Source organism: Xanthomonas sp. NCPPB 3959 (assembly GCF_056675575.1).
This window is the reverse complement of record NZ_JBWWVR010000012.1, coordinates 115,344-173,014: the sequence shown is the minus strand read 5'-3', so window position 1 is coordinate 173,014 and position 57,671 is coordinate 115,344. Positions and strand designations below refer to the sequence as shown.

Annotated in this window: 45 protein-coding genes, 1 other RNA gene, 1 pseudogene and 1 riboswitch (2 of these 48 cut by a window edge); of the genes and pseudogenes, 22 read left to right on the top strand and 25 right to left on the bottom strand. The window is 63.8% G+C overall.

Annotation, left to right across the window (positions count from 1 at the left end):
- From AC1KVG_RS15375 to AC1KVG_RS15365, 3 genes are all read left to right on the top strand, one after another.
- Positions 1 to 11: the final stretch of a PilZ domain-containing protein gene (locus AC1KVG_RS15375; RefSeq protein WP_481094955.1), read on the top strand. It extends 337 nt beyond the left edge of the window; 11 of the gene's 348 nt are visible here — the last part of the coding sequence; its start codon lies beyond the left edge, outside the window; the stop codon is at positions 9 to 11.
- A 69-nt stretch (positions 12 to 80) separates the two neighbouring features.
- Positions 81 to 1,406, top strand: coding sequence for a Xaa-Pro dipeptidase (gene pepQ / locus AC1KVG_RS15370; protein ID WP_481094954.1), 1,326 nt, complete (start codon positions 81 to 83; stop codon positions 1,404 to 1,406).
- 28 nt (positions 1,407 to 1,434) lie between these two features.
- Complete coding sequence (locus AC1KVG_RS15365; protein WP_481094953.1) at positions 1,435 to 1,833, top strand: XVIPCD domain-containing protein; 399 nt, start codon at positions 1,435 to 1,437, stop codon at positions 1,831 to 1,833.
- Between the two features lie 506 nt (positions 1,834 to 2,339).
- Here AC1KVG_RS15365 and AC1KVG_RS15360 read toward each other — a convergent pair.
- Positions 2,340 to 3,671, bottom strand: coding sequence for an aminopeptidase P N-terminal domain-containing protein (locus tag AC1KVG_RS15360; protein WP_481094952.1), 1,332 nt, complete (start codon positions 3,669 to 3,671; stop codon positions 2,340 to 2,342).
- A 13-nt stretch (positions 3,672 to 3,684) separates the two neighbouring features.
- On the bottom strand, positions 3,685 to 4,227 hold the full coding sequence (locus tag AC1KVG_RS15355; RefSeq protein WP_006451375.1) for a YecA/YgfB family protein: 543 nt from the start codon (positions 4,225 to 4,227) through the stop codon (positions 3,685 to 3,687).
- Between the two features lie 237 nt (positions 4,228 to 4,464).
- On the opposite strand from AC1KVG_RS15355, the gene AC1KVG_RS15350 reads away from it, so the two are divergent.
- The 8 genes from AC1KVG_RS15350 to AC1KVG_RS15315 all read left to right on the top strand — a co-directional run bounded on the left by AC1KVG_RS15350 (position 4,465) and on the right by AC1KVG_RS15315 (position 8,682).
- A complete protein-coding gene (locus tag AC1KVG_RS15350; protein ID WP_043889867.1) occupies positions 4,465 to 4,686 on the top strand; it encodes a TIGR02449 family protein in 222 nt (73 codons plus the stop codon).
- Positions 4,683 to 4,982: a cell division protein ZapA gene (locus AC1KVG_RS15345; RefSeq protein ID WP_006451377.1), complete on the top strand. Its 300-nt coding sequence runs from the start codon at positions 4,683 to 4,685 to the stop codon at positions 4,980 to 4,982. Before AC1KVG_RS15350 ends, AC1KVG_RS15345 begins: the two co-directional genes overlap by 4 nt.
- Positions 4,983 to 5,078: 96 nt before the next feature.
- Positions 5,079 to 5,263: non-coding RNA, 6S RNA (gene ssrS, locus AC1KVG_RS15340), on the top strand.
- A gap of 81 nt (positions 5,264 to 5,344) precedes the next feature.
- Positions 5,345 to 5,935 (top strand): 5-formyltetrahydrofolate cyclo-ligase, encoded by a 591-nt coding sequence (locus AC1KVG_RS15335; RefSeq protein WP_481094951.1) that lies wholly within the window; start codon positions 5,345 to 5,347, stop codon positions 5,933 to 5,935.
- The gene (locus AC1KVG_RS15330; protein WP_162498384.1) at positions 5,932 to 6,408 is read left to right on the top strand and encodes an EVE domain-containing protein; all 477 of its coding nucleotides are present in this window, start codon (positions 5,932 to 5,934) and stop codon (positions 6,406 to 6,408) included. The genes AC1KVG_RS15335 and AC1KVG_RS15330 overlap by 4 nt, the downstream gene beginning before the upstream one ends.
- A gap of 90 nt (positions 6,409 to 6,498) precedes the next feature.
- Positions 6,499 to 7,146 (top strand): ribose-5-phosphate isomerase RpiA, encoded by a 648-nt coding sequence (gene rpiA, locus AC1KVG_RS15325; protein WP_023904977.1) that lies wholly within the window; start codon positions 6,499 to 6,501, stop codon positions 7,144 to 7,146.
- A 164-nt stretch (positions 7,147 to 7,310) separates the two neighbouring features.
- Positions 7,311 to 7,760 (top strand): DUF192 domain-containing protein, encoded by a 450-nt coding sequence (locus AC1KVG_RS15320; RefSeq protein WP_481094950.1) that lies wholly within the window; start codon positions 7,311 to 7,313, stop codon positions 7,758 to 7,760.
- 40 nt (positions 7,761 to 7,800) lie between these two features.
- Positions 7,801 to 8,682, top strand: coding sequence for a SirB1 family protein (locus AC1KVG_RS15315; protein WP_481094949.1), 882 nt, complete (start codon positions 7,801 to 7,803; stop codon positions 8,680 to 8,682).
- A gap of 97 nt (positions 8,683 to 8,779) precedes the next feature.
- Here AC1KVG_RS15315 and AC1KVG_RS15310 read toward each other — a convergent pair whose 3' ends face one another.
- Positions 8,780 to 9,019, bottom strand: coding sequence for a rubredoxin (locus AC1KVG_RS15310; RefSeq protein WP_481094948.1), 240 nt, complete (start codon positions 9,017 to 9,019; stop codon positions 8,780 to 8,782).
- Between the two features lie 23 nt (positions 9,020 to 9,042).
- On the opposite strand from AC1KVG_RS15310, the gene thiE reads away from it, so the two are divergent.
- The gene (gene thiE / locus AC1KVG_RS15305; protein WP_481094947.1) at positions 9,043 to 9,666 is read left to right on the top strand and encodes a thiamine phosphate synthase; all 624 of its coding nucleotides are present in this window, start codon (positions 9,043 to 9,045) and stop codon (positions 9,664 to 9,666) included.
- Positions 9,667 to 10,456: 790 nt separating this feature from the next.
- On the opposite strand, the gene AC1KVG_RS15300 is transcribed toward thiE, so the two are convergent.
- Entirely contained in the window at positions 10,457 to 13,636 is a 3,180-nt protein-coding gene (locus AC1KVG_RS15300) for a TonB-dependent receptor (RefSeq protein ID WP_481094946.1), read from the bottom strand.
- A gap of 307 nt (positions 13,637 to 13,943) precedes the next feature.
- Here AC1KVG_RS15300 and hemL point away from each other — a divergent pair, with 307 nt between their 5' ends.
- Positions 13,944 to 15,233: a glutamate-1-semialdehyde 2,1-aminomutase gene (hemL, locus tag AC1KVG_RS15295; protein ID WP_481094945.1), complete on the top strand. Its 1,290-nt coding sequence runs from the start codon at positions 13,944 to 13,946 to the stop codon at positions 15,231 to 15,233.
- A gap of 249 nt (positions 15,234 to 15,482) precedes the next feature.
- Entirely contained in the window at positions 15,483 to 18,254 is a 2,772-nt protein-coding gene (locus AC1KVG_RS15290) for a winged helix-turn-helix domain-containing protein (RefSeq protein ID WP_481094944.1), read from the top strand.
- An 84-nt stretch (positions 18,255 to 18,338) separates the two neighbouring features.
- Here AC1KVG_RS15290 and azu read toward each other — a convergent pair whose 3' ends face one another.
- The 6 genes from azu to AC1KVG_RS15260 all read right to left on the bottom strand — a co-directional run bounded on the left by azu (position 18,339) and on the right by AC1KVG_RS15260 (position 25,060).
- Positions 18,339 to 18,788: an azurin gene (gene azu, locus AC1KVG_RS15285; RefSeq protein ID WP_074058195.1), complete on the bottom strand. Its 450-nt coding sequence runs from the start codon at positions 18,786 to 18,788 to the stop codon at positions 18,339 to 18,341.
- A gap of 91 nt (positions 18,789 to 18,879) precedes the next feature.
- Positions 18,880 to 20,082, bottom strand: a complete 1,203-nt coding sequence (locus AC1KVG_RS15280) for a pyridoxal phosphate-dependent aminotransferase (RefSeq protein WP_481094943.1) — start codon at positions 20,080 to 20,082, stop codon at positions 18,880 to 18,882.
- A gap of 30 nt (positions 20,083 to 20,112) precedes the next feature.
- Positions 20,113 to 20,616 carry a RidA family protein gene (locus AC1KVG_RS15275; RefSeq protein ID WP_074058197.1) on the bottom strand — a complete coding sequence of 168 codons (504 nt, stop codon included), beginning with the start codon at positions 20,614 to 20,616 and terminating at the stop codon, positions 20,113 to 20,115.
- A gap of 32 nt (positions 20,617 to 20,648) precedes the next feature.
- On the bottom strand, positions 20,649 to 21,074 hold the full coding sequence (locus AC1KVG_RS15270) for a c-type cytochrome (RefSeq protein WP_268214259.1): 426 nt from the start codon (positions 21,072 to 21,074) through the stop codon (positions 20,649 to 20,651).
- Complete coding sequence (locus tag AC1KVG_RS15265; protein ID WP_481094942.1) at positions 21,071 to 22,678, bottom strand: flavin monoamine oxidase family protein; 1,608 nt, start codon at positions 22,676 to 22,678, stop codon at positions 21,071 to 21,073. The genes AC1KVG_RS15270 and AC1KVG_RS15265 overlap by 4 nt, the downstream gene beginning before the upstream one ends.
- A gap of 87 nt (positions 22,679 to 22,765) precedes the next feature.
- Entirely contained in the window at positions 22,766 to 25,060 is a 2,295-nt protein-coding gene (locus AC1KVG_RS15260; RefSeq protein WP_481094941.1) for a TonB-dependent receptor, read from the bottom strand.
- A 284-nt stretch (positions 25,061 to 25,344) separates the two neighbouring features.
- Here AC1KVG_RS15260 and AC1KVG_RS15255 point away from each other — a divergent pair, with 284 nt between their 5' ends.
- The gene (locus AC1KVG_RS15255; RefSeq protein WP_481094940.1) at positions 25,345 to 25,962 is read left to right on the top strand and encodes an HAD-IA family hydrolase; all 618 of its coding nucleotides are present in this window, start codon (positions 25,345 to 25,347) and stop codon (positions 25,960 to 25,962) included.
- A gap of 108 nt (positions 25,963 to 26,070) precedes the next feature.
- On the opposite strand, the gene AC1KVG_RS15250 is transcribed toward AC1KVG_RS15255, so the two are convergent.
- Positions 26,071 to 27,297, bottom strand: coding sequence for an acetylornithine transaminase (locus AC1KVG_RS15250; protein ID WP_481094939.1), 1,227 nt, complete (start codon positions 27,295 to 27,297; stop codon positions 26,071 to 26,073).
- A 72-nt stretch (positions 27,298 to 27,369) separates the two neighbouring features.
- Here AC1KVG_RS15250 and AC1KVG_RS15245 point away from each other — a divergent pair, with 72 nt between their 5' ends.
- Complete coding sequence (locus AC1KVG_RS15245; protein WP_176339137.1) at positions 27,370 to 28,242, top strand: ion transporter; 873 nt, start codon at positions 27,370 to 27,372, stop codon at positions 28,240 to 28,242.
- Between the two features lie 567 nt (positions 28,243 to 28,809).
- On the opposite strand, the gene AC1KVG_RS15240 is transcribed toward AC1KVG_RS15245, so the two are convergent.
- The 4 genes from AC1KVG_RS15240 to AC1KVG_RS15225 all read right to left on the bottom strand — a co-directional run bounded on the left by AC1KVG_RS15240 (position 28,810) and on the right by AC1KVG_RS15225 (position 32,721).
- Positions 28,810 to 29,751, bottom strand: a complete 942-nt coding sequence (locus tag AC1KVG_RS15240; RefSeq protein ID WP_481094938.1) for a YiiG family protein — start codon at positions 29,749 to 29,751, stop codon at positions 28,810 to 28,812.
- Between the two features lie 109 nt (positions 29,752 to 29,860).
- The gene (locus AC1KVG_RS15235; protein ID WP_481094937.1) at positions 29,861 to 30,835 is read right to left on the bottom strand and encodes a YiiG family protein; all 975 of its coding nucleotides are present in this window, start codon (positions 30,833 to 30,835) and stop codon (positions 29,861 to 29,863) included.
- 218 nt (positions 30,836 to 31,053) lie between these two features.
- On the bottom strand, positions 31,054 to 31,869 hold the full coding sequence (locus AC1KVG_RS15230) for an SDR family oxidoreductase (RefSeq protein ID WP_481094936.1): 816 nt from the start codon (positions 31,867 to 31,869) through the stop codon (positions 31,054 to 31,056).
- Positions 31,870 to 32,061: 192 nt separating this feature from the next.
- Positions 32,062 to 32,721 (bottom strand): serine/threonine-protein kinase, encoded by a 660-nt coding sequence (locus tag AC1KVG_RS15225; protein WP_006448836.1) that lies wholly within the window; start codon positions 32,719 to 32,721, stop codon positions 32,062 to 32,064.
- 162 nt (positions 32,722 to 32,883) lie between these two features.
- On the opposite strand from AC1KVG_RS15225, the gene AC1KVG_RS15220 reads away from it, so the two are divergent.
- On the top strand, positions 32,884 to 34,986 hold the full coding sequence (locus tag AC1KVG_RS15220) for a bifunctional DedA family/phosphatase PAP2 family protein (RefSeq protein ID WP_481094935.1): 2,103 nt from the start codon (positions 32,884 to 32,886) through the stop codon (positions 34,984 to 34,986).
- 551 nt (positions 34,987 to 35,537) lie between these two features.
- Here AC1KVG_RS15220 and AC1KVG_RS15215 read toward each other — a convergent pair.
- From AC1KVG_RS15215 to AC1KVG_RS15200, 4 genes are all read right to left on the bottom strand, one after another.
- A complete protein-coding gene (locus tag AC1KVG_RS15215) occupies positions 35,538 to 36,422 on the bottom strand; it encodes a bestrophin family protein (protein ID WP_115040980.1) in 885 nt (294 codons plus the stop codon).
- 146 nt (positions 36,423 to 36,568) lie between these two features.
- Entirely contained in the window at positions 36,569 to 37,165 is a 597-nt protein-coding gene (locus AC1KVG_RS15210; RefSeq protein WP_115040906.1) for an LON peptidase substrate-binding domain-containing protein, read from the bottom strand.
- Positions 37,165 to 38,532, bottom strand: coding sequence for a UDP-N-acetylmuramate:L-alanyl-gamma-D-glutamyl-meso-diaminopimelate ligase (mpl, locus tag AC1KVG_RS15205; protein ID WP_481094934.1), 1,368 nt, complete (start codon positions 38,530 to 38,532; stop codon positions 37,165 to 37,167). Before mpl ends, AC1KVG_RS15210 begins: the two co-directional genes overlap by 1 nt.
- A 361-nt stretch (positions 38,533 to 38,893) precedes the next feature.
- Positions 38,894 to 39,457, bottom strand: coding sequence for an adenylate kinase (locus tag AC1KVG_RS15200; RefSeq protein ID WP_481094933.1), 564 nt, complete (start codon positions 39,455 to 39,457; stop codon positions 38,894 to 38,896).
- Between the two features lie 156 nt (positions 39,458 to 39,613).
- Between AC1KVG_RS15200 and AC1KVG_RS15195 the strand changes: the two genes are divergently transcribed.
- The gene (locus AC1KVG_RS15195) at positions 39,614 to 40,870 is read left to right on the top strand and encodes a 6-phosphofructokinase (RefSeq protein ID WP_481094932.1); all 1,257 of its coding nucleotides are present in this window, start codon (positions 39,614 to 39,616) and stop codon (positions 40,868 to 40,870) included.
- 288 nt (positions 40,871 to 41,158) lie between these two features.
- Here the strand turns inward: AC1KVG_RS15195 and AC1KVG_RS15190 are convergent, their stop codons facing one another.
- Positions 41,159 to 41,683: a hypothetical protein gene (locus tag AC1KVG_RS15190; RefSeq protein WP_481094931.1), complete on the bottom strand. Its 525-nt coding sequence runs from the start codon at positions 41,681 to 41,683 to the stop codon at positions 41,159 to 41,161.
- A gap of 251 nt (positions 41,684 to 41,934) precedes the next feature.
- On the opposite strand from AC1KVG_RS15190, the gene AC1KVG_RS15185 reads away from it, so the two are divergent.
- The gene (locus AC1KVG_RS15185) at positions 41,935 to 43,962 is read left to right on the top strand and encodes a sodium-translocating pyrophosphatase (RefSeq protein WP_481094930.1); all 2,028 of its coding nucleotides are present in this window, start codon (positions 41,935 to 41,937) and stop codon (positions 43,960 to 43,962) included.
- A 193-nt stretch (positions 43,963 to 44,155) separates the two neighbouring features.
- Here AC1KVG_RS15185 and AC1KVG_RS15180 read toward each other — a convergent pair whose 3' ends face one another.
- Complete coding sequence (locus tag AC1KVG_RS15180; protein ID WP_481094929.1) at positions 44,156 to 44,638, bottom strand: hypothetical protein; 483 nt, start codon at positions 44,636 to 44,638, stop codon at positions 44,156 to 44,158.
- A gap of 196 nt (positions 44,639 to 44,834) precedes the next feature.
- Here AC1KVG_RS15180 and ppa point away from each other — a divergent pair, with 196 nt between their 5' ends.
- Complete coding sequence (gene ppa, locus AC1KVG_RS15175; protein ID WP_006449843.1) at positions 44,835 to 45,371, top strand: inorganic diphosphatase; 537 nt, start codon at positions 44,835 to 44,837, stop codon at positions 45,369 to 45,371.
- Positions 45,372 to 45,484: 113 nt separating this feature from the next.
- Complete coding sequence (locus AC1KVG_RS15170; RefSeq protein ID WP_043889416.1) at positions 45,485 to 46,633, top strand: HDOD domain-containing protein; 1,149 nt, start codon at positions 45,485 to 45,487, stop codon at positions 46,631 to 46,633.
- 322 nt (positions 46,634 to 46,955) lie between these two features.
- Here AC1KVG_RS15170 and AC1KVG_RS15165 read toward each other — a convergent pair whose 3' ends face one another.
- From AC1KVG_RS15165 to thiC, 4 genes are all read right to left on the bottom strand, one after another.
- Positions 46,956 to 49,844: a TonB-dependent receptor plug domain-containing protein gene (locus AC1KVG_RS15165; protein WP_023905020.1), complete on the bottom strand. Its 2,889-nt coding sequence runs from the start codon at positions 49,842 to 49,844 to the stop codon at positions 46,956 to 46,958.
- Positions 49,845 to 49,892: 48 nt separating this feature from the next.
- Positions 49,893 to 50,786, bottom strand: coding sequence for a helix-turn-helix domain-containing protein (locus AC1KVG_RS15160; protein ID WP_023905021.1), 894 nt, complete (start codon positions 50,784 to 50,786; stop codon positions 49,893 to 49,895).
- Between the two features lie 110 nt (positions 50,787 to 50,896).
- Complete coding sequence (locus AC1KVG_RS15155; protein ID WP_481094928.1) at positions 50,897 to 53,233, bottom strand: winged helix-turn-helix transcriptional regulator; 2,337 nt, start codon at positions 53,231 to 53,233, stop codon at positions 50,897 to 50,899.
- Between the two features lie 424 nt (positions 53,234 to 53,657).
- Positions 53,658 to 55,535, bottom strand: coding sequence for a phosphomethylpyrimidine synthase ThiC (gene thiC / locus AC1KVG_RS15150; protein WP_115040915.1), 1,878 nt, complete (start codon positions 55,533 to 55,535; stop codon positions 53,658 to 53,660).
- A 115-nt stretch (positions 55,536 to 55,650) separates the two neighbouring features.
- Positions 55,651 to 55,748: riboswitch (TPP riboswitch) on the bottom strand.
- 304 nt (positions 55,749 to 56,052) lie between these two features.
- Here thiC and AC1KVG_RS15145 point away from each other — a divergent pair.
- Positions 56,053 to 57,671, top strand: a pseudogene (locus AC1KVG_RS15145) (TonB-dependent receptor); it runs 1,153 nt beyond the window's last position.

Here is a 57,671-nt window from a genome sequence, read left to right as displayed (position 1 = left end):
TGGCCGGCTGAAGGCACAGCGCCGCTGCCAGGATTGCGGCAAAATTGCGCATTGCCTTTGCATTGCCGATCGAGCCCCGCATGACCCAGCCGTCCTTGAGCCACCTGTATTCCGACCACCTGCGCACGCTGACCGCGCGCGCCGATCAGGCGCTGCAACGCGGCGGCTTCGATCACCTGGTCGTGCCCAGCGGCAGCCTGCATTACCAGGTGTTCGACGACCGCGATTACCCATACGCTGTCAACCCGCAGTTCAAGGCCTGGGTGCCGCTGACGCGGGTGCCCAACAGCTGGCTGATCTACACCCCGGGCAAGCGCCCGACGGTGATCTTCTACCAGCCGTTCGACTACTGGCATGTGGTGCCCGACGCCCCCAGCGGCTGGTGGGTGGAACACTGCGACATCCACATCATCCGCACCCCGGACGCGGCCTTGGCGCTGCTGCCCAAACAGCCCGAGCGCTGCGCGATTCTTGGCGAGGCGCAGAGCGCGCTCGGCGCCTATGTGCCGAACAATCCGCAGCCGGTAATCCATTACCTGGACTACCAGCGCGCCTTCAAGACCCCATACGAACTCGCACTGCTGCGCATTGCCCAGCAGCTGGCAGTGCGCGGCCATCGCGCCGCCGAAGCGGCATTCCGTGCAGGCCAGAGCGAGTTCGGCATCCACATGGCGTATTGCGCAGCCGTCGGCCAGGACGCCAACGAACTGCCGTACGGCAACATCATCGCGCTCAACGAACACGGCGCAGTGCTGCACTACACCGAACTCGGCCAGCAGCCACCGCAACCGCTACGCAGCTTTTTGATCGATGCCGGTGCCTCGGCCTACGGCTATGCCAGCGACATCACCCGCACCTATGCCGCCGACCCTGGCAGTGAATTCCAGGCGCTGATCGATGCGGTCGATGCCGCACAACTCCGCATGGGCCAGAACGTGCGCGCAGGTGTGGATTACAAGCAGCTGCACGTGGACGCGCATCTGGCGCTGATGGGCATCCTCAAGGAGTTCGGCATCCTCACTGTGTCACCGGAGGCTGCGTTGGCCACCGGCGTCAGCGCCGCGTTCTTCCCGCACGGGCTGGGCCATCTGATCGGCTTGCAGGTGCACGACGTGGCAGGCTTTGCGGCCAGCGACCGCGGCGGGCGTATCGAACGCCCCGCCGGCCACCCGTATCTGCGCCTGACCCGCGTGCTCGAACCGGGCATGGTGGTCACCATCGAACCGGGCGTGTACTTCATCGACATGCTGCTGGACGAGGTCAAAAAGAACGGGCACGCCGCCAGTGTTGACTGGCAGCGCGTGGAGCAGTTCAAGCCTTACGGCGGCATCCGCATCGAAGACGAGGTGGTGTGCACCGATGACGCTCCCGAAAACCTGACGCGCCCAGTGTTTGCCGCACCATAAATTATTCTGCACAGCACGGAGCATCGCCATGAACGATCCACGCCAACCCTCGCACCCGGACCATCCGATGTATCAGCAGATCGAGCGCGGTGTGCACGCGATCGACGCCGCACACGGGCGCGAGCCCGACCAGACCAGCGCGCGGCTCACTGCCGCGTTGCTGCCGCTGGCCAAGGAAGGCGGCTTGTCGCGCGTGGATCACGTACTGATGAGCGAGGCCAACAACAAAGGTGTGCACGGCGGCGAGAACGTCTTCGTGGTGCAAGGCGACCCGGCCAACCCGGCGCATCTGCGCGCGCATATGAAAACCGAGCAGGCACTTGGCATGCCGGAAGAACAATCGTTCGAGCGTGCGCGGCAGCTTGCGTCGCCGGACGAGCAAGTCCAGCCACCAGAACCCACGCAGACACCGCGGTTGAGGCAGTAAGATCGGCTAATAAAACGACTGAGCGGATGCCTAACAGTGAGCGCAGGGTTTTGTCAGCCGCATCTTGGTGATTGCCGTCAGAAGTCCAGGTCAACCGCTGAGTCGGTCGAGGGCGCGGTGCCCTCGCCGCTCGCGGGACACGCCGCAAGTACGTCCATGTAGGCTCGGTGGCGGTATCCATGCCGCCACACGGTCCCGCAATCGGCGAGGACACCGCACCAGAAGTCAGTCGGTTGCTTTGTTGAAAACCATGCACACCGACCATCTCCACTGGTCCTTGCCCGCCCACCGTCGCGGGACCTTATGCGGCATGGATGCCGCATAAGAGCTTACAGGGACGCACTTGCAGCGTGTCCCGCGATGGTGGACGGGCAAGGGCCCTGCAGCCAGGCCGCAGATCAGCCGCCCTGCAGCAGGCCGGCATGAAGTCGTTCTGTTAGCTGTTCTAAGTAAGGCGATAAACCCGATTCGACGCGTCGTCGATGCGACGCGCGTTGGACGCAACATTACGCAACGCTGCCGGCCATCTCCGCTTCGATCTCGTCGGCACTGCGCGCCAGCGCATCGGTCAACACGCGATGGCCTTCGGCGGTGATCAGCACGTTGTCTTCGGTGCGGATGCCGATACCGCGCCACCTGGCCTCCGCCGTGGTGTCGTCGGCGGAAATATAGAGCCCCGGTTCGATGGTGAACACCATGCCGGGTTCGAGCAGACGCGAGTCGCCTGCCAGCCGGTAGTCGCCTACATCGTGCACATCCAGGCCCAGCCAGTGGCCGGTCTTGTGCCGATAAAAGCGCTTGTAATGGCCGTCGGCGATGTTGCGTTCCAGCGTGCCCTTGAGCAGCCCCAGGCGCAGCAATCCTTCGGTCAAGGTTTCCACTGCGGCCAGATGCCCGGCTTCGTACGCTACGCCGGGGCGCGCCTGCGCGAGTGCGGCAGCCTGCGACGCGCCGACCAGATCGTGCAGCGCGCGCTGTGCCGACGTGAAGCGGCCATTGACCGGGAAGGTGCGGGTGATATCGGCCGCATAGCCGCGATATTCGGCGCCGGCATCGATCAGCACCAGCTCACCATCGCGGCTGCGCGCTTTGTTGGCGCGGTAGTGCAGCACACAGGCATTGCTGCCGGTGCCGACGATACTTCCGTACGCCGGCCACGCATCGGCGGCGCGAAATTCGCGCTCGACCTCGGCCTGCAGTGCGTACTCATGCACGCCCGGCTGCGCCAGCCGCATCGCGGCGCGATGCGCGCGTACGCTGATGTCGGCGGCCTTCTGCATCAACGCGATTTCATCGCGCGATTTGAACAGACGCTGCTCGTGCAGCAGATGCCCCAGTTCGAGGAATTCGTGCGGCGGTTGCGCGCCGTGGCGCACCTGCTCGCGCACGCGCTTGAGCCAGCCGATCAACTTGAGATCGAAATCGACATCGCGCCCGAAGTGGTAGTAGACGCGGCTACGGCCCTCCAGCAACCCCGGCAGGATCTCGTCGACATCGTCGATGGGATACGCATCGTCCATGCCGTAATGCGCCACCGCGCCTTCCTGACCTTCGCGCGGGCCATCCCAGGCTTCGCGCTCGGCATTGCGCTCGCGGCAGAACAGGATCGCCTCGCCATGCTTGCGCCCGGGCACCAGCACCAGCACCGCTTCAGGCTCCGGAAAGCCGCTCAGATACCAGAAGTCCGAATCCTGCCGATACGGGTAATGGGTGTCGTGGCTGCGTACCCGCTCGGGTGCGGCCGGCAGGATCAGAATCGCCTGCTCGCCGGCCATCTGCATCAACTGCTTGCGCCGGCGCGCGTATTCGGCCGCGCCGATCCCGGTGAGCTTTTTCATGTCGGTCGCGCGGTCAGTTCAAACGTTGGCGGAAACGCGGCCCCATCACGCAGTCGCCATGCAGCAACAGCACCGCCACGCGCACGAACTCTTCGATCTCCGCCAGCGCGGTGTCGTCTTCATCGGCGGCATCGAAATCGTCGCTGGAGGCCTGCGCCAGCCGCGCCAGGTCCTGCAGCGCTTCTTCGCCCTCTTCGGTCAGTGCCGGGCGCTGCTTTGCAGCCAGACCGAACCCGCCCAGGAAGGCACGACACCAGTCGAACAAGGCATCGGTACGCGCCGCCAGCGGTGCGCCGTCGTCGATCAACAGGAGCTCGAAGGCAAAATCGCGGTCTTCCAGCTGCGCCACCGTGGCCTGCCGCATCTGGTCCAGGGCGCCGCCCTGCTTGGGCGGTACCTGCGCCACGTCGGCCAGCACGTGCCCCAGCCAGTCGCCGCTGTCAGCGCCACCACCTGAAAGCCAGCCGCACAGCCCGCCGTGCAATTCCGCCGCAGAGGACGCCAGCGCCAACTGGCGACTCTCGTTTTGCACAGCGGTTACGTCAGGCAGATCCATCAGGTCATCCAGGCTAAGAACAGAAGGGGCCGGCACACCGGCCGGCGATCAGACTTCCCAGTGTATCAAGGCACCCCGCCCCGGCTGCTACTGCCGCGTTCCATGCAGCGTTCCACGCGCACGACGCCGGCTTAGCTAGAGCCAGCGCCAGCCCTTGTCGGGATTGGCCTGACGGCGGGTGAGCGGGCCGTGATCGCGCGCTTGACCGCCGCGCGCACGCGCCCCTATCGTGAGCGCATGGACAACGCTGCCGCCCTCGCCCAACTCCGCGCACTTACCGCCCGCGTGGAGGCGTTGGTCGAGCGCACCCAACGGTTGACCGACGAGAACCGCAGCCTGCGTCATCAGCAGGAGCAGTTGATCGGCGAGCGTGCGCAGTTGTTGACCAAGAACGAACAGGCGCGCTCGCGCGTGGAAGCGATGATCGTGCGCTTGAAGTCACTGGAGCAACACACGTGAGCAACAACGAGCCGGTCAGCGTGCGTATTCTGGATCGTGAATACACGGTTGGCGTCACCGCAGACGAACGCGAGAGTCTCACTGCTGCGGCACGTCTGCTGGATCTGCGCATGCGCGAGATCCGTGGCAGCAATCGCATGGCGGCGGTGGATCGCGTTGCAGTGCTGGCAGCGCTCAATCTGGCGCACGAATTGCAGCAACTGCGCGAACAGCAAGCGCTCTACGAGCGTGAGTTGGCGAACACGCTGGACAACTTGAATCGTCGTCTCGACAGCGTGGCCGACACACCGCGTTGAAGTGCAATTCGCACTGTCGTCGCAAATATGAATTTTCAATCGCGCCGGCCGACGAATGGGCTAGCCATCGCGCAGCAGAGGTCTATACTTCACCTGCGTTCTCTGCTGTAAACGACAGCGTGCAAAACATTCGCCTTGTCCCTTAATTACGACCATGGGGGCGCGACGAAGCCGGGAGTGCAAGTCCGCCTTGTAGCGGGAAGCCCGATGGCCTCACAACGTCCCCACTTGAACCCCGGGTTCAAGGTCGTTTCGCCCGCATCGTTCATGGCGGAGAATGCAAATCTGAAACGGCGCCTTCGGGCGTCGTTTCTTTTTGCGTGTCTGAAACAATGCGTCATCCCTTCCGCAATGAGACACCCATGACCGACGACCGAGATGCATTGCGCCAGCAGTTGCGTGCGCAGCGCCGCAGCCTGCCGGCGACGCAGCGATTGGCGGCCGCCGATGCGCTGGCCGAGCGCTTGCTGGCGCTACCGTTCGCGCCGCAGACCGGTGCCGTGGCCGGGTATTGGGCGATGGATGGCGAAATCGCATTGCACCGGTGGCAACTGAGTCTGCCGGCCGGCGTGCGCTATTGCCTGCCGGTGCTGGACGGCCGCGTGCTGCGCTTCGCGCCGTGGCGGCCGGGCCAGGGCCTGGTCAGCAACCGCTACGGCATCCCCGAACCGGACGTGGAGCGCGCCGAGCTGCTTGCACCCGAGGAAATGGCATTGGTGATCACGCCGCTGACCGGCTTCGATGCGCAGTGCCGGCGGCTAGGCATGGGAGGCGGCTGGTATGATCGCAGCTTCGCGTTTCGGCATCGCCAGGCGCCGCCGCCCTGGCTGGTCGGCGTCGGCTTCGCTGCGCAGCAGGTTCCCGCCTTGCCCGCAGAATCGTGGGACGTGGCGGTGGATGCCGTCTGCACCGAACGCGCCACCTTCCTGAAAAACGACACCGTGTCCGTATGACTGCCCGCAAGCGCTATTGGTTGATGAAGTCCGAGCCGGACACGTTTTCCATCGATGATCTGGAGCGCGTCGGCACCGAGCCGTGGAACGGCGTGCGCAACTACCAGGCGCGTAATTTCATGCGCGACGGCATGCATGTGGGCGATGGGGTGTTCTTCTACCACTCCAACTGCAAGGTGCCGGGCATTGTCGGCATCGCCAAGGTCGCCAGCGCGGCCTACCCGGACGACACCCAGTTCGACCCCAAGTCCGATTACCACGACCCCAAGGCCAGCCGCGAAGACCCGCGCTGGATGCTGGTGGACGTGTCCTTCGAGCGCAAACTCAAGCGCACGATTGCGCTGGACGAAATCAAGCAGCAAGCCGATGCGCTGGGCGAAGGCTTCCCCTTGATCGCCCGCGGCAACCGCCTGTCGATCCTGCCGGTGACTGCCGCGCAGTGGAAGCTGCTGCTGGCGATGGAATCGCCGTGATTCGGGATTGGGCATTGGGGATTGGCCTACTGCCCGCCCGCGTCGCACCGCTTTGACGAATCCCCAATCCCCAATCCCGAGCTCTCACCCATGTCCGAAGCAAAACGCCTGGCCGCCGAAAAAGCGATCGATTACGTGGAAGACGGCATGATCGTCGGCGTGGGCACCGGCTCGACGGTGGCCTATTTCATCGACGCACTGGGCCGCATCGGCCATCGCATCAAGGGGGCGGTGTCCAGCTCCGAGCAGAGCAGCGCGCAGCTCAAGCGCCACGGTATCGAGGTGCTGGATCTCAATCACACCGGCAACCTGTCGCTGTATGTGGACGGCGCCGACGAGTGCGACCCGAACCGCTGCCTGATCAAGGGCGGCGGCGCGGCGTTGACGCGCGAGAAGATCATCGCCGAGGCCAGCGAGCGCTTCATCTGCATCATCGACCCGAGCAAGCAGGTGCCGGTGCTGGGCACCTTCCCGTTGCCGGTGGAAGTGATTCCGATGGCGCGCAGTTTGGTGGCCCGTCAGATCCTGGCGCTCACCGGCGGCCAGCCGGTGTGGCGCGATAACGTGATCACCGACAACGGCAATGTGGTGCTGGACGTGCACAACCTGCAGATCACCGACCCGGTGGCGCTGGAGCGCAGTTTGAACCAGATTCCCGGCGTGGTCTGCGTGGGCCTGTTCGCGCGTCGCCCGGCCGATGTGGTGATCGTCGGTGGCGAACCGCCGCGCGTGATCTAAGCGGTGACCTGCGCGCGTTCGCGCGCGCATTTCCGGCCTGCGGCGCGAAGCCACTGCGGGCCGCCCACCTACTGCACGCGATGACCGGCCCAACCCACCACGCCGGCTTGACGCACGCGGCCGCTTGGCAGATGGTGCGCCATTCCCGTCCGTTGGTACGCCGCATGCGCCATGTTCACTTTCTCGCCCTCGCCTGCCTGATCCTGCTGAGCGGCTGCGCCAGCGCCGGTAGCGCGTGGGTGGAACTGGCCGGCACGCGTTACCAGGTGGAACTGGCGCAGAACGACGCCGATCGCGCAAAGGGCCTGATGTTCCGCGATGCCATGGCCGAAGATCACGGCATGCTGTTCATCCACGACCGCCAGGAGCCGCTGGCGTACTGGATGAAGAACACCAAGATCGCGCTGGATATCCTGTATTTCGACAACCAGCGCCGGCTGGTGTCGCAGCAACGCGACGTGCCGCCGTGTTCGGCCGGCGATGCCTGCCCGCCCTACCCCAGCAAGCAGCCCGCCCGTTACGTGCTGGAGCTCAATGCCGGCCAAGCCGCCAAGCTCAATCTGCAGGACGGCGCCACGCTGAACTTCAGCCCGGACATCCCGAAGCTCAAGTAAATCTCACACCACAGGCCATTCCTGTCAGGAAGTACCGGACTTGAACCACGCGCCGCTTGCCGACACTCTTGGCAGCATGGTCGACATGCTCCCACTTCCCCATTGGACCGCGCTCGCCAGCCTGGACGACGACGCGGTGCCGTTGATGTCCACCGCGCTGCTGATCGCGCGCGACGAGTATCCGCAGCTGGATGCCGAGCTGTACGACACGCTGGTGCAGAGCCACGTGGAGCATCTGCGCCGTGAAGTAGAGGCGATCGACCTGTGGCCGCTGAAGATGGCCGCGGTGAATCGCTATCTGTTCGACGAGCTAGGGTACTCGGGCAATCACGACGAGTATTACGACCCGCGCAACAGCTACCTCAATCAGGTCTTCGAGCGCCGCCTGGGCAACCCGATCTCGCTGGCGATGGTGCAGATCGAAGTCGCGCGCCGGCTGGGCATTCCGCTGGCGGGGGTGTCGTTTCCCGGGCATTTCCTGGTGCGTCTGCCGGTGGACGACGGCGTGCTGGTCATGGACCCGTTCAACGGCGGCCGCCCGCTGGGCGTGGACGAGCTGCGCGAGCGCGCGCGTCCGCACCTGGGTGGCGAGATCCCCGACGACCGCGCCCTGGCGCAGATTCTCGACCCGGCGCCGCACCGCGCGATCCTGATCCGCATCCTGCGCAATCTGCACGGTGTGTACGCCGATGCCGAGCACTGGGACCGCGCCGCCCGTAGTGCCGACCGCATCCTGAAGTTGGTGCCGGATCAGCCCGAAGCGCTACGCGATCGCGGCATGGCCTATCTGCATCTGGGCCACCGCAACGGCGCCCGCCACGATCTGTCGCGCTATCTGGTGCTTAATCCCGGCACGCAGGACGCGGCCAATCTGCATGAGCATCTGGTCGAGCTGAACAGTCAGCGCGCGCGCGCGCACTGAAATCACCGCCAACTGCGCGTTCGTCGGCGTCGCGCGAGCGGGCGCAGGCGAGGTTCTGGCGCGAAAAACGCAGTCACTCAACTGCGCTGCAAAGGCCTCAGTCGATCTCGATCATCTCGAAGTCGTCCTTGGTCACGCCGCAATCCGGGCAGGTCCAGGTCTCAGGCACGTCTTGCCAGCTGGTGCCCGGGGAGATGCCTTCTTCGGGGATGCCGTCGGCCTCGTGGTAGAGAAACCCGCAGACGACGCACATCCAGGTGCGGTAGGTGGTCGTGGATGTCTCGCTCATCGGATAATCGCGGTCACGCAACGGTGGGACTGCATTGTCCCATCCCACCCACTGCTTCCGGAAGCGCTGCCATGCCCGACCTGCACAACGCCCGCGGCGTCTACCTGATCACTCCAGACGAGCCCGACACTGCGCGCCTGCTCGCGCGTACGCGACCGCTGCTGCCTGCCGTCACCTGGCTGCAGTACCGCAACAAGCAGGCCACCACGGCGCTGCGATTGGAACAGGCCAGCGCGCTGCGCGAGGCCTGCGCTGCGCACGGTGTACCGTTGATCATCAACGACGATGCGCAGTTGGCGTTGCAGGTGGGCGCGCAGGGCGTGCATCTGGGCGAAGACGATGGCGAGGTGGCGGCGGCACGCGCGCTGTTGGGCGCGCAAGCCATCATCGGGGTGTCGTGCTATGACGAGATCGCGCGTGCGCAGGCGGCGGTGGCGGCCGGTGCGAGCTATGTGGCCTTCGGTGCGTTCTTCCCGACCACGACCAAGGTGACGACACGTCGCGCCTCGCCTGCGCTGTTGCAGCAGGCCGCTGCGCTGGGAGTGCCACGCGTGGCGATCGGCGGCATCGCGGCTGCGCAGGTGCCGGAGTTGGTATCAGCGGGTGCCGAGTTGATTGCGGTGGTCAGCGGGGTGTATGCGGCACAGGATCCGGTCGCGGCAGTGCAGGCATATCGGGCCGGGTTTGCGCAGTAGCGCTGCTGGCAGACGATTGCCTTACTTGAAACACGCGCTGTCCAAGCCGCCAGACGCAAGACCATCAAGATTTCGAGTCGTAGCGATGTTTGATGCAGTCGGAAGCTCAGGTCAAAAGCTTGGTTGGTCGAGGGCGCGGTGCCCTCACCGCTCGCGGGACACGCCGTGAATCCGTCCCTGGAGGCTCGGTGGCGGCATCCATGCCGCCACACGGTCCCGCAATCGGTGAGGACACCGCACCAGAGAGTGAGTCGATAGCCTTGTGAAAAGCTGCCCATCTCGCTGGTTGCATTGGCTCGCTGATGCAGTCCGCAAATACATGAGAGTTAAGCGCATTAAAGGCACATCATGCATTGCTTGCACCATGCACACCGACATTATCGACTGGTCCTTGCCCGCCTACCGTCGCGGGACCTTACGCGGCATGGATGCCGCGTAAGAGCCTACACGGACGTACTTGCGGCGTGTCCCGCGATGGTAGGCGGGCAAGGGCCCTGCAGCCAAACCGCAGATCAACCGCTCTACACCTGATCTATCCGCATCGTCCAACCCACTCAAGACAACCGAATGGTCGAGTCGTCGCGTCGGATAGATGCAGGCAAAAGCTCAGTGGGCCGAGGGCGCGCTGCCCTCGCCGCACCAGAGCGTTGGCCGTGACCCGGTAAAAAGTCGCGCGGATCGCGCGCCTTATTCAGACGATTGAAGCTGGTTAGAGCCCCATCGCTAAAAAAAAACAGCGACGCGTGCCATCACGCGTCGCTGCCGGTTTTGACTCCGTCGCCCAACGCGATTAGAAGTCGTAGCTCAGCGTCACCCGGCCCGAGCGCGGCGACTGATAGGCGACGACCTGATCCCATAGCGGGTTGGTGGTGTTGTCGGGCAGCTGCGAGAACGGATAGATATTGGTCGCGGTCTGCTCGTTGGTGATGTTGAACACGTCGAAGCGCAGTGCCAGCTTGCCGGCGGCGAATGCCGGCTTGTAGGTCACCCCCATGTCGAGCTGCGCGATCCAGCCCAGACGCCCCTGCGAACCCGGAGGCGATGCCACGCCGGTGCCGGTTTCCGGGTTGTAGCAGTAGTGGTATGGCCCGCCGGTGATCGCGCTGCCACCGTAGCCCGCCGGGTCCGTGCCGGGGTAGTTGTCGCCGTAGTAGTTGCCCAGGCAGTTATGCGGCGCGCCCGAAATCAGGCTGAAGTTGGCCGACGCACCCCATTGCGGAGTGAACTGGTAGAAACCGAACAACTTGAGCTGATGGCGGTGATCGTTGGATTGATCGCCGTTGAAGTGTTCCATCAGCGCCGCGTGGTCCCAGCTCTGCGTGGTGGAGACCGAGGCCTGGCCCTGATAGCTACCGAGTGCCCCGCCGGTGCGCCACAGATCCGAACGCACCTGACCTTCGGTGGTGCCGTAGCTATGCGACCAGACGTAGTTGACCTTGGCGTACCACTGGCCGTCGAACGGGCGCTCCAGGTTGAACTCCACCGCCGAGTAATTACGCTTGAACTTCGGGAAGCCCGCAGCCTCGCGGCTCACCGCCACTTCATGGAACTGGCCATCGGTGCCGATCACGCCCCAGGTGTTGGTCTGGCCGGGATTGATCAGCGATGCACCGGCAACCTGCGAGAAGTCGATGGTCACGCCCTGCGCGGCGGCGGCAGCGATCAACGCAGTGTTGGAGACGTCGTAGTTCTGATCGTCGATACCCGCATTGAGGCGACGATGCGTGCCGCGCACGCCCAACACCCAGCCGGTGTCCAGCTGCTTGGTGAAACCAAGGATGATCTCGTCCTGGTTCTCGCCTTCGATGTCCTTGACCACCGCGGTACGTACATCGGCGATGCGACCGAAGCGCGAGTTGGCCGACACGGCCGAACCCAGCTGCTGCGCAAGAATCGGCGTGCCGTCGGCGTTGATGCCGCTGTAGGTGAAATAGGTATCTGTGGTGATCTGAGGTGTGAACAGACCTACTGCCGACAGCGGCAGGCCGAGATAATAACGGCCGATGTTGCCGAACACCTTCAGGCTGGAATCGCCGTTGACGTCCCAGCTGAAGCCCAAGCGCGGCGCCCAGGCATTGTCCACTTCGATGTAGGGGTCGCCGGACGGGGTGTAGTTGGTGAACTCGTCCTTGCGCAGACCGATGCTCAGCAACACGTTGTCGGTGACCTGCCACTTGTCTTCGATGTAATAGGCGCGTTGCTTGGCCTCGTACGAATACAGGCTGGTATTGATGTTGCGCACCACGTAATAACCGCTCGATCCGTTGACCGGATCGACCAGGCCCGGGCTCGGCGCACCGATGCCGCCAGCTTCGTTGGCAGACTGGCTGACCAGTCCGCCCGTCCCTACACCGTTAGGATCATCGGTCTGGCCGTAAGTCCACGAGTATCCAGGGCCACGTAATTGGGAACCAACATCGATACCCTCGGACTTCTGGTTGTCGATACCGAAGTTGAGCGTGTGGTGACCGATGCGCCACTCAAGGTTCAGACGCTGATTGTCCTTCTTGTAGGCACGGTCAGGCGACGTGATCGCCGTATTTACCGGCTGCCGTCCGTCTATGGGAGTACCGCCCGTGTAGGCAGGATTTTGCAATGCGGTGCTGTCGATGAACGGGCCATCCTCAGCGTTGTAGTTGTACTGAGTCAGCTCGTCAGGCGTTTTCATCTTGCCGTACAACGCGGTCACGGTGAGGTTGTCGTTGAGATAGCCGGTGTACTTGCCGGTGAACAGGGTCGGGCCGGTCTTCCAGGTCGCGTCGTTAGTGATATAGCTGCCACGCTCACGTGCCAGGTAATCGTAGCGGTAGATGGAGCCGTTGGTTTCGGCCTCGTCGCTGGCGCCGGTCACCTCGATCAGATGATTGTCGGTGATGTTCCAGTCCACCTTGGCGTACCAGCGCTTTTGCTTGTAGTCGTAGTCGGTGAGGCCACCGGTACGGCCGTTGTCGGTGTCGCGATTGGTGCCGACGCGCACGCCGTCCGAATCCACCTGCTCGGCCGCCAGGAAGAAGAATAGCTTGTCCTGAATGATCGGCCCGCCGACATAGGCGCTGTAGGTGGTCTGGTTGGCTTCGGCCTCGCTGGCCGGCTGGTACAGGCCGTTGGCTGCGCGCGCATAGCGATAGGCGGCGTTGTTGACGGTGCTGGCCTGCGCATCCGGGCGCCAGTAGATGTCGCGCTGATTGGCGCGCAGGCCGTTCGGCTCCCAGATGACCGCTGCGCCGAACTTCCACTCGTTGGTACCGCGCTTGCCGATCTGGTTGATCACACCGCCGTTGGCGCGGCCGTATTGCGCGCCGTAGCCGCCGGTAAAGATTTCCTGCTGGTCGATAGCGCCGTACGGCAGGGTCAGACCGCCAAGATTGTTGCTGATGGTGGTGGTGTTGAAGCCATTGAGGTAATAGGCGTTTTCGCTGGCGGCCGAGCCGCCGAAGCTGGGCAGCGAACCACCCAGCGGGCCGTTGTCGAAGCCGCCGCTGTTGACCACCACGCCCGGCGCCAGCAATGCGATGGCTTCGGCGGTGCGGCCCAGCGGCAGTTGCTGCAGCTGCTCGGCGGTGACCACGGTGCGCGTGTCCACGCTGCTGACGTCAATGGTGGTCAGGCCCGCGGCGGTGACGGTGACGCTATCCAGGGTCTGCATACCGCTCCCCGCAACGGCGGCGAACGACACATCGGTGTTCGCGCCAACGGTGATCGCGACGTTTTCGCGGGTTTCCACCACCGCGCCATCGCGCTTGACCGTGACCTTGTAGGTACCCAGCGGCAGATTGCCGGCGGTGTAACGGCCGCGCGCATCCACCGGCACTTCGCGGGTGAAACCGCTGTTGTTTTCCACCAGCACGCTGGTGCCGCTGCTCTGCCCCACGCTGCCGACGATGCTGCCGCTGGTGGACTGCGCGTGGACGCTCCCCATCGCCACGACCAGCGCCAACGCCAAGGCACGCTTCTGGATACTACGGTTCATGCTTTCTCCCCAAGTCTGGAACTGTCGGCAACGCGACAAAAATGAACGGCGCTAGTGGCTACCGGAATCACACTTTCTGAACATTCGTATCGAAGCGCCAATGACCACCCGCCATCAGCTCATGCCCCAAACCATCGATACCGTCCCGTTCGATCATAGGCAGCTGCGTTGCCCTACCCGCCTGCTCCGACGGGTAGGCAGGCACACGGTGGGTAGGCGGATAGGGGGCGCAAGCCTGACAATGGCGCGTGCGCTGCCCGTGGTCGGGCAGCGCCGCCCTATCGGCATCACTCAAGGATCTACGCGCATGAACCACTCCCGCTCCCACGCCCTGTTCGCCCAGGCTCAGACCCTGCTGCCCGGCGGCGTCAACTCACCGGTGCGGGCGTTCAAGTCGGTGGGCGGCGAGCCGTTCTTCGTGGCGCGCGCCGATGGCCCGTATCTGTATGACGTGGACGGCAACCGCTACATCGACTACGTGGGCTCGTGGGGGCCGATGATCGCCGGCCACAATCACCCGGCGGTGCGCGAGGCGGTGGAGCGTGCGATCCGCAATGGGCTGTCGTTCGGTGCGCCGTGTGCGGCCGAAGTGACCATGGCCGAGACGATCAATCGGCTGGTGCCCTCCTGCGAAATGGTGCGCATGGTCAATTCCGGCACCGAAGCCACGCTGTCGGCGGTGCGCCTGGCGCGCGGCGCCACCGGGCGCAATCGCATCGTCAAGTTCGAAGGCTGTTACCACGGACACGGCGACTCGTTTCTGGTCAAGGCCGGCAGCGGCATGCTCACTCTGGGCGTGCCGACCTCGCCCGGCGTGCCGCCCGGCCTGAGCGAGCTGACCGCCACCCTCACCTTCAACGACTTCGAAGGCGCCACGGCGCTGTTCGACGAGATCGGCGCCGATGTGGCGGCGGTGATCATCGAACCGGTGGTCGGCAACGCCAACTGCATTCCGCCGCAGGCCGGCTACCTGCAGCACCTGCGCACACTGTGCACGCGGCACGGCGCGCTGCTGATCTTCGACGAAGTGATGACCGGGTTCCGCGTTGCGCTCGGTGGCGCGCAGGCGCATTACGGGGTGACCCCGGACCTGAGCACCTTCGGCAAGATCATTGGCGGCGGCATGCCGGTGGGCGCGTACGGCGGCCGGCGCGACTTGATGGAACAGATCGCACCTTCCGGCCCGATCTACCAGGCCGGCACCTTGTCGGGCAATCCGGTGGCGATGGCAGCGGGCCTGGCGATGCTGGAGCTGGTGCAGGAGCCGGGCTTCCACGCACGCCTGAGCGCGCAGACCAGCGCGCTGTGCGAGGGCCTGGAAGATGCCGCCCACGCGGCCGGCATCGCGGTCACCACCAATCAGGTCGGCGGCATGTTCGGGGTGTTCTTCACCGACGAGATCGTGGAGAGCTACGCGCAAGCCACCGCCTGCGATATCACCACCTTCAACCGTTTCTTCCACGCGATGCTGCAGCGGGGCGTGTATCTGGCGCCATCGGCGTACGAAGCCGGCTTCATGTCCAGCGCGCACGACACTGCGGTGATCGAAGCCACGCTTGCAGCGGCACGCGAGGCATTTGCGGAAGTGGCGCGCTGAGGCGCATTCATGCGGGTCGCTGCGGGATTCGATTTGCGCAGCGACCACCGCAAACTTTGCTTTTGTCTTGTGGCTGTCATACCTTTCTGAAAGGTGTCCACGGACGGGCATGGGTGGGGACCCTCGAAGCAGCGGATGTGTCGTCGTCGCCGGTCACGGTGACGCCTGGTGCGTCGCCGCTGTTTCATCACGATCTGCAGTGCGTCGAGTCGGCGCGCTGCCGACGCTTGCCACGGCCGCCCTCGCCTCATGCTCAAGCCTGTTGCGTTGCTTACTCCGCGCCCGTCACCGTCGCGCGATTCCGTTCTTCCCGATTGGCTGCTTGCCAGCAAGCTGGAGCCGCCGCTGTCGCGCCCTGGTGCGGTGGTGCGTGGCGCGTTGCTGGCTGCGCTGGATCAGGCACACGCCCGCCCGCTGACGCTGTTGCTGGCGCCGCCAGGGTTTGGCAAGACCACCCTGCTGACGCAGTGGCATGCGCAGCTGTGCGCGCGCGATCACGCCGCTGTGGCGTGGCTCTCGCTGGATGAAGAAGATGCCGACGCCGCGCGCTTCCTCGGCCATCTGGCCTTGGCGCTGCAGAGCGCAGGGGCGGATCAGGCACTGTGCGCAGCGGTGCTGCATAACCGCGATCAGGACCCGCGCGAGGCGGTGACGGTGCTGATCCGCGCGCTGCGCGCCGCACCACGGCGCATCAGCGTGATTCTCGACGACTACGACCGGCTCGGCAGCGGCATCGTCGACGAGCTGGTGTTGCGCCTGGTCGAACACAGCGGCGGACGTCTGCACCTGTTGCTGGCCACCCGACGCGTACCGGCGCTGCCATTGGCGCGCCTGGATCTGCAGGCGCTGCTCAGCCGCGTGGGCAGCGCGCAACTGGCGCTGGACGAGCGCGAAGCGCAGGCATTGCTGGGGGCGCAGGTTCCCGCGCCGGTCGTGGAAGAATTGCTGCGTTACACCGAAGGCTGGCCGGTGGCGCTGCATCTGGCGCGACTGTGGCTGGAAGGCGGCGCGCAACGTCAGCAGGAAGTAGCCGCGCGTTTCTCCGGGCGCAGCGCGCAGATCGCCGCGTACCTGGCCGAGCAGGTGGTCAACGATCTGGATGCCGACACGCGTGATCTGTTGTTGCGCACCAGTGTGCTGGAGCGCGTCAACGCCGCGCTGGCCGATGCGGTGCGCCAGCGCGATGACAGCGGCCGGCTGCTGGCGCGGCTGGAACATTTCCACGGCCTGCTGGTGCCCATGGATGGCGAGCGCGAGTGGTTTCGCTATCACCCGTTGTTCGCCGACTTTTTGCAGCAGCTGCTGGACCGCGAGCATCCTGGCCAGGCCATGCAACTGCATCAACGTGCCGCGCGCTGGTTCGGCGATCATCAGTATCTGGCCGAAGCGGTGCGGCACGCATCGCGCGGCGAGTGCGGCGACCTGGCGGCCAGCTACATCGCGCGCGCCGGCACCTGGCAATTGTTGCTGACCCACGGCACGCATGCAGTGCGCGCGCTGCTGCGTCACTTCGAACACCGCACCATCCGCGACACCCCGGCGCTGAATCTCACTCAAGCGCATCTGCATGCGAAGCTTGGCGAATTCAGCCACGCGCGGTTGTTGCTGGAACGTTTCCGCGACTTTCCCGCTGCACTGCGTGAGCCCTTGCAGCGCGATTACACCGTGGTGGTGGCGGCACTGCGCGATCGCCTCGATGAGATCTGCGGTAACCCGCATGGCCTGACCCAGATCGCCGCACAAGCCTCCGCGCTGGACGAAGACGACCATCTCGGACGCGGCATGCTGCTGTGCATCTGTGCCACCACCGCCATTGCGCAAGGCGCCTTTGTACTAGCCGAACGCTATGCCTTGAACGCACGCGATGCGATGCAGCGTGGCGGCAGCGAACTGGGTGCGAGCCAGGCGCTGTTGTCGTTGGGCCAGAGTTTTTTCTATCGCGGTCGCCTCAGCGACGCCGAAGCCTGTTACCAACAGGCACTGAGCGGCTGCGCACGCATGCCGCAACTGGATCGCGTGCTGGAAGCAGCCGCCAACTGTCTGCTGGCGCAACTGCATTACGAACGCGGGCATCACGACGATGCGGCCGATCTGCTGCATCCGGCACTGGAATTGCTGGAGCAGCACGACGGCGGCATGGACGTGCTGGCGGCCGCTTACGACACCGCACTGGGATTGGAGCGCGTGCGCGATCACAGCGGGCGCAGTGCCTTGGCGCTGCTCGAGCACATCGAACAGATCGCGCATGGGCGCAAGCTGATGCGGCTATCGGAACTGGCCGCAGCCTGGCGCCTGATGCTGTTGCTGGAACATCCAGGCAATGCCGCCATCGACGTCCTGATCGCGCGCACCGGCGGTGAATCCGGATTGGCGCATACCCTGCGCTCGGCGCACCGTTGGCGCGACCGCGCGGCGATGGGCTTTGCGCTGGCACGCTGGCATCGCCTGGCCGGCCGCAGCAGCGCGGCGCTGACCATCCTGGGCCAGATCGAACACGCCTGCCTGGCCAACGACAACCTGTGCCACCTCGCCCGCACCCGTGCGCGCATCGCCCTGGTGCTGCAGCAACGCGGCGAACTGATCGCCGCCCTGCCGCATCTGTACAGCGCGCTGGATCATGTGGCGCTGACGCAAAGCTGGCAGGCGATCGTCGAACTCGGCCTGCCGGCCAAGGCGATGCTGCGCTCGCTGCGCCAACACGACCCGCATACCGTGGGCGGCACCACGCGTGCGCTCACCATTCAAGCCTTGCTCGAACGCCTCAGTGGCGACGAAGACCCGGCCGGCGATATTTTCAGCGAACGCGAACTGGAAGTGCTGGCACAACTGGCGCGTGGTTATTCCAACAAACAAATCGCACGCTGTTTGCACCTGTCGGAAAACACCGTCAAGTTCCATTTGAAAAATCTCTATCGCAAGCTCGACGCGCGTAGTCGCGAAAGCGCCTTGGCGCAGGCCTTGCAACGCGGATTATTGCGGGCGGCCGATCCGCATGCCGGCCAGGATGCGGCGCCGAACTGATCCGAGCGCGCGTATCACTGCCTGCACTGCACGCGCATCTGCGCACATTGCGACATCGCCTGTCAGGCGATGTCGCAGACCCCATCAGCCAAAACTCAGCGTGCCTTTCATCATTGCCCAATGGCCCGGGAATGAGCAGAAAAAGGTGTAGTCGCCGCCCTTGCTCAACTTGCTGGTCGCAAAGCTCACCGTGGTGCTGTCGCCGCCGCCGATGACCTTGGTATGCGCGATCACCCGGGGGTCGGCTTTGGGTAGATAGCTGTCGGCGATGCTGGAGCGTACGCCGGCATTGGCGACGGCTTGAAAATCGGCAGCCTTGGTCAACACCCAGTTGTGGCCCATCACCGTGGCGGCCATCTTGCCGGAGTGCTTGAGGGTGAGGTCCACCTGCGTGCAGTCGGGCGCCAGCTTGATCGCGCTCTGGTCGAACTTCATCTGATCGTTGCCGGTGATGGTCACCGCACAGGTACGCGCCCATGCCGAAGGTGCCAGCAACACCAGTCCAAGCACCGCAATCGTCGAAAACAGCTTCAAAGGAACACTCCTGCGATAAAAGATGCGCGACGCCCAGCGCGCCTGGTCACCCCAACGCGTTCGCATGCGCCGGTGTGACCAGAGTAACGCCTCATGCGTACCGGAAAAAAGCATCCATCGGATCCTGCACATCGGCGGTGGCTTCCGTCAGCGGCAATGGGCCGCGCTTGCCGGCCATCACCTGCACGAACGCCTGCTTGAAGCGTGCCATCTCCGCTTCGGTACCAACCGTGATCCGCGACCAGGTCGGCCACACCGGCCAGCTGCGGCCGATGAACACGCCAAAGGTGGCCATGTCGTCCTTGAAGCCGGCAGCCGGGCGCTTCACATCGACCATGAAGCAGTTGCTCTCCGATGCGGTGCAGGCGTAGCCCTGCTTGGCGAGAAACGCCATCACATCCTTGCGCGTGGCCGCCGTGCGTGCGCGGCGCTGCGGCACCAATGCCGGATCCCGTAGGCTGGCCAGGCCTGCAGCAGCGGCAGTCACCGGCAGGCTGTTGACGCTGTAGAACATCAGCTTGGCCAGCAGGTCCGGGCGTGCAGCTGCATAGCCCAGGCGAATGCCTGCCATGCCGTAAAGTTTGGAGAAGGTGCGCAACACCACCACGTCTTCGCCTGCGGCGACCATGTCGACCACGCTGCTGGTGCTGTTCGCAAAGTGGATGTAGGCCTCGTCCACCACCAGCACGCTGCCCTTGGGCTTGTGCGCCAGTGCGTAATCCAGATCCTTGCGCGCAGTCACCGAGCCAGTGGGGTTGTTGGGATTGCAGATGTAGATCACGCCCGGGCTGGCGTCGGCGGCGCACATCGCCTGCACGTCGTGCGAGAAGTCCTTGCGCAACGGCACCTTGATCAGATTGGCGCCATTGCGGGTGGCGGCGCGCCAACCGGATTCGTAGGTGGGATCTGCGGTGACGAGCGCGGCGCTGGGCGAGGTGAACGCCAGCATCGTGTAGTCCAGCGGCTCGGTGGAACCGGCGTAGGCCATCAGGTGATTGACCGGCAGCTTGAGCTCGGCGGCCAAGGTATTCATCAGTTCCATCTGCACATCGCGCAGGTAGCGTCCACCTTGCGGTGCGATCTGCGCAATGGCTCTCACCGCTGCCGCCGACGGGCCATCCGGGAATTCATTGGAGCCGATCATCACCGGCGACAACGCGCTCGCCGGTGTCGGCACGATGGCGGCGGAGCGTTCGGCGGCGCTGGCCAACAGCGGCAGCGCACTTGCGCCTGCAGCGCCGGCAAACAGCGCGGAGTCACGCAGAAACGTGCGGCGCGAAAGAGCAGTTTTCATGACAACCTCCAACAAAATGGCAATGCGGATTCAAGGACGAACGGCGACCACTTCGATTTCCACCCGATACAGCGGATTGCCCAGCGCGGCGATCTGGAAGGCAGAGCGCGCCGGCAGATTGGGCTGCTCCTTGGTGCCGAAGAACTGACGGTAGCCTTCCATGAAACCGTTGAAATCCATCTTGCCGCCCATCGCTGGATCGCCAACCAGAAACACCTGCATCTTCACCACATCGCCCATGCCCAAGCCGAGCGTGGTCAATTGCTGCTTGATCTGATTCAACACGCTGACCGTCTGCGCCTTGGTGTCGCCATACGCAGCAGCCGAGTCTTTCGGCGCGCTGGTGTCCACCACGGCCGGTACCTTGCCGCTGACGTAGACGGTGGCCTTGCCGGCGGGAATTTCCACTGCGGCAGCGATGGGGAAATCGCTATTGGGAATCTTGTGGCGGATCACCTCTGCAGCATGCGCGGCGGTGAGACCTGCGGACCACAGCATGGCGGCGGTGAGAACGGCGGTCACTGGACGGAACATGGCAACTCCTTGCATGAGAGATAAAGGAAAAATCAGTGGCGCAGCAATTTGACGTCGTCGGCGGTGACGACCTCGGCGTGATCGTTGCCAAAATGGGTGCGTACATAGCTCACCACTTCGGCCACCTGGCGGTCGTTGAGCATCTCGCCGAAACCGGGCATGCCGGCGTGGCCGTCGAGCACCATCATGGTGACGTAGGGGCCGGCGGCGAGCTTGGGATTGCCTGCAAGCGCGGGATACTCGCCGGCACCTTGCGCGCCGCGCCCGGCCGGCATGTGGCAGCCCTGGCAGATCGCCTGGTAGACATCCTGACCGGACGCCTTGGCAAAGCCTTGTTGCGGAAACAACTGCGTGGCATCGGAACTCTGCGCCTGCGCCTCATACGCGCCCGGTGGCAGCAACAACGCCACCATCGCAACGACGAAGCTGGCCGCGGCCAATCGTGGTAACAGACTCATGCGCGACCTCCTCCGGCCAGCACCTTGCGATGCAGACGGCCCACCACATCGTGCGCAGACAAAATCGCACCTTCCTGCCAGGCCGGAATATAGGACACGTGCTCACCAGCCAGCGCCAGGCGCCCGTCGATCTGGCACAACGGCGTGTAGTGCTCGGCACGCGCCTGCTCGCTCCACATGCCGAAGCAGCCATGGGTAAACGGCACGCGGTGCCAGCCGACCGAAATACCATTCTCGAACTCACGCGGATATTGCGGATGCAATTGCGTGCCGTATTCGACCGCCTTGCGCACGCGCTGCTCCGGGGTCATCGAGGTGAACTGGTAAGCGTCCAATCCCCACACATAGGCGCCGAGCAGCACGCCCTTGCCTGGGCTGTGATAGTTGGTGCTGGGATAGCTGATCAAGGTGATCGGCAGATCGGTGTAGCTGATGCCGCCGTAAATGGCTTCGTCCTCTTCCCAGAAGCGGCGCTTGAATTGCAGGCCCACTTTCACCGATGCCGCATACGGCACCTGGCCGATCGCGGTGGTCATCACGTCGCTGGCGGTGACCGGAATACGGCTGAGCACCGATAACGGAATCGTGCAGATGCACCAATCGGCACTGGCAATGCGTTCTTCACCACCGTGCGCGGCATCCTGCCAGGACACGCGCACGCCGCTGCCGTCCTGATCGATCTTGGTGACCTTGGCGTTGTAGGTGATGGCATCGCCGAGTTGAGCCGCGAACGCCTTGCCGATCTGGTCCATGCCGCCCACCGGCTGGAACATGGTGGTCTGCATTTCGTAGTTGTTGCCGGCCGCCAGCGTGGTCCACAGCCGCGAGCGCAACACATCCTGCACGCTGAAAGGATCGGAGAATTCCGGCTTGCCGGACAGACCGCCGCCGGGATAACGCGCAAAGCCGCGGCGCTCGCTGCTGTCCTTGCCTTTGACGTAGCCGAACTTGTGATCCAGCGCGCCCCAGGTCCGCAGCGACTCCAACAACACTTCCTGGTCTTCGCGGCTTACGCTCTTGTCCAGGGCCTGCTGCTGCGTGCACTTGGCCAGCAACTCGGACACGTGGCCCTTGTAATCGGCATCGATGGCGCGAAAGCGCTGCGGTTTACCGCCGAAGCCCTTTTCGCTATGCAGCAGCGCGTTGTAATTGACCTGATTGAACGCTTCCAGCGCCACGCCGAATTGCTTGCAGTAACTCAGCACCGCCTTGTGGTGATGCGGAATGCGCCACGGGCCAGGATTGAGATACAGCCCCTGGTCGAACTGGCAGTGCTGCGTTGCCCCGCCCAGTTCGGTGTAACGGTCGCCGCCACGCAGCGTCCAGTTGCGGCCGCCGGGGCGGTCGTTGTATTCCAGCAACTGCACGCGATACCCGGCCTTGCGCAGTTCGAAGGCCGCCGCCATGCCGGCGAGCCCAGCACCCAGAATCAGCACCGAGGCGCCCTTCGGGTCGCCATCCAGTTGCAGCGGCCCTTTGAAATTTGATTCGGCTGCCATGCCCAGGCTGCTCATCGCCTGATACATCATTGCGCCGCCAGCGGTCATGCCGATGCGCGCCAGCAATTGCCGCCGCGTCATCGCCCCAGAATGGTTGCCTTGCATCAACGCGTAGTCCTTGCATGTCATGGATCGAGTGCGACTGACAACACTAATGGCGCGGCCGGCAGCGACGCCGGCCACATCACTGGCTCAGAACTTGTAGGCCAGGCTGGCGAACAGCTGGCGTGGTGCGATCAACTGATACGAGCCGGAGCTTTCGTTCGGGAACACCGCACCGATCGCATCGTCCTTGTCGAACAGGTTGTAGACCGACAACTGCAGCCGCCCACCGGCAAGAAACCCTGCATCCTCACCCTGATAACCCACGCTGCCGTTGACGATGAAGGTGGCATCCACCTGATCGGTGTTGAGCGTGTCGCCGTAGCGCTTGCCGGTGTATTTGGTATCGAGGTTGACGAAGAAATGCTCGCCTTCCCAACCGCCGTTGACGCTGAACATCACCTTGGGCGAATCCGGCACTTCGTTGCCTTCCACCTGCACCAGGTTGCCGCTGACCGGGCCGAAATAGTTGTCCTGGAATTCGGATTTGTTCCAGGTCAACGAGGCGCCCAGCCGCCAGCCCGGCGCCGGCTTCCACATGCCGGACACCTCCGCGCCATAGGTCTGTACGTCGCCGACATTGGCGTAGACGGTGGGTGCCACCACCAATGGATCCGGATCGGTCAGCGCGATGATGCGGTTTTCGTAATCGATCTTATAAGCGGCGATATAGCCGCTCCACTGGCTGGATTCGGCGCGGATGCCGATGTCGATGTTGGTGGATTCTTCCGGTGCGATATCCGGATTGAACGCACCGGAGGTCAACGCAAGCCGCGGGGCGGAGCTGAAGTTCTCTGCGTAGTTGGCGAACAGTTGTACGCCTTCGGCAAGCTGGAAGCTGGCGCCGACCTGCGGCTGGAACCAGTCGCTGTTCTTGATGGTGACATCGCGGCGCACACCGACATTGAAATCATCCAGATTGGCGATGCCGTTGTAATCGCGCTTGACATCCAGGCCCTTGGCGCCGAATTCCATCGTGAGCCGGTCATCGAGCAGACGCAGCGTGTCCTTGATGTAGAGCTGCTTCACCTCGGTGGAGAAGTGGTTGTCGTAGTAGATGACGATCGGCAGCGAGCCCTTCAGCAGCGCGCCGGTGGCAGGGTCCAGGTTGTACAGCGGGCGCACCTGATCGAAGTCGTAGTTCTCGTACCAGGCGCCGACTTCGAGCTTGTTGTGCTCGGTCTCCCACGACACTGCGGTGGTCACACCATAACGATCGCCGCCCATGATTTCTTCGCGCCGGGTCATCGCCCCGACGCTGGTGACATTGCCGTTGGCATCCACGATCTGGGGGTCGTTGATGGCGATATCGGTACGCCCCGGCGTGCCGGCGATGGCATCGTTGTATAAACCGGTGGCGGTGCTTGGCGGGGTGCCGCCGACGCCGTAACCATGCTTGTTTTCGTAGTAGCCGGTGAAGGTGAAGCCGATCGCATCGTTGAACAGGAAATCGCCGTGCAGGCTGAGCAACGAATCGCGTCGGCCGTTCTGCCATTCGCTGTAGTGCTCTGCGTCCACTTCCGGATTGCCGGTGATGCGTTCGTGCAGATCCCACGACACCGAGCCGTCGGAGTTGTACGACTGCACGTCGTAGTCCTTGCGGTTGTTGTAGATCCAGCCCAGCGTCAGGCTGCCCGCATCCCAGGCCTGGCGGATCTTGGCTTCGAAGTGATCGCTCTTTTGCGTGGCCGGTTCCATGTCCCACACCCCGCCCTGCGTGCGCGATGCGGAGAGGTACGCGCTGGGGCCACCTTCCCACCAATCCGGCGTATCCAGGCGCACGAAGCTGCGCACCAGATCGTCAGAGCCGATGGTCTGGGTGAGATTGCCGCTCCAGGTATCGCCTCCCTTCGGTGGCAGGCTGGTGTAGCGGATCGCACCGCCGAGTGCGTGATACGAGGGCTGGGTGACATCGCCGGAGCCTGCCGACACGGTGACGTCGAGCAGGTTCTCGCTGGACACGTAACGGGTGATCGGCCCGCCTTCGCGGGTGTCGAAGGTTTCGATCGGGATGCCGTCCAGGGTCACGCCGATCTGGTTGGCAGAGAAGCCGCGGATGGTCATCGAGTCGCCGAACTCGTACAGCCCGAACGGATCGGTGGTCTGCACATTCACGCCGGGCAGGCTCGCCAGCAACTGCTGCGGTGCCACGCCGGGCACCTGCGCCTGGATCTCGGCGGCGGAGATGGACGCGGTGGTGCGCGTGGAGCCGGTGCCCACCACACTGACCGCATCGAGCGTGCGCGCTTCCTGTGCCAGTGCGGGCAGGCTGTGTACGCCGGCCAGCAACAAGGTCATCGAGGCAAGCGTGTGGCGACGCATGGCGGTGGTGAGAATGGCGGCGACCGAGACCGCCAGCTGATCGGTTTTGAAGCGCTTAGGCATGCAATCGACCCCTGGATGCGTGTGGCGTGCTGAGTGACCGGGCCGCTCCCCCAGACCGGCTGACACCGCAAATGCGGCATGCATCGACCATAACCAGCGCAGTTCCGCCGCACGCCGCGCGCGGAGGGTAGGGGCAGCGCGGGTGGGTAGGTTGCTGCCGAATTCAACGATCTGAATACGTAATGTCCCCACCCACCTGCGCGCATCCGGTCATACCAGCTCTCGCATGCTTGCCACGACGCCGAAGATCGACAACGCTGCGCAGCCGCATCACGAGTCCGCGCATGCCGCTTGCAGCACCCTCTCTGTTACTGCTCGATTTCGATGGCGTATTGGCCAGCTACTCGCGGCTGCGCCGCGTGGCTGCACTTGCTGCAGCAGCTGCCTGCACGCCGCAACGGGTGCAACAGGTGTTGTTCGAGCAAGGCCTGGAACGTGCCTACGATGCCGGGCTTATCGACACGCAGAACTACCTGGCGCGATTGAGCGAGGGGCTGGGCGGCGTGATCGATCGTGTCACCTGGATCGACGCACGCGTGGCGGCATGCCGCGCGGACCCCTCGGTGGTGGCGCAGGTGCTGGCGGTATCGGCGACGACGGCCGTGGCGGTACTCACCAACAATGGGCCGTTGATGGTGGAGGCAATCGAGCGGATCGTGCCTGCGCTGTTTCCGTTATTGCAGGGCCGCGTGCTGTGCAGCGGCGCACTCGGCGGCCGCAAGCCCGACGTGCAGGTGTATCAGCGCGCGCTTGCACAGCTGGACGCCACTGCGGCGTGCACCTTGTTTGTCGACGACCTGTTCGTCAACGTGCGTGGCGCGCGTGCAGCCGGCCTGCACGCGGAGACGGTGCGCGATGCGCGCGCCTTGCGGCGGGTGTTGAAGCGGTATGGGGTGGCGTAGGAGAGCCGGGATTCGAGATTGAATCATCGGAAATCGCCGGCGGATCTTCCTCCGTCATCGTGGCCGGCGCGGTGCCGGCCACGATGACGCAGAAAGCGCAGCTCTGCATCACTGCTGCGCGACGTACTCGGCAATCGCAAGGCGCAAACGTTCCAACCCATCAGCCAACTCGGCATCGGTCAGATTGAGTGCCGGCACGAAGCGCAGCACATCCGGCCCTGCCTGCAACAGCAGCAGGCCATGCTTGGCCGCAAAATCCAGGATCGCCCCGGCCTGCCCGGCATGCGTCGGGGCCAGCACTGCACCCAGCATCAAACCGCGCCCGCGGATTTGCGCAAACACGCCGAACTCGTCGTTGAGCGCGTCCAGACCGGCGCGCAGCGCGGCCGACTGCCGCACCACGTTCTCGGCGATCTGCGGCGAGGCCAACTTGCGCAGCGCCACACGGGCCACCGCAGCGGCCAACGGATTGCCGCCGAAGGTGGTGCCATGCGCGCCGAACTGCATGGTCTCGGCCACCTTGGGGCCGGCCAGCATCGCGCCGATCGGGAAGCCGCCACCCAGCGCCTTGGCCAGCGTCACGATGTCCGGCGTCACCTGCTCCTGCCAGTGCGCAAACAGCGTGCCGGTGCGGCCCATGCCGCACTGGATCTCGTCCAGCACCAGCAGCGCATCGTGCTGATCGCACAGCGCGCGCACGCGGCTCAGAAAGCCCGGCTCGGCCGGCATCACTCCGCCCTCGCCCTGAATCGGCTCCAGCATCACCGCAGCGACATCGCCGGCCGCCATGGCCGTTTCCAGTGCCGCCACATCGTTGAAATCCACATAGCGAAAGCCGCCGGGCAGCGGCTCGTAGCCTTCCTGATACTTGGGCTGCGCGGTCGCGGTGACCGAGGCCAGGGTGCGCCCATGGAAGCTGCCGCGGAAGGTCACGATGACGCGCTTGTCGGCCGGGCGGCCCTGATTGCTGGCCCACTTGCGCACCAGCTTGATCGCCGCCTCGTTGGCCTCGGTGCCCGAGTTGCAGAGAAAAACCTTCTGCGCGAAACGCGAAGCAGTGACCAGTTCCTCGGCCAGCTTCAGCGGCGGTGCGCTGAAGAACACGTTGCTGGTGTGCCACAGCTTGCCGGCCTGCTCGGTGAGCGCAGCCATCAGATCCGGATCGTTATGGCCCAGCCCGCTGACCGCGATGCCGGCGGACAGATCCACATATTCGCGGCCCTGGTCGTCCCACACGCGACTGCCCTGTCCACGCTCCAGCACCACCTGGCGCGGGCGGTAGACCGGCAGGTAGTAATGCGCGAGGGACAGGGGCGAATCGGCAGCGGTGCTCATGATGGTGGGTCGCAGAAGCGGAGGGAGAACTCGCATTCTCGCGCATTCGCCGGCCTGCGGCACAATGCGCGCATGCGCCCTTTCTCCGATCCTCAGCTTACCCCTGCCACCGACGACGGCTGGCGCCGGCAATGGTTCGACATCATCTACCGGCACGACACCCGCCCGTCGCGTAATTTCGACCTGATGCTGGTGGTAGCGATCCTCACCAGTGTGGTGGTGATCATGATCGACAGCGTGCCGCGCATTCATTCGCACTCGGCGCACTGGTTGGTGCCGCTGGAATGGGCGTTTACGGTGTTGTTCACCGTCGAGTACGCGTTGCGCCTGGCGGTGGTACGGCGCCCGCTGCATTACGCGCTCAGCATCTGGGGGGTGATCGATTTATTGTCGATCCTGCCCAGCTATTTGTCGTTCTTCGTGCCCGGTGCGCAGACGCTGCTGGTCGTGCGCGTGCTGCGCATCCTGCGCCTGTTCCGCATCCTCAAGCTCACCCGCTACATCGAAGAGAGCGGGCAGCTGGTGGACGCGCTGTGGCGCAGCCGGCGCAAGGTGCTGGTGTTCCTGTTCAGCGTGCTCACCATCACCGTGATCGCCGGTGCCACGATGTACGTGATCGAAGGCCCGCAACACGGGTTCACCAGCATCCCGACCAGCATGTACTGGGCCATCGTGACCATGGCCACGGTGGGCTTCGGTGACCTGGTGCCGCAGACCACCTTGGGCCGCTTCGTTACCTCGGCCTTGATCCTGATCGGCTACAGCATCATCGCAGTTCCCACCGGCATCTACACCGCCGAACTGGCCAGCACGCTGCGCGAAGGTGGCCACGCCGGCAAGCGCGATGTCCGCAATTGCCCGCGTTGCGGGCTGGAAGGCCATGCGCCGGATGCGCGGTATTGCCGGCAATGTGCAGAGCCGCTGCCGGAACTCTCCAACGGCTAAAGTGTCTTGGAGTGGTTTGGAGTGGTTTGGAAGTGCGGGTGGATCAGGTGTGGAGCGGCTGATCTGTAGGTTGGCTGCAGGGTCCTTGCCCGCTCACCGGCGCGGGACACGCCGCAAGTACGTCCGTGTAGGCTCTTACGCGGCATCCATGCCGCGTAAGGTCCCGCGCCGGTGAGCGGGCAAGGACCCGTCGAGATGGTCGGTGTGTGTGGTGCAAGCAATGCATGATGTGCTTCTACTTTGCTGGCTCACATGTAATTCTGCGACCCGCATCAGCAGGCCAATGCAACTCGCGAGACGGCCAGCTTTTTACGCAGTTACCGACCAATTTCCTGGTGCGGTGTCCTCACCGATTGCGGGACCGTGTGGCGGCATGGATGCCGCCACCGAGCCTCCACGGATGGATTCACGGCGTGTCCCGCAAGCGGCGAGGGCACCGCGCCCTCGATCACTGAGCTTTTGACTACATCTGAATTCAGCTACTACTCGAAATAGCGGTGCCTTCGAAACTTGCACAATCACCTGTTCGATGCGCTTCCACAACGCGACAGAGATGCGTGCACAGCATCAATGCGACATGCGGTTGCTCATGTCGATCAGATCGTTGTAGCTGGCCAGCACTGCCTGGCGTGTGCCACCCGGCGGCATCGAGCCGCTTTCCAGCAGCATCTGCTCGCTCTTGTTCAATGGTGTCTTGGTGCGGATACGCTCGACCAGCCGCCCCGACTCGCGCGCAAGCTTGTCGGCGGAACGTTCCATGTGGCCCCACATCGCATCGCCCTGCCCGATCTTGGCCTTCTGCGCCTCTTCCAGAATGCCTTGGTAGCGCGCGAGCTGGGACTGCGCTGCGGCAAGGTCCGGCGTGTCGTTGTCGAGCACCTGCACCAGCTGCTTGCCTTCGCCGATGATCTTCAAGTGATACCAGGAAGCGCTGCGGCCTTCTTCCTTTTCGATCGCATCGATCTGGGCCTGGCGACGCGTGTCTTCATTATGTTCAAGCGCGGTATTCATGGCTGCGCCGGCTTCGAAGAATGCCTGATAGGCCTGCATCAGCGGCGCGTGCAGCGCCTTCATGCCCTTGCCGTCGTCGCGCAGATAATCCTCGCGGTCGTAGTAGCGCACCGCTTCCCCGATACGTTCGTTGAGCGTGGTGAAACGTTCTTGATAGGTCTTGGCCACCGGGTCGAGCTCGGGGTTGGCCGGCGTTTGCGCCAACGCCGCAGTCATCGGCGCGCCACATTCGTCCACGTGATGCGAGAGCACCGTGCCCGGCGCATGGATACCGCTTTCCTTGCCGGTCGGACCAGCCTCGGGGTCCTGCATCCAGCCGATATATTGCTGATAGCTCTCATGGATCGGCTGCTCGACGCCGTTGAAGCAGGTGATGTAGGCGTTGATCTTGTCGGCGCCTTCCACCGCGGCGGCGGGTGCGTTTTTCTGGCAGCCGGCAAGCAGCGCAGCGAAAGCCATCGCCGCGGCGAGCGGCGCATAACGAAGTTGATGGGTCATCTTGCGTTCCATTGATGGGTTGAAGAAGGTGGCGCCGCAGCGTGCGGCCGAATGACATCTGGCGCAGCCGATCGCCCGGCACACGAACGATGGCTTAGGACAGCAGTGCTTACTCACGATTGCTTTCGGACACCAGTGCGTTGTAAGTGTTGAGCAACTTGCGCGACGAGCCTTCGGGCGCCAGCGAGGGGCTATTCAACCAGCCCTGTTCCAGCGTGCTATAGGGCGTTTTTTCGACTACGCGTTTCACCCGCGCCTTGGCTTGTCTGCGGAAGGTTTCTGCAGCGGTTTCGAAGCTGTTCCAGGTCAGCCTGCCCGGCTCCTGGTCGGCCACCTTGGCATGCGCCTCATCGGAGAGACGGTTGAAGCCGTCCAGCAGCGCGGTGACACGTGGCACGTCGAACTGATCCTCTTCCAGCGCATCGGCGATCTTCTTCGCCTCGAGCATCATCGCCAGTCGGTAGTACTCACGTGTGCGGCCCTCGCCCCGCTCCAGCGTCTTGAGTTTTTCGCGTTGCGCCGCGTCGTTTTGCAGGTCCAGTTCGGCGCTGAAGGTGGTACTGGCATCGGCGTAAGTCGCCAGCGCATCCATCAACTCCGGATGCAGCTGTTTGCCCTTGGCGAACTGGTCGTCTTCGTAGTCCTGCCGCGTGTAGTAATCGGCCACCGCGTGACTGATCGGCTGCAGCGCCTTCAATGCCGCGCGGTAGTCGCGTGCTGCCTTATCCAATGCGGACAGCGATGGTTTCGCCGCAGCGGCCGCACTGACCGGCGCATCGCAGTGCTTCATGTCGTCGTAGTCGATGTCGTACGGACCGGTCATGCCGGATTCGCGACCGGTCGGGCCGGCGAACGGGTCCTGCATCCAGCCGGTGTAGTACCTGGCGCCGGCGTGCACTTTCGCGTTGACGCGGTTGAAGCAGTCGATGTAGGCGCCGAGCTTGGCGTTGATGCCCTGCAAGGAATCCAGTTCGGTCGTCTTGGTATCGGCACCGGTTGCAGGCTGCTGCAACTTGCCGCCACAGGCGGTCGCCAGCACGGACACGCAAGCCACCAGGACAAGCACACGGAACTTCGGAGACACGCGCAGTACATCCCTGTTGGAAACGTTTTCAGCCGCGCACGATAGCAAACCCTACTGTGAACTTTTTGTGCTCACTGCAGGACGGGCGTAAGACAGCTGCACCTCGAAAGCGCGACCGCTGGTCTGCCACATCGATCCTCAGAATCGCGGTACCCCCGCACGCCGATTCCCCGGCCGCCCTCCGTATCCAGCCAAGCGCGCTGCGATGTTCGCCGCACTCAGTCGAGAAACAGATCCGGCAGCAACGCACGCGACGGGTCGACCGCATAGCCGCTCAGGTCGGTGATGCCGGCCTGGGCTAGTACCTCGTCGTCGATCAGGAACTGGCCATGAAATCCTGCCGCCTCGCGCGTGAGCACTGCATGCGCCGCGTTGGCCATGATCTCCGGCCGGCGACACGCAGCGGCATCCACGCCATCGATCATGTTGATCGCATCGGTGGCGATCACGGTGCGTGGCCATAGCGCGTTGACCGCCACGCCTTGCGGGCCGAACTCGGCTGCCAGCCCCAGGGTCACCAGGCTCATCCCCATCTTGGCCAGGGTGTAGCCGGTATGCGCGCCCCACCACGCCGGGTTCAAGGACGGTGGCGGCGCCAGGGTGAGGATGTGCGGATTGGCCGCCTGCAACAGATGCGGCAGGCACGCTTGTGCACACAGAAAACTGCCGCGCGCATTGACCTGCTGCATCAGATCGAAACGCTTCATCGGCGTGTCCAGCGTGCCGCGCAACCAGATCGCGCTGGCGTTATTGACCAGGATGTCGATACCGCCGAACGCCTCGACAGTCGCGGCCACCGCAGTACGCACCTGCTCTTCTTCGCGAATATCGCACTTGAGCGCCAGCGCCTGCCCACCGGCCGCAGTCACCGCCGCGGCTGCGCTATGGATGGTGCCCGGCAACTTGGGATTGACCACCGCCGATTTGGCTGCAATCGCCACATTGGCGCCATCGCGCGCCGCCCGCAACGCAATCGCCAGGCCAATCCCGCGCGAGGCACCGGTGATGAACAGGGTTTTGCCGGATAAGGTCATGGGATTGGGGAGTCGGGATTGGGGATTTGTGAGCTTACAGCCCGAGCAATAACGGCACGGGATTCGGGATTCGCAAAAGCTTATCGCCTTCACCCCTCCGCTCGACCAACGCCACAACCCAAGCCATGCGCCGTTACGAATCCCCAATCCCCAATCCCCAATCCCCAATCCCGACTCCCTAATCCCGGCACTTCAAGGCTTCGGCCCCTGCCCCTCGTTGTCTTCCCAATGCAATACGCGGCGGGTCACGAAGCGATAGACCGGTTTGCCGGTGGCGAACCACAGCTCGCGCACCCAGGAGGTGCGCTTGAGCACGCGGCGTTCCACCGGGGTGATGGCGGCCGGGCAATACATGCGCTTGTGCTTGAGCAGATGGCGCAGATCCTCGCGTGCAAGCAGACGCATCCAGCGCGCGCGAGGATTGCCGCGCACCGCGAGCTGGAAATCGATCACCGCCGGGCTGCCGTCGTCCTGCACCAGCCAGTTGGCCTCTTTAGCCAAGTCGTTGTGCGCCACCCCGCAGCGATGCAGCTGCTGCAGCAACTTGCGTGCGGTACGGAAGTAAGCAAGATCGCCGCGCGGCGGGCGCTGGTACATCGCATCGCCGGCCAGATAGCTGCGATCCAGCTGGCGTCCATCCCAGCGCAGCAGCCGTGGCGTCCGCGGCAAGCCATCCAGCTGACGCAAGGCCAGGGCTTCGCGTCGCGCCAACCACCAGGCCACGCCGCGCAACAACCACGGCGCCACGCTCAGGTCGCGCCGCACGAACACGCGATCGCCTTCGCGGATCAACAGGATGCGCCCGAAGGTATCGGACTTCAGCGGCAGATGGCCGGCGGGATCGTCACTCATCCCTGCATTGTAGGCGGGCCGTCCGCCTCGCCACACAGCGCGCGTTGCCTGCGTGTCACACAAGCGTGCAACGTTGCCCGCTCGCAACCTGAGGTGAAGCAGGCAGGCCGATGTGATGACGGCGCAAGTCCCCTCGTCGCCATGCCCACCTATAATTCGGCAATGAACTCATGGATCGACGCCACGCTGGAGTGGATCGGACACCACCCCACCTTGGCTGGCGTGGTGATCTTTGCCATCGCATTTTGCGATGCGGTGATCGTGCTCGGCGCCATCGTGCCGGCGCTGCCGTTGCTGTTCGCCATCGGCGTGCTGATCGGGCTCGGCCAGATCAACGGCCCGTATGCAATGGTGTGCGCGGCCTTGGGCGCGTTCGTCGGCGATGCGTTGAGCTTCTGGGTGGGCCATCGCTGGGGCCACCAGCTGCACACCTATTGGCCGTTTCGCCGCTACCCGCAATTGCTGGAACGCGGCGAGCTGCTGTTCCGGCGCAATGCCTTCAAGAGCATTCTGATCGCCCGCTACGTGGGCGCGGTGCGGCCGTTCGTGCCGGCCATCGCCGGCATGTCGCACATGCCGTTCAAGCGCTATCTGTTTGCCAGCGGCCTGGCCTGCATCTCGTGGGCGCTGCTATTTTTGGTGCCGGGCTGGGTGCTGGGCACTGCCTACGATGCGGTGGCGGCGGTGGCCGGGCGTTTGTTCGTGGTAGTCACGCTGCTGGTCGCGGTGATCGGGCTGGCATGGGCGGTGGTGCTGTACTCGTATCGCTGGTCGGCCGGCCATCTGGATGCGCTGCTTGCGCGGCTGCTGGAGTGGTCGCATCGGCATCCGGTGCTGGGCAACTGGTCGGTGGGCGTGTTCGACCCGCGCCGTCGCGAGTCGGTGCCGCTGGCGATGATGGCGTTGATGCTGCTGTTGCTGGGCTGGGGCTGGTTCGTGTTGCTGATGGTGGTGCTGGCGCATGGCGAGCCGCTGCGCGTGGACCTGGCCGTGCACGATCTGATGCTGGCGCTGCGCAACCCGCTGGCCGACTACCCGATGGTGGCGCTGGCCTCGCTGGGCGACTGGCAGGTACTGCTGCCGGCGATCGCCGCAGCAATGGGCTACCTGGCCTGGCGCCGACGCTGGATGGCGGTGGCGCATTGGGTGATCGCGCTGGCCTTTGGCCTGGCGTTGACCCAGTTGCTGGGCGCCACCGTGCAGGTGGTGCGCCCGCCTGCGGCCAGCAGCGGATTCGGGTTCCCGTCGGTGGCCGTCACCATGGCCACGATTGGCTTCGGCTTCTTCGCGCTGTTGATCGCGCGCGAGCTGCCCGGCCGGCGACGGGTATGGCCGTATCTGGTCAGCGGCGCAATCGTGTCGCTCATTGGATTTGCACGGTTGTACCTGGGCGCGCATTGGCTGAGCGACGTGGTCGGCGGCATGTTGTTCGGCATTTTCTGGCTGCTGGTGCTGGGCATCGCTTACCGACGCCGCGCCACGCGCGCGTTCTGGGTCAAGCCGGTGTCGTGGATGTTCTACGGCGTTTTCCTGACCTGCGCGATCGTGTTTGCCCCGCGCAATCTGGAAACCAAACTGGCCAAGTTCGAACCGCCGCCGCCGCTGCTGATGGAGTTGCCGGCCAGCGACTGGTGGGACGGCCAGTGGCGCCTGCTGCCGGCGCGCCGCAACGAATTCGACGACGACCAGCGCTGGCCGCTGGACGTGCAACTGGCCGGCCCGCTCGCACCGCTGCAGCGCCAACTCGAAGCGCGCGGCTGGCGTGTTCAACCGCAGGCCGGTTGGGAGCAAGCGCTGCATCTGCTCGACGTCAGCGGCCGCCCGGACGAGGTGCCGATCCTGCCGGCCACCCTGGATACACAGGTCGAAGCCCTGCTGATGGTGCGTCATGCCGCACCCGGCCATGTGCATGTGCTGCGCCTGTGGCCGGCAGCGGCACGTCTGCAGCCAGGTGCACAACCGCTGTGGGTGGGCAGCACCCAGACGCTGCGCTACAGCCGCCATTTCAGCCTGATCGGGCTGTGGTATCCGCTGCGTGGCGTGGACCCGGCGCTGAGCGCTTTGCGTGAAGCACTCGGCCCATTGCCGCATCGCGTCGAACAGCGTCGGCGCTCGCAGGTACCAGTGATCCTGATCGACAGCACTTCCGGAAATGCGGTGCGGCGAGAGGACAAAGACAACGCCGCACCGCAGACGGAAACCACAGGATCCGATTCGACTGGGTCCGATTCGACTGCATCGGATCCGTTACAACAGCGTCGTTGATCGATCGATTGATCAGCGGCGGCGAGCGGCCGGCAAACGCGCAGTCCTGTAGATAAGAGCTGCTAATAAAACGTCTTGAACGCTGTATCGATGGCGGCAACACGTTCGCGTCACTTGGACGCAGTCGAATGTTTAGGTCAACAGCCTGATTGGTCGAGTGCGCGGTGCCCTCACCGCTCGCGGGACACGCCGCAAGTACGTCCATGTAGGCTCGGTGGCGGCATCCATGCCGCCACACGGTCCCGCAATCGGCAAGGACACCGCACCAGAAAGTTAGTCGGCTGCTTTGTTCAAAACCATGCACACCGACCATCTTGATTAGTCCTTGCCCGCCCACCGTCGCGGGACCTTACGCGGCATGGATGCCGCGTAAGAGCCTACACGGACGTACTTGCGGCGTGTCCCGCGATGGTGGGCGGGCAAGGGCCCTACAGCCAAACCGAAGATCAGCCGCTCCACAACCGACGCATCCGCACCGTTTGATTACCTGAGAGCTCGCGCTTCAGCGCCGCGGATGAGCACAAGCCACATTGGTCAAGGGCGCGATGCACTCACCACAGCACACCATCCACCGGCTGCATCGGCTCCGGCGCCTGCTCGCCAATCGCCTGCAATGCATCGATTTCCACCGTGCGGCACATGCTGTCCAGCGGTAGATCGTGAATGGTGTTGGCGAACGGATCGACCAACTCGTCGCCGATCTTGAGCACTGCCAAAAACATCAAGCCCGCAACGGTCGAACCTACCGGTGTGGCGTATTGCAGCGTCTCCACCAGGCCGATCGGCAGCAACACGCAGAACAGCCGCGTAAACAGGTTCGGATAGAAGCGATATTGATACGGCAGCGGCGTATTTTTCAGCCGTTCCATACCGCCTTGTGCGTTGGCGATGTCCACCAGAATGCGCTCGACACTGGCCTGCTGGATGCTGTCGATCCAGCCATCGCGACGCGCCTGCTCGACGCTGCGCCCGGTATTGTCGAGCAGGCCATTGGCGACGTTGGTGCGCTTGATCACCGAAGCCACCTCATCGGCATCCAGCCGCGATTCCAGCACCGCATCCACTGGCAACCGGCGCAACTGACAGCGCAGCGCATGCACGTACGCGACCTGGCGCAACGCGATCGTGCGCCCCAGCGCTGCGGCTTCCGGCGCAGACAACACGCTGATACTCAGACGTACCAGGTTGCGCGATGCATTGATCATCTGGCCCCACAGCACGCGCCCTTCCCACCAGCGTTGGTAGGTCGAATTGGCACGAAACCCCAGAAACAACGCCAACGCCGAACCGAAGATGGTCAGCGGCAACGCAGGCGCGCGGAACGGCAGCACGTAGTAGATGATCGTGATCAACACATCCCAGACGAACAGCACCGCCAGGGTCCGCCAGACCTGGTCGAACACATCGGATACACGCGGTTTGACATCGATGATCAAGGCACACTCCATGGATCGATAACGAGTGACGCCGTTGCGCGCGTCCAGCGCATGGATGCCATCGCCAGCGCACTCAAGCGTGGCGAGTGTGCCGCTGCAGCGGTGCAAGCGCGGTGATGGGTCACCCGCGCCACAGCATCACCGCGTTACGGCATCCACGCCAGCAACTGATCCAGGCGCCGATGCGGATCGTCCTGCTGCAACAACGACAGGCGTTGTTGCTCGGTCAGCGGCAGCAACTCGGCCAACCGCCAACCCACCCAGGCCGCTTGATCCAGCAGGCCAGGTCCGGCCGATGCGAATTCGCCACCCACCTGTTCGAGCATGCGCTCGAGCACGGTGGCCAGCAGGCTGTGCTCGGGGCGCAACTCGTCATCGCTGTCAGGCTCGCACCAACTTACCTCGCCCACGACAAGCCCGTTGTCGCGGATGCGCGAACGCTGCACATGGAAGCGCCGCGTCCCGCGCAAACGCAGTACCAGCACACCGTCGGCACCAACGTCGAAATCCTCGATACGCACTTCGGTGCCGAACGCCGCCGGTGTCGCTGGTACGCCGACTTCTGCGCCATCCAGAATCAGACACACCCCGAAACTGGTGCCGGTGCGGCCGCACTCGCGCACCAGATCCAGATAGCGCCGCTCGAACACGCGCAAACCCATCGCAGCGCCCGGCAACAGCACGTTGTGCAGCGGAAACAGCGGCAGTGCGCTGCTGTCGGCAGTGGTGGTCATTTCGTTCATCAGGACAGCTGCGCCAGAAAGCGACGCGGCGCGCCGTCGAAGCCGCCATTGGACATGAACACCACATGGTCGCCGGGCTGCGCAATCTCGCCCAAGGTGTGCAACAACGCATCCACGTCGTGCGCCACATGTGCATCACCGCGCACCTGCGCAACGATCGGCGCCGCATCCCAGGCCAATTCGGGCCGATGCAGGAACACCACCGCATCGGCATCTTGTAACGATGGCGCCAACGCCTGCGCATGCGCGCCCAGCCGCATCGAATTGCTGCGCGGCTCCATCGCTACCAGCACGCGCGCCGCGCCGACCTTCGCACGCAAGCCCTGCAGCGTGGTCGCAATCGCGGTGGGGTGATGCGCAAAATCGTCGTACACGGTGATGTCGCGCGCCTGCCCCAGCACTTCCAGTCGCCGTTTGACGCTTTGGAAGCGCGCCAGCGCCGGCATCACACTCGCCGGATCCACGCCCACTGCATGCACGGCGGCCAGCGCCGCCAACCCGTTGAGCACGTTATGCCGCCCGACCAGCGGCCAGTGCACCTGGCCGATCTCCACACCGCGATGCAGCACTGCAAACACGCTGCCATCGGCCGCGATCAAGCGTGCGCTCCACTCCAGCGCCGCATCGAAACCGAAGCGCTCCACCGGCGTCCAGCAGCCCATCGCCAGCACCTCGGCCAGGCGAGCATCTTCGCCGTTGACGATCAGCCGCCCGCGCGCCGGTACCGTGCGTACCAGATGATGAAACTGGCGCTGGATCGCCGCCACGTCGGGAAAGATGTCCGCATGGTCGTATTCCAGGTTGTTGAGGATCGCCACCAGCGGCCGGTAGTGCACGAACTTGCTGCGCTTGTCGAAGAACGCAGTGTCGTACTCGTCGGCTTCCACCACGAATTCGCGCCCCTGCCCCAACCGCGCCGACACGCCGAAGTCTTCGGCCATCCCGCCGATCAAAAAGCCCGGCGCACGCCCGGCCGCCTCAAGCAAAAAGCTCAAAATGGTGGTGGTGGTCGTCTTGCCATGGGTGCCGGCGACCGCCAGCGTGTCGCGGCCCGGCAGCACCTGCTCGGCCAGCCACTGCGCACCGGAGGTGTAGCGACGCCCCGCGTCCAGCACCGCTTCCACGGCGGGGTTGCCGCGCGACAAGGCATTGCCGATGACCACATCGGTGGTCTCGGCCGAAATATTGGACGGCGCGTAGCCCTGCGCCAGCGCGATGCCGAGCGTTTCCAGCTGCGTGGACATCGGCGGATAGATGGCTTGGTCGCTGCCCTCTACCGGCCAGCCCAGCTCGCGCGCAAGGGCGGCGACACCGCCCATGAAGGTCCCGGCGATGCCGAGGATGTGGAGTTTGGTCATGCCGCACATTGTCGCCGATCGCCGGAGTTGCGGGACATTCCGATCCATCGCCAACGGCGCTGTCAGGAAACTCCTACCGTACTGTCGGGAATTTCCCGATATGCGAACTTCGTCACATATCTCACTATGCTGAACGCCAGTCGCAGCACCCTTTTGGTCCTACTCCCCAAGTGGCCAAAATCCCCAGGGGGCTCATGCTGTCGGGGCTCTGAGCAAGCCCATTACTGGCGTTATTTCGCCCCGGCCGTCTTGTACGACCGGGGTTTTTCTTTTTGCGGCATCGCACATGCGAAAAAGCCGCGCAGCCTGATGGCGCGCGGCCTTGTGAACCAGGTGCGCGGGCCAGGCATCGCGCCCGGCCCCAGCCGACTCAGCAACCCAGCGCCTTGCTGATGCGCTCGAGCACTTCGTCCAGCGAACCCACGCCATCCACGCGCGCCAGCTTGCCGCGCTGCTCGTAGAAGCCGATCACCGGTGCGGTGGAATCGGTATAGACCTGCAGGCGCTTGCGTACCGACTCGGGGTTGTCGTCTTCGCGGCCCTCGGCCTTGGCACGACCAGCGATGCGCTCGACCAGCAACTCGCTGGCAACATCCAACTGCACCACCGCATCCAGCGGCTGACCGATCTTGCCAAGCAATTCGTCCAGCGCATTGGCCTGCGCCACATTGCGCGGATAGCCGTCGAGGATGAACCCCTTGGCGACATCGGCCTGACCGAGCCGCGCCTCCAGCATGCCGAGCAGAATTTCGTCGGACACCAGATCGCCACGCGCCATCACTTCCTTGGCCTTCAGGCCAAGCGGTGAACCAGCGGCCACTTCGGCGCGCAGCAGATCGCCGGTGGAAATATGCGGGATCTCAAACGTGTCTTTGAGCCGTGTCGCCTGGGTGCCCTTGCCCGAACCGGGCGGTCCCAACAGAACCAATCGCATCAGTGGACTCCACTTTCGAATAAAAACGCGTTGCGGTTGGCGGCGTTAGACTCAGGTCTTCGCCAGCGCTGACCGTTTGGTCGTGCAGCTTACCGCATCCGGGGAATGTCCCGGCACTGTCCCCTGCGCCATGCCCCATTGAGGAGCCCGTCCCCTATGACCACTGGCAACTTGTTGTATGCCCAATCCGGCGGCGTTACCGCCGTCATCAACGCCACCGCCGCCGGTGTGATCACCGAGGCGCGCGCGCGCAAGATCAAGGTGCTAGCCGCACGCAACGGCATCCTGGGCGCATTGCGCGAAGAGCTGATCGACACCTCGAAAGAATCCGCCGCCGCGATCGCCGCACTGGCGCAGACCCCCGGCGGCGCATTCGGCTCGTGCCGCTACAAGCTCAAATCGCTGGAAGAAGACAGCGCCAAGTACGAGCGCCTGCTGGATGTACTGCGTGCGCACGACGTGCGCTGGTTCCTCTACAACGGCGGCAACGACTCGGCCGATACCGCGTGGAAGGTCTCGCAACTGGCCAAGGCCTACGGCTACCCGCTGCACTGCATCGGTGTGCCCAAGACCATCGACAACGATCTGGCGGTGACCGACACCTGCCCCGGCTTCGGCTCGGCGGCCAAATACACCGCGGTCTCGGTGCGCGAAGCCGCCCTGGATGTCGCCGCGATGGCCGACACCTCGACCAAGGTCTTCATCTACGAAGCGATGGGCCGCCACGCCGGTTGGCTGGCGGCGGCAGCGGGGCTCGCAGGCCAAGGCCCGGACGACGCACCGCAGATCATCCTGCTACCCGAGCGCGCCTACGACCAGGCCGTATTCCTGACCAAGGTCAAGCAGGTAGTGGAAAAAGTCGGCTGGTGCGTGGTGGTCGCCAGTGAAGGCATCCAGGACGCACAGGGCACGTTCGTCGCCGACGCAGGCGGCGCCACCGACTCGTTCGGGCATGCGCAACTCGGCGGCGTCGCCTCATTCCTCGCCGCGCAAGTGAAGCAGGAACTCGGCTACAAGGTGCACTGGACACTGCCCGATTACCTGCAACGCTCCGCACGTCACTTGGCCTCCAAAACCGACTGGGAGCAGGCTCAGGCCGTCGGCAAGGCCGCCGTGCAATACGCGCTTAAGGGCATGAACGCGGTGATCCCGGTGATCGAACGCGTCAGCGACGCACCGTACCGCTGGAAGATCGTGCCCGCCCCGCTGCACAAGGTGGCCAACCACGAAAAGAAGATGCCGCCCAGCTTCCTGCGCAAGGACGGCTTTGGCATCACCGACCGCGCCCGCCGCTACTTCGCACCGCTAATCAAGGGCGAAGCGCCATTGGCTTACGGCAGCGATGGCCTGCCGAAGTATGTGACGTTGAAGAATGTGGCGGTGGCGAAGAAACTGTCGGCTTGGGAAGGCTGAGTTTCAGGTGTTGCCAGGCGGAAGAATCCGTCGCTTCCATCGAGAGGACCGCATGCGCAACCTGCCCTAGCCTTCTCAGCATACTTTTGCAGAAAGCTGAGAGCAAAAGGCATCGGTGGATTAGCTGATTCCGCCAATGGAGCCTGGCAGCAAGAACTCGCTTGATTGCGCAATCACTTCAGCGCTACATCGTCAGCTTTCGAAGCCGACCAAAAGACAAAACAGCGCATCCCAACATTGCCGGGGTGCGCTGTTTTTAGTATCTCGAAACGAAACAGAATCGCTCGTTTACTGACAAGCCTTGCCTTCCACCGTCATCTGCGCAGCAAACATCGGTACCTGCGGCATCTTTCCGGCAGCGGCCTGTTGCTTGGCGTCTTCCAGATAGATGCGCGACTGGCCCTGTCCATCGAGTTGCGGCTTTGCCTCCACCGGCTTGCGCCAGATGCGCACCACCGCCTGCTGCGCCGGGCAGGTGGCGCTCGGGACGCGGATCACGTCGTTGAAGATCCAACCCGATGCGACGCTGGGCGTGGCCTTGGCGAAATCCACGAAGCGTGCGCGCGGCTGGCAGGTCGGGCTGCTACGCACGACCGAGAAGGTGTATGGCTGCGCGGCGTTGCCGGTGAACACGCCTTCTAGGCGAGCGCAGGCTTCGGGGATCTGGCGCAAGGTGTGCACGGCACCGACCGCTTGCGCGGTGCCCGCTGCACGCTGTTTCAACTCCGGCGTTGGCTCAGCAGCAAGCGCGTAGCTGGTGAGCAACAAGGCTGCAATCGTCACGGCAGACTTCGACGCGGCATAGTTCGACATACACACTCCTGGATCGGGTCGATCACGTTGGGCCGCAGGCTGTCACGCCGCGACTGAACAACGTGCCAAAGCCGTGGTGGTGGCGGCCTCACAAGGTGCGGCGCATACTCGGCCGCGATCCGGCCACATGAACATCGCGACGCGCGTTACGGTCATTGTGGCCGTCGAGTCCGTATTCGCCAGTCCACTCGCTGCGTGCATCGCCCTTGGTTCGTCCCGACCGGACGACATCCATTCTCTTGGGAGGGGTCATGCTGGAACATTACGGATTACTGCTTGCACTGGGTTGTGCGGTCCTGGCAATCGTCTATGGAATTGTGTCGGCACGCTGGGTGATCGCGCAGCCGAGTGGTAACGCACGCATGCAGGAGATCGCTGCCGCGATCCAGGAAGGGGCGCGCGCTTATCTCAATCGACAGTACCTCACCATCTCGATCGCCGGCGGCGTGCTGTTCGTGTTGGTCGGGCTGTTTCTGAGCTGGTACACCGCGGTGGGTTTTGCGATCGGCGCGGTGCTGTCGGGGCTGGCGGGCTATATCGGCATGAGCGTGTCGGTGCGCGCCAATGTGCGCACCGCCGAGGCCGCGCGGCATGGCATCGGCAAGGCGATGGATGTGGCCTTCCGCGGCGGCGCCATCACCGGCATGCTGGTGGTGGGTTTGGGATTGCTCGGCGTGGCCGGTTATTACGCGGTGCTGCAGGCGATGGGCCTGCCGTTGGAGCAAAACCTCCACGCACTGGTGGGGCTGGCGTTCGGGTCTTCGCTGATCTCGATCTTCGCGCGCCTGGGTGGCGGCATCTTCACCAAAGGTGCGGACGTGGGTGCGGATCTGGTCGGCAAGGTCGAAGCCGGAATTCCCGAGGACGACCCGCGCAATCCGGCGGTCATCGCAGACAACGTTGGCGACAACGTCGGTGACTGCGCAGGCATGGCGGCGGATCTGTTCGAAACCTATGCCGTCACCGTGATCGCCACGATGTTGCTGGGCAGTCTGACGCTGGCCGACACCGGGCCGCATGCGGTGCTGTATCCGCTGGTACTCGGTGGCGTGTCGATCATCGCCTCGATCGTGGGTGCGGGCTTCGTCAAGGTCAAAGCCGGTGGCTCGATCATGGGCGCGCTCTATAAAGGCGTGATCGTCTCAGGCGTGCTGGCCGCACTCGCCTACTGGCCAATCACCCAGACGCTGATGCGTGACAACATCCATGGCGCGGCTTCGTTGTATGTGTGCGCATTGATCGGCCTGGTGCTCACCGGCCTGATCGTCTGGATCACCGAGTACTACACCGGCACCCAATACAAGCCTGTGCAGCACGTGGCAGCGGCGAGCACCACCGGCCATGGCACCAACATCATCGCGGGGCTTGGCATCTCGATGAAATCCACTGCGCTGCCGGTGATTGCGGTGTGTGCGGCGATCTGGGGTGCGTTTTATTTCGGCGGGCTGTACGGCATTGCGACCGCCGCCACTGCGATGTTGTCGATGGCCGGCATGATCGTCGCGCTGGATGCGTATGGGCCGATCACCGACAACGCCGGCGGCATCGCCGAAATGGCCGAGCTGCCACCGGAAGTGCGCAACATCACCGACCCGCTGGATGCGGTGGGCAACACCACCAAAGCGGTGACCAAAGGCTATGCGATCGGCTCGGCGGCGCTGGCCGCCTTGGTGCTGTTTGCCGACTACACCCACAACCTGCAGGCGGCCAATCCTGGCGAAGTCTTCGCCTTCGATCTGTCCGACCACACGGTGATCATCGGCTTGCTGATCGGCGGGTTGATCCCCTACCTGTTCGCGGCGATGGCGATGGAAGCGGTGGGACGCGCGGCAGGCGCAGTGGTCGAGGAAGTCCGCCGCCAGTTCCGCGAGATCCCGGGAATCATGGCCGGCACTGCCAAACCGCAATACGACCGCGCAGTCGACATGCTGACCCGCTCGGCGATCCGCGAAATGATCGTGCCTTCGCTGCTGCCGGTCGTGGTGCCGATCGTGATCGGCCTGCTGCTCGGGCCACGTGCGCTGGGCGGGCTGTTGATCGGCACGATCGTCACTGGCCTGTTCCTGGCAATCTCGATGACCACCGGCGGCGGTGCCTGGGACAACGCCAAGAAGTACATCGAAGACGGCCACTTTGGTGGCAAGGGCAGCGAAGCCCACAAGGCCGCGATCACCGGCGACACAGTGGGAGACCCCTACAAGGACACCGCAGGGCCGGCGATCAATCCGTTGATCAAGATCATCAACATCGTGGCCTTGCTGCTGGTGCCTTTGCTTTAGTGCGTTCCATGCCTTCTGAACGTGTGCAACCCGGCGTCAAGCACGCAGGCCTCCAGCATCTTGGCCGGTGACGACGGACGACGGAGTAGAGCGCGGCTGATGCGGTCATCGCAGCACTCCGCTGCCATTGGCATGCGACCGGGCCGGCAGCAGATAGAGCTGTGCGAGATGCGCAGCTCCACCTGTCACATGCTCAGAGGCAGCCGATCAGGCCGTCATAGATCGGCGGCGCGCCGTTCGGCAGCGGCTCGAACAGCGGGTTGGTCACCGCCAAGGTGCGATACATCTCGTCCAGACCGGTCCCGGCCTTCAACGGCGCCGTGCAACGCCAGACCCGGCTATCGGAACGCAGGTACCCGCTGCGGGGATCGACGCTGACCTCGCTGGCGCCAAAGGTCCAGATGCAGCTGCGCACCACGCCGGTCACCCGATGCACCGAGCAGCGGAAGCGTAGCGGCTGGTAGTCGCTGAATTCGCCACCGCAAAAGGTGTCGCCGCAAATATTGTCGAAATCGCGTTCCAGCCGCTGCTCCAGATCGACGAACGCCTCCCAGCCTTCGCCATTGGCGGGCCAGTCCACCGCGTCGACGAAGGTCGGCGGCGGTGTTGCCGCGGCGGCAACCTGGACGAACACAGACAGCAGCAGGACAACGAGCAAACGTGCGAGCTTGGACATGGCAATTCCCTTGCAGTGGATGAGCCTGCAGCGTGCGCCGCGCCTTTGGCCGCAACGATCGGGGAGCTGCTCATGATGAATGCGGACTATGCCGCGTGCCGGGGTCGGCGCATTGCCTATTCAGTGTCGCTGCACCGCAACAGCCGAACGCGTAGAATCGCGCTCCACACACTGCTGAAGCCTCGGAGCTACGCGCATGGGACTGGAACTGGTCACCGCCGGCAAGAATCTGCCGGACGAAATCAACGTCGTCATCGAGATCCCCAAGGATTCCGAGCCGGTCAAGTACGAAGTGGACAAGGCCAGCGGCGCGATCTTCGTCGACCGCATCCTGTCGACCCCGATGCGTTACCCCTGCAACTACGGCTACGTGCCCAACACCTTGTGTGGCGATGGCGACCCGGCCGATGTGCTGGTGGTGCTGCCGCTGCCGCTGGTGCCTGGCTCGGTGGTGCGTTGCCGTCCGGTGGGCGTGCTGCGCATGAGCGACGAAGCCGGTAGCGACGAAAAAATCCTGGCCGTGCCGATCGAGAAGATCTTCTCCGGCTATGCGCACATCGAGGACATCAACCAGGTGTCCAGCCACTGGATGGAGCGCATCGGCCACTTCTTCGAGCATTACAAGGACTTGGAGAAGGGCAAGTGGGTCAAGCTGGATGGCTGGGGCGGCGCGGCCGAGGCCAAGCGCATCCTGGTGGAGTCGGTGGAACGCTACAATTCCGACGCAGCCTGATCGATCGAGCGTGATGCAGCCCTGCAGATGCAGGGCGACCGGGATCACGCTTTTCGCGTGATCCCGGTGACCGCAGTCGGCAGATTGGGTACATTGCCGACAGCGTATGACCGGTGTCTGTCGCCGGTGACTCTTGGGGAAGTGTCTTGCGTATTCTGTTTGTTGGGGACGAAGCCAGCCTTCCGTCCGACCTGAGCGACTATGTCTCTGATCTGGGCGATCAGTGGCAGGCGCAGCAAGTGGCCGACGGAAATTCGGCGATCGAAGCTGCCGCGTTATCGCCGTTCGATGCCGTCATCGTTGCACCGGTGCTGCCCGATCTCACTGCCGCCACGTTGCTGGGGCAAATCCGTACGTTGCGCCCGGACACCATTCGTATCGCGTTGATCGATGCGCAGGATGGTCAGCGCACCCCGCCGGCCCGCATCATCGGGGTGGCCCATCGCTTCCTGCCGATGCCGCTGGCGCCGGAAGTCCTGCTTGAGGCGGTCACCAGCCTGGAAGAGCTGCGCGATCTGCTCACCAATCCGCGCTTGCGCGCCGCGATCGGGCGGATCGAGAAACTGCCGTCGCCGCCGCATCTGTATTTGAGCCTGATGCACGCGCTGGAAGAAGACGAAGGCGCCGACGCGGCCGACATCGCCAAGCTGATCGCCGGCGACCCGGCGATTGCGGCAAAAGTGCTGCAGTTGTGCAATTCGGCGTTTTTCTCCGGTGGCCGCAGCATCACCGATCTGCGCACGGCGGTGACCCGTCTGGGCGTGGCGACGCTGCGCGATCTGGTGCTGGCCAGCGAAGTATTTTCGGTGCAGACCCTGACCCCGGCCGAGCGCAATGCGATGCAACGCCGCGCCCTGCTCTCTTCGCGTCTGGCTGCAAAAGTGTTGCCACCGACCAGTGCAGAACTCGGCTCCACCGCCGCGCTGCTGGCCGATATCGGCCTGTTGCTGCCCGGCGTGCGCGACGAGCGCGAACCGCCGGCCGAAGGCGGCGACGAGCGCCTGGGCCACACAGAAGCGGGCGCGTACCTGCTCGGTCTGTGGGGCCTGCCGATGCCGATCATCGAAGCGGTGGCCTTCCATCGCCACCCGCAGCGCTCCAGCCTGCGCAGCTTCTGGGTGACCGGCGCGGTGCATGTCGCCACGGCCCTGGCCAGCGGCGAAGCCGTGGACGAAGAGTATCTGTCCAAGGTGGGCGTGATCACGCGCCTGCCGAAGTGGCGCGAGCAGGCCGAGACGTTGTTGGGGCTCGCCGAGGCTTAAAACCAAGGCGCTACTGCTGATGTAGCAAGCCGATATAACAAGAAGGGCGCGACATGGTCGTGCCCTTTTTCTTTGGCTGCTTCCAGCTGTTTTTCCAGGCCATTTTCTTGAATAACTGGCTACCATACACAGCGAATATAACTGTCGCTCGCCGCGCATTACTCGCGCATCGAAGCACATCCATACGCACTCCGTGACTCACGTAGTTGCCTGCATCGCAGGCCTCACGCTACCTGCAGTCAAGACAAGGCAATCGACAAACGATAGACAAAAAAACGGGCCTTTCGGCCCGTCTTTTTTTCACCTTACGACGCTTCGATGATCAGAAGCGCTGGTTGTACTGCACGAACAGGAAGCGGTCGTAATCCAGCATCGGATCGATGGCCGCAGTGCTGCTGTTGGTGATCGAGTAGGTCACCGGCGGCTGCTTGTTCCAGATGTTGCGGGCACCAACGGTTACGCTGCCATCCCACGGAGCCTGCCAGGTGACAGAGACGTCCTGGTAGGAGATCGAGCCCTTCTTGTTGGAACCGGTGCCACCGCCCCAGCCCGGATTCGGGGTCTGGTAGTTCGGGTTGTTGCACTCGATGCCAGCCGCTGCATCCCAGCAATAATCACGGAAACCGCCGTAGTAACGCAGGTTCCAGTTGGCCGACAACGCACCCAGCGACCAGTCCAGACCCAAGGTGGCACGCACGCGCGGGAAGTTCCAGTAGCCGGCGGAGTTTGCCCACTCGGCACCGGCTTCTGCCTGCGACTTGTAGGTCGCCAGGTAGTTGGTGTCCAGGTTGACAGCGAACTTGCCGTACGCGGTTTCCGGCATGCGGTAACGCACACCGAAGTTGTAGCCTTCGGTTTCCAGACGGCCCAGGTTGACGTTGCCGCGGCTCAGCGTGGTGACCTGCCCGGTGACCGCGTCGCGACCGTAGTCGGCGCAGTAGCTGGCCAGGCTGTTGAGGTAGCAGTTGTTCAACACATCATTGGCCGTCAGCGACGTGATGATGTTGGAGATCGAAATGCGGTACCAATCCAGCGAGAAGTCCAGGCCCTGCACCCAATGCGGGCTGTACACCATGCCCACGGTCCGGGTGATGCTGTATTCCGGCTCAAGCTCGGCATTACCCACGCCCGAATTGAACGGCGCATTGCCCTGCACGTCGCGGCGGGTGACCGGATTGCCTGCGGTGTCGGTCTGACGGAAACCAGCCGGCAAGCCTTCGCCGGCGCAGCGTGCTGCCACACCCGCATTGCCCAGCGAACCGAAGGTCGCATCGCACGGATCGGTGAAGGTATCGAACGTCTGCGAGCCGCCACCGAAGGTGTCCGACAGCGTCGGCGCACGGAACCCGGTGCCGTAGGTACCGCGCACCAGCAGGTCGTCGATCGGCTTCCAGGTGAAGCTGAACTTGCTGTTGGTGGTATCGCCGAAGCGGCTGTAGTTGCTGTAACGCGCGGCCACGTCGAACGACAGTTCCTTGGCGCCCGGCAGATCCTTCAACACCGGGATCAACAGCTCCAGATAGGCTTCGTTGGTCTGGTAGCGACCTTCGGTGGCCTGCGCAGCCAGGTCGGTGGTGTAACCGGCGCTGGACAGCTGATCCGGGTAGTCGTAGCCACTGATTTCGCGGTGCTCGACGCCTGCGGCGAAGCCAAGCTCACCGGCCGGCAGATCGAACAGACCACCGGTGACGTTGGCGGTCCACTGCTTGCTCAGGCTCTGCTGCGTCGACTGACCCAGTGCATTGATGTACTGCAGCGCGTTCGGTGTGGAGGCCGACGGGCCACCCAGGATGTTGAACGGGGTGCACTGGCCCAGCGCGTTGCTGGTGCCCAGCGGCAGCGGGCTGGCAGCCGTACCGCACTGCACCTGACCCTGTGCATTGAGGAACGACGGGCCCAGCGCCTTCTGCAACGCCAACAGGTTGATGTTGCCGCGCGAAACCTGCGTCACATCGTACTTGTTGTAGTTGAAGCCCACGTCCCAGTTCCAGCCGTGGCTACCCACGTCGAACACGCCTTCCAGCGCTGCATCGAAATGCAGGGTCTTGACGTTGCTTTCGGTGGTGCGCGGCAGTTCGACCGTGCGGCGGAACCAGCTGGTGATGTCCTGGCCGACCGGGTTGTAGTAGCTGCTGCCGCTGATCGCCACCGGAAACTGCGGCTGCGAAGAGGCCTGCAGCGGGTAACCGGCGATCTGACGGTTCGAGTCGCGCTCGGAGTACATCGCCGTCGACTTGAAGGTGATGCTGTCGGTGATGTTGTAGCTGCCGGTGGTGAAGATCGACTTGTTGCGGCTGGATTGCTGCAACATCATCTGGTCGACGGAGTTGTAATAGTCGTCGGTGGTGATGTCGTTGTGGTAGTTGGCGATGTTGCGCGAATCCGCACCCACGCCACGGCCGTCGAACGAACCGGTGTGGTTGAGGATGTAGGTTTCACCATTGGAGGTGAAACGACCCCACGGGCCGGTCGCGCTCAGGCTGTCTTCGATGTGGTTCGGGCCGGCCGAGTAACGGGTCAGCGCGCGATCCTTGGCCCACACCGGATCTTCGTTGGTGTAGTTGGCGCCGAACACCAGCGACGCACGGTCGGTGGTGGTGCCGGCGGTGAAGGAGTACTGCTCCTTGGAACCGTCGCCACGACCGTTCTGGCCAAAATACGCCGAGGCTTCTGCACCGTCGTAGTTCTGGCGCAGGATGATGTTGACCACACCAGCCACGGCGTCGGAGCCGTAGATCGCCGAGGCGCCGTCCTTCAACACTTCGATGCGCTCGATCAACGAGCTCGGGATGGTGGACATGTCGGTCAGGCCGTTCAGGCTACTGGTCCAACGCTTGCCGTTCACCAACACCAGGGTGCGGTTCTCGTTAAGGTTATACAGGTTGACGTATTGGCCGCCCTGCTCCGGGTCGGAGGTCAGCACTGCAGCCTTGCTGTAGGTCTGGGTGCCGGCAATCGACAGGTTCTGGAGGATGTCACCAACGCTGACCAGACCCGACTTCTGAATGTCCTGCTGGGTGACGGTGAACACCGGCTGTGCGGTTTCAACGTCGACCGAGCGGATGCGCGAGCCGGTGATTTCAATGCGGTCCAGCGTCGTGGTCGACGGGGCGGACTGCTCTTGTGCATTGGCGGCAAAAGCCGGCGTCAACGCGATCGCAATACCGGCGGGCAACAGGCCCAGCCGCACTGCGGAGGTGCGAAGGTTCATCAATCTCTCCAGGGTTCGTTAGTGGCGCGTTAAGCGCCCCCGTGCAAATTACGATTGCGTGAACATCGTCGCTTTGCGCGTCACGTTCCGTGGCTTTGCCGAATCTGGCGGATTTGTCGTTTGGTCGCGATAACGCGATGCGGAGACACCGAAGCGCGCACGAAACGCACGTGCGAAGCTGCAGCAATTGTCGAAGCCGCTTGCCGCCGCAACCTCGCCGATCATCATCGAGGTATCGCGCAACAAATCGGATGCACGCTCCAGGCGCAGACGTGCCGACAAGGCCTGGGGACTCTCTTCGTACAGGCTCTGAAACGTCTTGGAGACATACCAACTGGAGAAGTTGGTCAGCTGCGCCAACTCGGCAATGCGCACCACGCGGTCGCTGTTGCCTTCCAGATACATGCGTGCGCGCTGCATGCGGCCAAACACCTGACGGCGACGGCTACGCGAGCGGCCCGGGCAGCGCTGCTCCTGTTCGATGAAATCGCGCTGCATCGCCGCCAAGTGCAGCAGCAAGGGACGCGCCGGCGCACTGCCGTTTTGTGCGGACGCATTGCGCCATAGACGCAGGGCTATGCGCAGATCGCTACGCGAGAGCTGGCTGCGACCTGGATACAAGGTCGCATCGGTCAACTCGGACAACGATTGCAGGCTTTCACTATCCAAACTGACACCGACACAGAGTGCGTTGCGGTCCGCTTGTACCGTGGGATGGGAGTCCTTGTCGAAGGCGATCCAGTCGCCGGCACGCAGACGGAAGCGCCCCTCCTTGGATTCCACCCATGCGCGGCCACGCAACTGCACCCACAACGTAAAGGTGGTGGCCAGGGTGCGGATGCTGCCCAGACGCGAGACCGCCAGACAGGTTGTCGATGTCGACTCGCTCGCACCATCCAGTGAAAGTGCGAGCCCGCGATCTGCGGTGATGACCTGTTGCATGCTGGCAGCCCCCTGTACGAAAGAGGGCGTAGTGTTTTGCCGAATCTGGCGCGAGTCAGGAAGTTATGACGAAGGTGTGCCGAAATTGACACGAAGCCTTTCCGAAAAACTTACGAAGCCAATTTCCTGAGTAAGAACAATGCGTTGGAGATGAAACCGGTGGTCACCGCCGTACGTTGCGGCAATGGCATGAAGGCAATCGCGCTGCCGTCTTCTTCTGCCAACGTCACGTACATCGCGCCACTGCGCTGGTCCATGCTGAAGCCGTTGATGGTGGTGAACTTGCTCACATCCAGACACTGCCCGTGCCCGCTGCGCAAGTCGCTGTCATGCGTGGCACAGCTGTCGTTGGACGACAGGTAATGCAGTTGGCCGTGCGCTCCCGGTGCCCAACTGCGATAACGCCAGCGCGATGGCTGTCGGGGATCGATCGACTGCAAGGTCTGGGCTGCCAAGGTGGGCGCGATCTGCCATAAGCCGCCACCGGTCAGGCGCGTCAGCAGCACCTGCCCGGTGATGCGGTCCAGGCGCAACTGCGAGACGTCCTGCAGCGATGCGATCGCACGCCACGGACTGCTGCGTCTGTCGTACAGGGTGGCGAAGGTGTGCCCGTCTTCTGCCGCAGCGAGCACCAGCAATTGATTGGGATCGGGAAGGTGAATCGCCTGCAACGGCCGCGGTTGCGGCACCGGCAGACGCACCACCTTGCCGCTGCTCGGGGTGACCTCGAACAACGCCGCATGCCCGTCCGCATCGCTACCGCTGACCAGCACGTGCTGCGAATCGGCCGACCAATCGGCGGCCTGACGCGAATCCGGCCGCAGCCCTTCGATCAAACGCACCGAACCGGGCTTGCCGACATCGCCCCACCACAGCCCATACGCCCCGGAACGATTGGAGGCGAAGATCAGCTGGCGCCCGTCCGGCGCGATCATCGGCTGGTCGTCTCGACCGCTGGAGGGGAACAGGCGGCGCCGGATGTAACCGCCATTCATCGGGTCGCGAATGACTTGGTAGACGCCGAATTGCGGTTTGCGTTGCACGAACACCAGATGGTTGTGTGCCACGTCCGGCGCCTGGGCATCGTCCACGCCCAGGTCGTGCAGGCTGCGGTCGCGCAGATCGAGTCGATACAAGCGCGCCTCGCTGTCCACACGGCGCCCGAAAATCAATCCGCTGCCATCCGGCAACCAGCTCCAGCCGCGGATATCGGCATTGTCGTGAGTGAGGCGCTCGGCGGTGCCGCCGGTTGCAGGGATGCGCCATAGATCGCCCAGTTGTGGATTCCGCAGGAACACGATCCAGTGCCCATCCGGCGAATAGCGCGGTGCGTAATCGAAATCCTGCGGCTGCGCGCTGTAGACAAGTGGCTGCCACTGCCCGGTTTCCAGATCCAGGCGGCGAATGCGCGGTGCGCCGTGCGCTCCGGTCATGCTGCCGAACAACAAGCCGCGACCGTCTGGCGACCAGCTGAAACTCAGCATGTCCGCACCATCGCAACGCACCACTTCACGCGCGGCAGCCGGGCCGTTTGCGGCGGCGATCATGATGCGACAGCTGCCATCCGGCGCCTGCCGCGAGAAGGCGATTTCGCGACCATCCGGCGACCAGGCCGGCAGTCGATCGGAGATGCCCGCCGCCGGCGTGTCCAGCACCCGCGGATAGGCGTTATTGGTAGTCTTGACCAGGATCGAGGTGCCGGCGCGGTCGCTGGTCAGCGAGGCGTAGGCCACCATCGCCCCATCCGGCGACAAGCTTGGTGTGAGATCGAAACCGCCACCTGCGGTGATGATCTGGTACGGGCGCTTTGGGCTGCCCAGCACGGCGGACGCCGCCGTGGCGCCCTCCACTGGCGCTCGCAGCCACAGCGTGTGCGCAACCAGTCCAAGCAGCACCAGCACGGCCACCGCGGCGATCACCAACGCTATCCGGCGGCGTTTGCGCGATGCGTGTGGCGCGACGGCCGACGGTGCTGCGTAGCGCTTGCTGACAGCCTCAGGTTGCTGCGACGAAGCCATGCCATTGGCCGCAGTGACCGCATCGACATCGGTCTGTAGACCGCTCGACGGTGCTTTAGAAAGCGCGCTTGCAACCGCATGCCTTGGAACATCCGCCGATCCTTCCCACACCACCGGTGCCATCAAGCGATAGCCGGTCTTGGCGATGGTCTCGATATGCTCGGAGCGCTGGCCCCCGTGACTGGCGAGTGCCTTGCGCAATTGGGTGACTGCCTGGGTCACCACATCGTTGCTCGGCAAGGTGTTGGGCCAGACCTCGGCGAGCAACTGCTCGCGCGTCACCACCTGCCCCGGCTGCCGGGCCAGGGTCAGCAACACCGCCACGGATTTCGGCGCCAGACGTGGCGGCCTCTTCGCACCAGGAGAGTGCACTTCGCGCGAGGCGATATCGACCACGCACTGACCGACACGCAGCCGGCCCGATGACATTGCATTAGCGGAAGAAACACTCATCGGCAACAGAACGCATCGGCATGCAAGGACGACAAAGAACGCATCACGCACATTGCGCGAAACGCCAAATTCAGCAAAGGACCACGACCAACTGTGTCATGCATCCAATTGGTGCAAATTTTACGCTATGCCTCGTTGCTTCCTACGACAGGTGGCGACGTCAGGCTCTCTCTCTCTCGCCGACGAATTCAAATAATTACGACGTTCCCCTTCGCGCCTCTGGCGCGATTTTTTTATCTGCGATTCAGGTAAATGCCCGGAAATGTTGATGTGCTGTAACCGTTTGCAGGCAGGCCGCGCCACGGCACTTGCGCACCGCGACGCGTTCTGTCTAATGCGAAGCTGAATTTTTCTTAAGCAGCCTTCAGATTACGCCGCCGAAATTCACTGCACACAGGTGTCACAAAGCGCGATACACCTGTGCGCCCTGCGCGAGAAACTGCACCGACTTCTCTTCCATGCCAGCAGACAAGGCATGCGCTTCGCCCATGCCATGCTCGGCCGCGTAATCGCGCACGTCCTGGGTGATCTTCATCGAACAGAAATGCGGGCCGCACATCGAACAGAAATGCGCCAGCTTGTGCGCATCCTTGGGCAGGGTTTCGTCATGAAACTCCTTGGCCTTTTCCGGATCCAGCCCGAGATGGAACTGGTCGTCCCAACGGAATTCGAACCGCGCCTTGCTCAAGGCGTTGTCGCGCACCTGCGCACCGGGATGCCCCTTGGCAAGGTCGGCCGCATGCGCGGCGATCTTGTACGCCATGATGCCGTCGCGCACGTCCTGGCGGTTGGGCAGGCCCAGATGCTCCTTGGGCGTGACATAGCAGAGCATCGCGGTGCCGAACCAGCCGATCATCGCTGCACCGATCGCACTGGTGATGTGGTCGTAGCCGGGCGCGATATCGGTGGTCAGCGGCCCCAGGGTGTAGAACGGCGCTTCGCCGCATTCGCGCAGCTGCTTGTCCATGTTCTCCTTGATCAGCTGCATCGGCACATGCCCAGGCCCTTCGATCATGGTCTGCACGTCGTGCTTCCACGCCAGTTTGGTCAGCTCGCCCAGCGTTTCCAGCTCACCGAACTGCGCTGCATCGTTGGCATCGGCAATGCAGCCCGGGCGCAAGCCATCGCCAAGCGAAAACGCCACGTCATAGGCCTTCATGATCTGGCAGATGTCTTCGAAATGGGTGTAGAGAAAGTTTTCCTTGTGATGGGCCAGGCACCACTTGGCCAGGATCGACCCGCCGCGCGAGACGATACCGGTGACACGCTTGGCCGTCAGCGGCACGTAGCGCAACAGCACACCGGCGTGGATGGTGAAGTAATCCACGCCTTGTTCGGCCTGCTCGATCAAGGTGTCGCGAAAGATCTCCCAGGTGAGTTCTTCGGCGCGCCCGTCGACTTTTTCCAGCGCCTGATAGATCGGCACCGTGCCGATCGGCACCGGCGAGTTGCGGATGATCCACTCGCGCGTTTCATGGATGTGCTTGCCGGTGGACAGGTCCATCACCGTGTCGCCGCCCCAGCGGATCGACCACACCAGTTTCTCCACTTCTTCGGCAATGCCTGAAGACACCGCGCTGTTGCCGATGTTGGCGTTGATCTTGGTCAGGAAATTGCGACCGATGATCATCGGCTCGCTTTCCGGATGATTGATGTTGTTGGGCAGGATCGCGCGACCACGGGCGATTTCGTCGCGCACGAATTCCGGTGTGATGCGTTGCTGGATCGCCGCACCGAAGGCTTCGCCTGCATGCTGCTTGCGCAGGATCGCGTCGGTCACCGCTTCCAGCCGCTGGTTTTCGCGAATCGCCACGAACTCCATCTCCGGGGTGATGATGCCGCGCCGCGCGTAATGCATCTGGGTGACATTGGCGCCTTCGCGCGCCACCCGCGGCAAGTGCCGCGCAGGAAAGCGCACTGCATCCAGGCGCGCATCGTGCTCACGGCCGCGCCCGAAGCTGGAACTCAGGTCATCCAGCGCCACGGTATCGCCGCGCTCGGCGATCCAGCGCGCGCGTAGCGGCGCCAGACCGGCGGCAAGATCGATCGCGGCGTGCGGGTCGGTATACGGCCCGGAGGTGTCGTAGACACTGAGCGGCTCATTGTCTTCGCCACCGAACAGCGTCGGTGTGCGGGTCAATGCAATCTCGCGCATCGGTACCTGCAGGTCGGCGCGCGAGCCCTGCACGAAGATCTTGCGGGACCCGGGAATCGGCTGGGTCACAGCCTCGGACAGCGACTGGGCTTGTTGCTGCAAAACGGTAGGCGCGGCATTCATGGCGTTCGTCCTGTGTGCTGGAAAACCAGCACCAACGGCGCTGGCTCTGCGAAGGATTCGCAGTGCGGACGAAGCGGCGGCGCTCAACACAAGGTGCCCGTGCAGCGCACGGACCATCGCATCTAACGAAGCTTCCCTACGCCGGTATCAACCGGATCAGGTTCGAAGGGACTATCTCAACCGCAGCGCGCTGCGGTACCCCCACTTCGGCGGCGATTAAACCACATCGCACCCGCTCGCGGCATGTGTCCGCGCCCGTCATCGCAAGTCAACACGGCACACGCGCATCGATGCGCCGGCACTGCATGGCGCGTCCACGCATTGCGCGCGTTGCGCCGCAACAAGGCGCCGATTCGCGAAAAACGGTGGTGACACCCGCTCGTTAAATTCCCGCTAAGCCTTCGTGTCATGCAGATGAAATCGCATGCCACGGCGGTGTCATTCAACGGGAATCGCCTCGCCTCTTCCTCTACTGGGAACCGCCGTACACATGAATATGCCCATGCTCCACCCGACCCTGCGTCGGGGCTCGCTCGCGATCGCCATTGGCCTGTGCGTCACCAATAGTGCGGTGGCCCAGGAAGAGACCGATAAGAGTCCGACCAACCTGGACAAGATCGAGGTCACCGGCTCGCGCATCCGCTCGGTCGATGTGGAAAATTCGCAACCGGTGCTGGTGCTCACGCGACAGGACATCGAAAAACAGGGCCTGACCTCGGTGGCCGATGTGCTCAAGCGCATTGCCTCCAACGGCGCGACGATGAACTCCACCGTCAATAACGGCGGCGATGGCTCGGCCACGGTGAGCCTGCGCAATCTCGGCGGATCGCGCACATTGGTGCTGGTCAACGGGCGGCGCTGGGTGTCGGGCCTGTCCGGCTCGGTAGATCTCAACACCATTCCCTCGGCAATCGTCGAACGCGTGGAGGTGCTCAAGGACGGTGCCTCGTCGATCTATGGCTCCGATGCGATTGCGGGCGTGGTCAACATCATCACGCGCAGCGATTTCGATGATGCCGAAGTCAATGCCTATGTCGGCCAGTATGGTCAGGGCGATGGGCAGCGCACTTCGTTCGATGCCACCGTGGGCGCCACCAGCGAGCGCGGCAATCTGGTGATCGGACTGTCCAGCGTCACCGAAGATGCGGTGATGGCAGGCGACCGCGAGATCTCGGCAGAGCCGGTGTACGGCGCCGGTTCGTCCGCCTACAGCAGCTATTCGGCCAGCGGCCGTCTACGTGCAGAAGGCAACAGCGGTGCGTGGACGGTGCTCCCCGGCAGCGCGACCGCCAGCGGCGATAGCAACTACCCACGCTACGGACTGGATCAATACACCGCCTTCAACACCTCCGAGTACGGCTACAACTACGCCAAGGACAATTATCTGGTCACGCCGCAGAAGCGCGATGCGCTCTATGTGCAAGGCAACTACGCACTCACCGACAACGTGCGTTTCAAGTTCGACGGGCTCTACAACCGCCGCCAATCCTCGCAACAGTTGGCCGGCTTTCCACTGGCCTCGGTCAACACCGGCATCCTGATGAGTGGCGACAGTTACTACAACCCCTACAACAGCGCCTACGGCGGCGACGGGCGCGATGTGGGTTGGTCGCACCGGTTGACCGAGTTCGCGCGCACCTACCAGCAGGACGCCAAGACCTCGCACGTCTATACCGGGCTGGAAGGCGACTTCCAATTCGCGGACAGGCAGTTCAGTTGGGACGTCGGCTTTGCGCACAACCAGACCGACCAGACCGAAACGCAATACGGCGATGTCAATCTGCTCAACCTCGGCAATGCACTCGGTGCATCCGGCATCGTCAACGGCACCTTGTCGTGCCTGGACAGTGGCGGCGCGGTGATCACCGGCTGCGTGCCGTTCAATCCCTTGTCGCCGGCCGGTGGCGTGACCCAGGAAATGCTGGACTACATCCTGTTCACCGCCCACAACACCTATCAGTACAAGAACAGCAGCGTGACCGCCAACATCACCGGCGACTTGTTCGAACTTCCCGCTGGTTGGATGCGCTTTGCGGCCGGCGTCGAACACCGCGAAGAGAGCGGCTTCTCCTCGCCCGATGCGTTGATCTCGGCCGGCTATACCTCGGGCAATGCGTTCACCCCGACTTCCGGCGC

Coding starts and splice junctions, on each gene's coding strand:
- hemL (WP_481094945.1), top strand. CDS start 13,944: ATGAACCACTCCCGCTCCCACGCCCTGTTCGCCCAGGCTCAGACCCTG.
- AC1KVG_RS15355 (WP_006451375.1), bottom strand. CDS start 4,227: ATGGATCTGCCTGACGTAACCGCTGTGCAAAACGAGAGTCGCCAGTTG.
- AC1KVG_RS15300 (WP_481094946.1), bottom strand. CDS start 13,636: ATGAACCGTAGTATCCAGAAGCGTGCCTTGGCGTTGGCGCTGGTCGTG.
- AC1KVG_RS15245 (WP_176339137.1), top strand. CDS start 27,370: ATGCGCCCTTTCTCCGATCCTCAGCTTACCCCTGCCACCGACGACGGC.
- AC1KVG_RS15275 (WP_074058197.1), bottom strand. CDS start 20,616: ATGTTCCGTCCAGTGACCGCCGTTCTCACCGCCGCCATGCTGTGGTCC.
- AC1KVG_RS15230 (WP_481094936.1), bottom strand. CDS start 31,869: ATGACCTTATCCGGCAAAACCCTGTTCATCACCGGTGCCTCGCGCGGG.
- AC1KVG_RS15165 (WP_023905020.1), bottom strand. CDS start 49,844: ATGAACCTTCGCACCTCCGCAGTGCGGCTGGGCCTGTTGCCCGCCGGT.
- AC1KVG_RS15280 (WP_481094943.1), bottom strand. CDS start 20,082: ATGAAAACTGCTCTTTCGCGCCGCACGTTTCTGCGTGACTCCGCGCTG.
- AC1KVG_RS15155 (WP_481094928.1), bottom strand. CDS start 53,233: ATGTCATCGGGCCGGCTGCGTGTCGGTCAGTGCGTGGTCGATATCGCC.
- AC1KVG_RS15210 (WP_115040906.1), bottom strand. CDS start 37,165: ATGAACGAAATGACCACCACTGCCGACAGCAGCGCACTGCCGCTGTTT.
- AC1KVG_RS15365 (WP_481094953.1), top strand. CDS start 1,435: ATGAACGATCCACGCCAACCCTCGCACCCGGACCATCCGATGTATCAG.
- AC1KVG_RS15330 (WP_162498384.1), top strand. CDS start 5,932: ATGACTGCCCGCAAGCGCTATTGGTTGATGAAGTCCGAGCCGGACACG.
- AC1KVG_RS15270 (WP_268214259.1), bottom strand. CDS start 21,074: ATGAGTCTGTTACCACGATTGGCCGCGGCCAGCTTCGTCGTTGCGATG.
- mpl (WP_481094934.1), bottom strand. CDS start 38,532: ATGTGCGGCATGACCAAACTCCACATCCTCGGCATCGCCGGGACCTTC.
- AC1KVG_RS15225 (WP_006448836.1), bottom strand. CDS start 32,721: ATGAGTGACGATCCCGCCGGCCATCTGCCGCTGAAGTCCGATACCTTC.
- AC1KVG_RS15350 (WP_043889867.1), top strand. CDS start 4,465: ATGGACAACGCTGCCGCCCTCGCCCAACTCCGCGCACTTACCGCCCGC.
- thiE (WP_481094947.1), top strand. CDS start 9,043: ATGCCCGACCTGCACAACGCCCGCGGCGTCTACCTGATCACTCCAGAC.
- AC1KVG_RS15240 (WP_481094938.1), bottom strand. CDS start 29,751: ATGACCCATCAACTTCGTTATGCGCCGCTCGCCGCGGCGATGGCTTTC.
- AC1KVG_RS15255 (WP_481094940.1), top strand. CDS start 25,345: ATGCCGCTTGCAGCACCCTCTCTGTTACTGCTCGATTTCGATGGCGTA.
- AC1KVG_RS15290 (WP_481094944.1), top strand. CDS start 15,483: ATGCTCAAGCCTGTTGCGTTGCTTACTCCGCGCCCGTCACCGTCGCGC.
- AC1KVG_RS15360 (WP_481094952.1), bottom strand. CDS start 3,671: ATGAAAAAGCTCACCGGGATCGGCGCGGCCGAATACGCGCGCCGGCGC.
- AC1KVG_RS15320 (WP_481094950.1), top strand. CDS start 7,311: ATGCGCCATGTTCACTTTCTCGCCCTCGCCTGCCTGATCCTGCTGAGC.
- AC1KVG_RS15180 (WP_481094929.1), bottom strand. CDS start 44,638: ATGTCCAAGCTCGCACGTTTGCTCGTTGTCCTGCTGCTGTCTGTGTTC.
- AC1KVG_RS15335 (WP_481094951.1), top strand. CDS start 5,345: ATGACCGACGACCGAGATGCATTGCGCCAGCAGTTGCGTGCGCAGCGC.
- AC1KVG_RS15265 (WP_481094942.1), bottom strand. CDS start 22,678: ATGCAAGGCAACCATTCTGGGGCGATGACGCGGCGGCAATTGCTGGCG.
- AC1KVG_RS15220 (WP_481094935.1), top strand. CDS start 32,884: ATGAACTCATGGATCGACGCCACGCTGGAGTGGATCGGACACCACCCC.
- ppa (WP_006449843.1), top strand. CDS start 44,835: ATGGGACTGGAACTGGTCACCGCCGGCAAGAATCTGCCGGACGAAATC.
- AC1KVG_RS15185 (WP_481094930.1), top strand. CDS start 41,935: ATGCTGGAACATTACGGATTACTGCTTGCACTGGGTTGTGCGGTCCTG.
- AC1KVG_RS15260 (WP_481094941.1), bottom strand. CDS start 25,060: ATGCCTAAGCGCTTCAAAACCGATCAGCTGGCGGTCTCGGTCGCCGCC.
- AC1KVG_RS15195 (WP_481094932.1), top strand. CDS start 39,614: ATGACCACTGGCAACTTGTTGTATGCCCAATCCGGCGGCGTTACCGCC.
- AC1KVG_RS15160 (WP_023905021.1), bottom strand. CDS start 50,786: ATGCAACAGGTCATCACCGCAGATCGCGGGCTCGCACTTTCACTGGAT.
- AC1KVG_RS15190 (WP_481094931.1), bottom strand. CDS start 41,683: ATGTCGAACTATGCCGCGTCGAAGTCTGCCGTGACGATTGCAGCCTTG.
- AC1KVG_RS15250 (WP_481094939.1), bottom strand. CDS start 27,297: ATGAGCACCGCTGCCGATTCGCCCCTGTCCCTCGCGCATTACTACCTG.
- AC1KVG_RS15200 (WP_481094933.1), bottom strand. CDS start 39,457: ATGCGATTGGTTCTGTTGGGACCGCCCGGTTCGGGCAAGGGCACCCAG.
- rpiA (WP_023904977.1), top strand. CDS start 6,499: ATGTCCGAAGCAAAACGCCTGGCCGCCGAAAAAGCGATCGATTACGTG.
- thiC (WP_115040915.1), bottom strand. CDS start 55,535: ATGAATGCCGCGCCTACCGTTTTGCAGCAACAAGCCCAGTCGCTGTCC.
- pepQ (WP_481094954.1), top strand. CDS start 81: ATGACCCAGCCGTCCTTGAGCCACCTGTATTCCGACCACCTGCGCACG.